At 66.5% G+C, this 57,671-nt stretch carries 46 protein-coding genes and 2 tRNA genes (1 of these 48 only partly in view); 29 read left to right on the forward strand and 19 right to left on the reverse strand.

The window, feature by feature from the left end:
* From AB1L88_RS19625 to AB1L88_RS19655, 7 genes are all read left to right on the forward strand, one after another.
* Positions 1-1,818 carry the 3' portion of a BatA domain-containing protein gene (locus tag AB1L88_RS19625; RefSeq protein ID WP_367098387.1) on the forward strand. It extends 357 nt beyond the left edge of the window, so the window shows 1,818 of its 2,175 coding nt (coding positions 358-2,175); the start codon falls outside the window, past its left edge; its stop codon occupies positions 1,816-1,818.
* Between the two features lie 44 nt (positions 1,819-1,862).
* Positions 1,863-4,313, forward strand: a complete 2,451-nt coding sequence (locus AB1L88_RS19630) for a VWA domain-containing protein (protein WP_367098388.1) — start codon at positions 1,863-1,865, stop codon at positions 4,311-4,313.
* Between the two features lie 58 nt (positions 4,314-4,371).
* On the forward strand, positions 4,372-6,615 hold the full coding sequence (locus tag AB1L88_RS19635) for a hypothetical protein (protein ID WP_367098389.1): 2,244 nt from the start codon (positions 4,372-4,374) through the stop codon (positions 6,613-6,615).
* Positions 6,602-8,524: a DUF4175 domain-containing protein gene (locus AB1L88_RS19640; RefSeq protein WP_367098390.1), complete on the forward strand. Its 1,923-nt coding sequence runs from the start codon at positions 6,602-6,604 to the stop codon at positions 8,522-8,524. The genes AB1L88_RS19635 and AB1L88_RS19640 overlap by 14 nt, the downstream gene beginning before the upstream one ends.
* A gap of 78 nt (positions 8,525-8,602) precedes the next feature.
* Entirely contained in the window at positions 8,603-9,106 is a 504-nt protein-coding gene (locus AB1L88_RS19645) for a hypothetical protein (RefSeq protein ID WP_367098391.1), read from the forward strand.
* 107 nt (positions 9,107-9,213) lie between these two features.
* Entirely contained in the window at positions 9,214-11,892 is a 2,679-nt protein-coding gene (locus AB1L88_RS19650) for an NPCBM/NEW2 domain-containing protein (RefSeq protein ID WP_367098392.1), read from the forward strand.
* A 124-nt stretch (positions 11,893-12,016) separates the two neighbouring features.
* Entirely contained in the window at positions 12,017-13,681 is a 1,665-nt protein-coding gene (locus tag AB1L88_RS19655) for a hypothetical protein (protein ID WP_367098393.1), read from the forward strand.
* A gap of 202 nt (positions 13,682-13,883) precedes the next feature.
* Here the strand turns inward: AB1L88_RS19655 and AB1L88_RS19660 are convergent, their stop codons facing one another.
* From AB1L88_RS19660 to AB1L88_RS19680, 5 genes are all read right to left on the reverse strand, one after another.
* Complete coding sequence (locus tag AB1L88_RS19660; protein WP_367098394.1) at positions 13,884-14,084, reverse strand: hypothetical protein; 201 nt, start codon at positions 14,082-14,084, stop codon at positions 13,884-13,886.
* Positions 14,085-14,434: 350 nt separating this feature from the next.
* Positions 14,435-15,217 (reverse strand): M90 family metallopeptidase, encoded by a 783-nt coding sequence (locus AB1L88_RS19665; protein ID WP_367098395.1) that lies wholly within the window; start codon positions 15,215-15,217, stop codon positions 14,435-14,437.
* 89 nt (positions 15,218-15,306) lie between these two features.
* Complete coding sequence (locus AB1L88_RS19670) at positions 15,307-16,338, reverse strand: DUF1559 domain-containing protein (RefSeq protein WP_367098396.1); 1,032 nt, start codon at positions 16,336-16,338, stop codon at positions 15,307-15,309.
* Positions 16,335-17,036 (reverse strand): hypothetical protein, encoded by a 702-nt coding sequence (locus AB1L88_RS19675; RefSeq protein ID WP_367098397.1) that lies wholly within the window; start codon positions 17,034-17,036, stop codon positions 16,335-16,337. The genes AB1L88_RS19670 and AB1L88_RS19675 overlap by 4 nt, the downstream gene beginning before the upstream one ends.
* A gap of 358 nt (positions 17,037-17,394) precedes the next feature.
* Positions 17,395-17,500: transfer RNA gene (locus AB1L88_RS19680), tRNA-Val, on the reverse strand.
* 127 nt (positions 17,501-17,627) lie between these two features.
* Between AB1L88_RS19680 and AB1L88_RS19685 the strand changes: the two genes are divergently transcribed.
* Positions 17,628-18,944, forward strand: a complete 1,317-nt coding sequence (locus AB1L88_RS19685; RefSeq protein ID WP_367098398.1) for a hypothetical protein — start codon at positions 17,628-17,630, stop codon at positions 18,942-18,944.
* Positions 18,945-19,018: 74 nt separating this feature from the next.
* On the opposite strand, the gene AB1L88_RS19690 is transcribed toward AB1L88_RS19685, so the two are convergent.
* Complete coding sequence (locus AB1L88_RS19690; RefSeq protein WP_367098399.1) at positions 19,019-19,954, reverse strand: hypothetical protein; 936 nt, start codon at positions 19,952-19,954, stop codon at positions 19,019-19,021.
* Positions 19,955-20,334: 380 nt separating this feature from the next.
* Between AB1L88_RS19690 and AB1L88_RS19695 the strand changes: the two genes are divergently transcribed.
* The 10 genes from AB1L88_RS19695 to AB1L88_RS19740 all read left to right on the forward strand — a co-directional run bounded on the left by AB1L88_RS19695 (position 20,335) and on the right by AB1L88_RS19740 (position 28,724).
* Positions 20,335-21,303, forward strand: coding sequence for a hypothetical protein (locus AB1L88_RS19695; RefSeq protein WP_367098400.1), 969 nt, complete (start codon positions 20,335-20,337; stop codon positions 21,301-21,303).
* Between the two features lie 70 nt (positions 21,304-21,373).
* Positions 21,374-22,264 carry a hypothetical protein gene (locus AB1L88_RS19700; protein WP_367098401.1) on the forward strand — a complete coding sequence of 297 codons (891 nt, stop codon included), beginning with the start codon at positions 21,374-21,376 and terminating at the stop codon, positions 22,262-22,264.
* A gap of 27 nt (positions 22,265-22,291) precedes the next feature.
* The gene (locus tag AB1L88_RS19705) at positions 22,292-22,900 is read left to right on the forward strand and encodes a hypothetical protein (RefSeq protein ID WP_367098402.1); all 609 of its coding nucleotides are present in this window, start codon (positions 22,292-22,294) and stop codon (positions 22,898-22,900) included.
* Between the two features lie 462 nt (positions 22,901-23,362).
* The gene (locus AB1L88_RS19710) at positions 23,363-23,569 is read left to right on the forward strand and encodes a helix-turn-helix domain-containing protein (RefSeq protein WP_367098403.1); all 207 of its coding nucleotides are present in this window, start codon (positions 23,363-23,365) and stop codon (positions 23,567-23,569) included.
* Positions 23,559-23,807 (forward strand): hypothetical protein, encoded by a 249-nt coding sequence (locus AB1L88_RS19715; protein ID WP_367098404.1) that lies wholly within the window; start codon positions 23,559-23,561, stop codon positions 23,805-23,807. Before AB1L88_RS19710 ends, AB1L88_RS19715 begins: the two co-directional genes overlap by 11 nt.
* A gap of 204 nt (positions 23,808-24,011) precedes the next feature.
* Positions 24,012-25,652 carry a hypothetical protein gene (locus AB1L88_RS19720; protein ID WP_367098405.1) on the forward strand — a complete coding sequence of 547 codons (1,641 nt, stop codon included), beginning with the start codon at positions 24,012-24,014 and terminating at the stop codon, positions 25,650-25,652.
* Between the two features lie 170 nt (positions 25,653-25,822).
* Positions 25,823-26,917 (forward strand): endonuclease NucS domain-containing protein, encoded by a 1,095-nt coding sequence (locus tag AB1L88_RS19725; protein ID WP_367098406.1) that lies wholly within the window; start codon positions 25,823-25,825, stop codon positions 26,915-26,917.
* A 230-nt stretch (positions 26,918-27,147) separates the two neighbouring features.
* Positions 27,148-27,609: a hypothetical protein gene (locus tag AB1L88_RS19730; protein ID WP_367098407.1), complete on the forward strand. Its 462-nt coding sequence runs from the start codon at positions 27,148-27,150 to the stop codon at positions 27,607-27,609.
* Positions 27,609-28,067 carry a hypothetical protein gene (locus tag AB1L88_RS19735; RefSeq protein ID WP_367098408.1) on the forward strand — a complete coding sequence of 153 codons (459 nt, stop codon included), beginning with the start codon at positions 27,609-27,611 and terminating at the stop codon, positions 28,065-28,067. Before AB1L88_RS19730 ends, AB1L88_RS19735 begins: the two co-directional genes overlap by 1 nt.
* 363 nt (positions 28,068-28,430) lie before the next feature.
* The gene (locus AB1L88_RS19740) at positions 28,431-28,724 is read left to right on the forward strand and encodes a polyhydroxyalkanoic acid system family protein (RefSeq protein WP_367098409.1); all 294 of its coding nucleotides are present in this window, start codon (positions 28,431-28,433) and stop codon (positions 28,722-28,724) included.
* 86 nt (positions 28,725-28,810) lie between these two features.
* Here the strand turns inward: AB1L88_RS19740 and AB1L88_RS19745 are convergent, their stop codons facing one another.
* The gene (locus AB1L88_RS19745) at positions 28,811-29,227 is read right to left on the reverse strand and encodes an NUDIX hydrolase (RefSeq protein ID WP_367098410.1); all 417 of its coding nucleotides are present in this window, start codon (positions 29,225-29,227) and stop codon (positions 28,811-28,813) included.
* Between the two features lie 511 nt (positions 29,228-29,738).
* Between AB1L88_RS19745 and AB1L88_RS19750 the strand changes: the two genes are divergently transcribed.
* On the forward strand, positions 29,739-31,835 hold the full coding sequence (locus AB1L88_RS19750) for a DUF262 and DUF1524 domain-containing protein (protein WP_367098411.1): 2,097 nt from the start codon (positions 29,739-29,741) through the stop codon (positions 31,833-31,835).
* Between the two features lie 69 nt (positions 31,836-31,904).
* Here the strand turns inward: AB1L88_RS19750 and AB1L88_RS19755 are convergent, their stop codons facing one another.
* Entirely contained in the window at positions 31,905-32,699 is a 795-nt protein-coding gene (locus tag AB1L88_RS19755; RefSeq protein WP_367098412.1) for a hypothetical protein, read from the reverse strand.
* A 289-nt stretch (positions 32,700-32,988) separates the two neighbouring features.
* On the opposite strand from AB1L88_RS19755, the gene AB1L88_RS19760 reads away from it, so the two are divergent.
* Positions 32,989-36,234: a DNA methyltransferase gene (locus tag AB1L88_RS19760; RefSeq protein ID WP_367098413.1), complete on the forward strand. Its 3,246-nt coding sequence runs from the start codon at positions 32,989-32,991 to the stop codon at positions 36,232-36,234.
* Between the two features lie 187 nt (positions 36,235-36,421).
* Here the strand turns inward: AB1L88_RS19760 and AB1L88_RS19765 are convergent, their stop codons facing one another.
* Positions 36,422-37,462: a DUF1559 domain-containing protein gene (locus AB1L88_RS19765; protein ID WP_367098414.1), complete on the reverse strand. Its 1,041-nt coding sequence runs from the start codon at positions 37,460-37,462 to the stop codon at positions 36,422-36,424.
* A 72-nt stretch (positions 37,463-37,534) separates the two neighbouring features.
* Here AB1L88_RS19765 and AB1L88_RS19770 point away from each other — a divergent pair, with 72 nt between their 5' ends.
* The 3 genes from AB1L88_RS19770 (at position 37,535) to AB1L88_RS19780 (ending at position 40,687) form a co-directional block, all read left to right on the forward strand.
* Positions 37,535-38,602: a substrate-binding domain-containing protein gene (locus AB1L88_RS19770; RefSeq protein WP_367098415.1), complete on the forward strand. Its 1,068-nt coding sequence runs from the start codon at positions 37,535-37,537 to the stop codon at positions 38,600-38,602.
* 870 nt (positions 38,603-39,472) lie between these two features.
* Positions 39,473-39,823, forward strand: coding sequence for a hypothetical protein (locus tag AB1L88_RS19775; protein WP_367098416.1), 351 nt, complete (start codon positions 39,473-39,475; stop codon positions 39,821-39,823).
* 231 nt (positions 39,824-40,054) lie between these two features.
* Positions 40,055-40,687, forward strand: a complete 633-nt coding sequence (locus tag AB1L88_RS19780) for a DUF932 domain-containing protein (protein ID WP_367098417.1) — start codon at positions 40,055-40,057, stop codon at positions 40,685-40,687.
* Positions 40,688-41,309: 622 nt separating this feature from the next.
* On the opposite strand, the gene AB1L88_RS19785 is transcribed toward AB1L88_RS19780, so the two are convergent.
* Positions 41,310-41,383 (reverse strand) — tRNA-Val (locus tag AB1L88_RS19785).
* A 300-nt stretch (positions 41,384-41,683) separates the two neighbouring features.
* On the opposite strand from AB1L88_RS19785, the gene AB1L88_RS19790 reads away from it, so the two are divergent.
* The 5 genes from AB1L88_RS19790 (at position 41,684) to arsS (ending at position 48,259) form a co-directional block, all read left to right on the forward strand.
* The gene (locus AB1L88_RS19790; RefSeq protein WP_367098418.1) at positions 41,684-43,060 is read left to right on the forward strand and encodes a hemolysin family protein; all 1,377 of its coding nucleotides are present in this window, start codon (positions 41,684-41,686) and stop codon (positions 43,058-43,060) included.
* Positions 43,061-43,101: 41 nt separating this feature from the next.
* Positions 43,102-45,306 carry a hypothetical protein gene (locus AB1L88_RS19795; RefSeq protein WP_367098419.1) on the forward strand — a complete coding sequence of 735 codons (2,205 nt, stop codon included), beginning with the start codon at positions 43,102-43,104 and terminating at the stop codon, positions 45,304-45,306.
* A gap of 65 nt (positions 45,307-45,371) precedes the next feature.
* The gene (locus AB1L88_RS19800; RefSeq protein ID WP_367098420.1) at positions 45,372-45,707 is read left to right on the forward strand and encodes an arsenosugar biosynthesis-associated peroxidase-like protein; all 336 of its coding nucleotides are present in this window, start codon (positions 45,372-45,374) and stop codon (positions 45,705-45,707) included.
* Positions 45,708-45,742: 35 nt separating this feature from the next.
* On the forward strand, positions 45,743-47,128 hold the full coding sequence (locus AB1L88_RS19805; RefSeq protein ID WP_367098421.1) for a glutamate decarboxylase: 1,386 nt from the start codon (positions 45,743-45,745) through the stop codon (positions 47,126-47,128).
* Positions 47,129-47,227: 99 nt separating this feature from the next.
* Positions 47,228-48,259, forward strand: coding sequence for an arsenosugar biosynthesis radical SAM (seleno)protein ArsS (arsS, locus tag AB1L88_RS19810; RefSeq protein ID WP_367098422.1), 1,032 nt, complete (start codon positions 47,228-47,230; stop codon positions 48,257-48,259).
* Positions 48,260-48,324: 65 nt separating this feature from the next.
* Here the strand turns inward: arsS and AB1L88_RS19815 are convergent, their stop codons facing one another.
* The 6 genes from AB1L88_RS19815 to AB1L88_RS19840 form a co-directional block, all read right to left on the reverse strand.
* Positions 48,325-49,107, reverse strand: a complete 783-nt coding sequence (locus AB1L88_RS19815) for an SIS domain-containing protein (RefSeq protein WP_367098423.1) — start codon at positions 49,105-49,107, stop codon at positions 48,325-48,327.
* A gap of 10 nt (positions 49,108-49,117) precedes the next feature.
* Positions 49,118-49,960 carry an SDR family oxidoreductase gene (locus tag AB1L88_RS19820; RefSeq protein ID WP_367098424.1) on the reverse strand — a complete coding sequence of 281 codons (843 nt, stop codon included), beginning with the start codon at positions 49,958-49,960 and terminating at the stop codon, positions 49,118-49,120.
* Positions 49,961-49,995: 35 nt separating this feature from the next.
* The gene (locus tag AB1L88_RS19825) at positions 49,996-50,226 is read right to left on the reverse strand and encodes a hypothetical protein (protein WP_367098425.1); all 231 of its coding nucleotides are present in this window, start codon (positions 50,224-50,226) and stop codon (positions 49,996-49,998) included.
* A gap of 108 nt (positions 50,227-50,334) precedes the next feature.
* A complete protein-coding gene (locus tag AB1L88_RS19830; protein ID WP_367098426.1) occupies positions 50,335-50,796 on the reverse strand; it encodes a RidA family protein in 462 nt (153 codons plus the stop codon).
* A gap of 139 nt (positions 50,797-50,935) precedes the next feature.
* On the reverse strand, positions 50,936-52,189 hold the full coding sequence (locus AB1L88_RS19835; protein WP_367098427.1) for an MFS transporter: 1,254 nt from the start codon (positions 52,187-52,189) through the stop codon (positions 50,936-50,938).
* Positions 52,190-52,298: 109 nt separating this feature from the next.
* Positions 52,299-52,985, reverse strand: coding sequence for a hypothetical protein (locus tag AB1L88_RS19840; protein WP_367098428.1), 687 nt, complete (start codon positions 52,983-52,985; stop codon positions 52,299-52,301).
* A gap of 103 nt (positions 52,986-53,088) precedes the next feature.
* On the opposite strand from AB1L88_RS19840, the gene AB1L88_RS19845 reads away from it, so the two are divergent.
* Positions 53,089-53,295: a hypothetical protein gene (locus tag AB1L88_RS19845; RefSeq protein ID WP_367098429.1), complete on the forward strand. Its 207-nt coding sequence runs from the start codon at positions 53,089-53,091 to the stop codon at positions 53,293-53,295.
* 108 nt (positions 53,296-53,403) lie between these two features.
* On the opposite strand, the gene AB1L88_RS19850 is transcribed toward AB1L88_RS19845, so the two are convergent.
* The 3 genes from AB1L88_RS19850 to AB1L88_RS19860 form a co-directional block, all read right to left on the reverse strand.
* The gene (locus AB1L88_RS19850; RefSeq protein WP_367098430.1) at positions 53,404-54,009 is read right to left on the reverse strand and encodes a hypothetical protein; all 606 of its coding nucleotides are present in this window, start codon (positions 54,007-54,009) and stop codon (positions 53,404-53,406) included.
* Positions 54,010-54,142: 133 nt separating this feature from the next.
* Positions 54,143-55,732: an extracellular solute-binding protein gene (locus AB1L88_RS19855; protein WP_367098431.1), complete on the reverse strand. Its 1,590-nt coding sequence runs from the start codon at positions 55,730-55,732 to the stop codon at positions 54,143-54,145.
* A 404-nt stretch (positions 55,733-56,136) separates the two neighbouring features.
* Positions 56,137-57,264, reverse strand: coding sequence for a hypothetical protein (locus AB1L88_RS19860; RefSeq protein ID WP_367098432.1), 1,128 nt, complete (start codon positions 57,262-57,264; stop codon positions 56,137-56,139).
* Positions 57,265-57,671: the final 407 nt, after the last annotated feature.

The raw sequence follows: 57,671 nt of genomic DNA on the forward strand, positions 1-57,671 counted from the left end.
CGGGAACTGGCCGCGGCGCTGCTCGCCCAGGCGAACCCGCAGGACCGCTGCTCGCTGGTGACGACCTCGATGCCCTCGGCACCCGTCCTGCTCGAAGTCGAGGGCAGCCGCCAGGACGAGCTGGCGGGCGCGGCCCTGGGGCTCTCCCCGACCGAGACGCACGCCGCCTGGCCTTCGGTGTTCGAGGCCCTCGATGGGGTCCTGGAATCGTGCGCCTTCCCGACGCGGCAACTGACGATCGTCACCGACCTCCGACGCTCCGGCTGGGACGACGGGGTCGGGCCGATCGCCCGGCAATGGCAGGAACGCGGGCTGAGCGTCCGGATCGTGGACGTGGGGGACGACGGCGATCGCGCGGGGAACCTCGCGGTGGAGGCCCTGGAACCGCTCGACCGCACGATCCTCGCCGACGCCGAGAGCCGCTGGGAGGCGACGATCCGGAACGACTCGCCCCGAGCCATCACGGGAGGATCGGCCATCCTCCACGTCGATGACGCCCCGACCGACCTCCCCCTGCCGGAGATCGCCCCCGGGTCGGTCGCCCGCGTGCCGATCACGGTGCGATTCGCCGGCCCCGGCCCGCACGACCTGTCCCTCGAATTGCCCGAGGACCCCCTGCCCGGCGACAACCGCCGCTGGGCCGCGGTGGAGGTGAAGGAATCGCTCCGGATCCGCCTGGTCGACGGCGAACCCTCGTCGGAGCCCTTCGGCGGCGAGGTCGGATACCTGGCCGCTCCCCTCTCGATCGGGGTGGGCGAGGCAGACGCCTGGCAGGTCGAGGTGGTCCTGGAGGAGGATTTCCTCTCGAACCGGCTGGCGGATCCCGATGTGCTCATTCTCGCGAACGTCGCCGCCCCCACCCCCGAGCAGGCGGACCGGCTGATTCGGCTGGTCCGCGACGGCATGGGCCTGCTGATCTTCGCCGGCGCCCGCATGGACGTGGGGGCGTATCACGACCTGCTCGATCGCGATGGAGTCCGCCTCTTGCCGGCCCGCATGCAGGCGATGGTCGATCAGGAGATCCGGGGGATCGTCATCGAGCCGGTCCGGCCGTCTCCGCTCGAGCCCCTGCTGGGGCTCCGGGCCTCGGCCCTGGAGCGGGTCGCGGTCCGTCAGGTCATGACGGTCGAGGAGGTGGCCGGCGACGGCGAGGGTGACGTCCGCGTGCTCGCCCGCTGGAACGACCCCGCGCGATCGCCCGCGGTCATCGAGCGGGTCGTCGGCGAGGGGCGAGTCCTGCTCTGGACGACCACGGCCGACCGCGACGGCAACGACTGGCCGGTCGAGCCGAGCTTCGTGCTGGCCATCCGCGAGGCCGTGCGGGGCACGGCGCGGGCCACCCCGCTGGCGAACATCGTGACGGCGGGCGAGCCGATCCGGAAGGTGGTCGAGACCAACCAGGAGCCGACCGACATCCGCCTCTTCCCGCCCAACGACGCCGAGCCGAGGGCGTTGTCGGCCGTCCCGCGGAACGCATCCACGGAGGATGATCCCGGCACGTCGCTGGTCATCAATGTCCCCGACACCCGCCGCGCGGGCCTCTACCGGATCACCTGGGACGAGGGGCCGATCGGCGTGCAGGACGACCTCTCGGCCGCGAACCCCGACCCACGCGAGAGCGAGCTGGGCCGGATCGGCCGCGACGAGCTGACGGAACTGCTCCGGCCCCTGACGGTCGAGGTGGCCTCGGCCCGCAGCGGGACCGATGCCCTCTCGACCCCGACCGGCCGGGAGCTCTGGCGAGCCCTCGCCTGGGGGTTGCTGGCCCTGATGATCGCCGAGCCGATGCTCACGGCCTGGATCGGCCGCTCACGTTGAAATTCGTTTTGGTCTCATCCGATCCTCTTTGATCCGACGCCACCATGAACCGCAGCCTCTGGCAGCAACTGTTGGGCATCGAGACCTCGCCGGGGGCCGAGGTGGTCGGCGATGCGCGGGTGGAACTTTCGGCGATGCCGGGGGGTGGGGGCCTTGTGGTCCTGGCCCTGGCGCTGCTGGCGATCGTGACGATGCTCTGGGTGCTCGCCCGGCGCGAGCGAAGCGACCTGACCCGGCCGCGGCGCGCCCTCATCGTCGGCCTGCGCACCCTGGCCCTGCTGGCCGTGGTGGTCATGCTGACCGAGCCGATCCTGGTCACCAGCCGACGCGAGACGCTCCCGTCACATCTGCTGATGATCGTGGATGATTCGGAAAGCATGTGTTTCTCCGACCCCTATACCGACGAGGCGCGGGCGACGGCCGTGTCGTCGTCGCTGGGCATCGCCCCGCAGGACGGCAAGTCCGCCGCCGATCGGTTGCGGGAGACCCCGCGAATCGACCTCGTGCGCAGGGCATTGCCCCCCCAGCTCGAACGGCTGGGCCGGGGCCGATCGGTCTCGCTCGACACGCTGGAGTCGGCCACCCAGGGCGGACCCGACGCGCGAAACACACCCATCTCCATCGATGAGATCGAGGCCGATCGCGCCGTCTCCCCGCTGGGAGACGCGGTGCGGGGCGTCCTGGCGAGCCATCGGGGCCGGCCCGTGGCGGGGGTGGTGCTGATCAGCGATGGCCGATCGAATGCGGGCGAGGACCCGTTGCGGGCGGCCGAAGCGGCATCGAATCAGACGATCCCGATTTTCCCGATCGCGGTCGGTTCCGAGGAAGGCCCGCGGAACGTCCGCCTGGCCGAGCTGGAGACCAGCCCCGTCGCCTTCGTCCGAGACCCGATGACCCTGGCCGCCGTGATCGATGCCCAGGGCTTCCGGGAGGCCGAGGCCACCCTTCGGCTCGAACGGCGGATCAACCAGGGCGACTGGGAGGTGGTCGAGGAGCGTCGCGTCGCGCTCGGCGAGGATGGCCAATTCACGAGGGAGCAGTTCCGGGTCACGCCCGGCGTGGTCGGCACCTATGAGTTTCGGGCCCAGATCGAGGACGCCGGGCCGGAGCTGACCCTCGACGACAACGACGCGGTGTCGGCCATCCGGGTGGTCCGGCAGCAGATCCGCGTGCTCCTGATCGCCGGCGGGCCATCGCCCGAGATCCAGTTTCTGCGCAACGCGATGCAACGCGACGCCCAGGTCGAGTTCGTGGCCTGGCTGCAGCATGCCGACGAGGGCTACCGCCAGGTCGGCGATCGGCCGATCCCCCGCCTGCCGAACTCGCGAGAGGAACTGTCCGCCTACGACGCACTGGTGCTCGTCGACCCCGACATGGCCGCCCTCGGGCCCGAATGGGAGGAACTGATCGTCGATTTCGTGGGCAAGGATGCCGGCGGCCTGATCTTCGTGGCGGGAGAGTTGTATTCGCAACAGCTCTTCGATGAGGACGCGAGCGGGCTCCCGGCCGACTCCTGGACGCGCATCCTGCCGGTGGTCCGCGACCCGGGGCTGTATCGGACCGAGGCCGAGGTCCGGCTCAGCTCGGCGAACACCTATGTCCTGGATCTGACGGGCGAAGGCCGGGCCGACCCGATCTTCACCTTCCACCCCGACCCGATCCGCAACCGGGCGATCCTCAGCAGCCTGCCGGGGATGTACTGGAGCTTCCCCGTGACCCGGGCCCGCCCCGGGGCCACGGTGCTCGCCCGCCACGGCGACCCGAGGATGCAGAACCAGTACGGACGGCACGTCCTGCTCGCCTCGCAGTTCTACGGGCCGGGCCGTACGGTCTTCCTGGGCTTCGACAGCACCTATCGCTGGCGTTACCTCTCCGAGGATTACTTCGATGGGTTCTGGGCCCGCCTGATCGACCGCGTCGGCCGGAACAAGGCGCTCGGCGGGCGGTTCCCGTTCCAGGTGGCACTGAGCCGGGAGGGCTACCGGGTCGGCGATTCGGTCGACGTGCAGGTCCGGTTCACCGACGAATCGGCCGTCGTCGCGGGGGCCGACCTGATCGCCGAGCTGGAACGTGCCGGCGAGCCTCCCGAGCCGATCCGCTTCGACCGCGATCCGAGCGATCCGGCCGCGCTCGCCGCCACGTTCCCCGCCGACCGCGCGGGGGCCTACACCCTGCGGATCGTCCCGGCGACCACCGTCGACCCGGGCTCGGGCGTCCGGGTCTCGACCACCACGTTCCGGGTCGACCCGCCGCGACGCGAGGTGGACGAGCCGAGCCTCAACCGGCCCTTGCTCGACGACCTGGCCCGCCTGACCGGCGGCCGGGTGCTCGACCTGACCGACGTGGATCGTCTTGATGAACTCGTCGCCATGCGGGAGGTGACCCGCACGATGGAGACGCGCCAGGAACTCTGGAACGCCCCGCTGCTGGCCGCCCTGCTCATGATCGCACTGACCGGCGAGTGGATTCTCCGCAAACTTGTCCGCATGATCTGATCCGCAATCCTCGGCCTGCGCCCCCTCCCCGTCGTTCCGCCCCGAAGGACTCCTGATCGTGACGATTGCGACCGACGAGCTTCCGGATCTCGACTCGCTGGAACGGGAGAGGCTGCGCCTGCGCCATCGGCTCGCGAGGCTTCGTCGGCGGCTGGCCTCGCAGTCGGCCCTGGAATCGGTCGTCGACGCCGCCCTCATCCTGACCGTGATCGCCGGCCTGCTCGTGCTCGTCGACTGGCAATGGCGGCTCGGCACCGCCACCCGATTGATCCTGATCCGAGCGATCGTTCCCCTCGCCGCGCTCGGGCTGGGCTGGCGGGCGTGGCGGCGGTGGCGTGCCTCCCGACTCGACGACCTCTCCCTCGCGATGACCGTCGATCGCTTCCGCCCCGGGACCGGGCAGCTCGTGTCCGACATCCTGCAGCTCCCGGCCTTGCTGGGCGACCCGCACGATTCGGCCTCGCCCGCGATGGTCCGCCTGGCGGTCCGTCGCGCGAGCGAGGCGCTGGCCGCGTCCGACTGGCACCTGCTCTGGAACCGGGGGCGGACCGCGGCTCGCCTGGCCGCCCTGGTGGGCTGCCTGCTCGTCCCGGTCACCTTCGCCTCCCTGGCGCCCGACGCCGCGCGATTGAGCGTCGATCGCTGGCTCTTCGGCTCCTCGGAGCGATGGCCGCAGCGGACCTACCTGAGTATCGTGGGCCTCGGCGACCAGGGCCGCTTGATCGCCCCGAGGGACGAACCCTTCGTCGTCGAGGCGAGATCAGACCTCCCCGAGCTCGTCCCCGTGGGCGACCGCTGGAATGTCCCGGGGCGCGGAAGCCCCCTGCTCCTCCGCTCCGTCCTGCAATCGCCCCGGGCGCCCGAACGCGTATTCATTCGCGAAAGGATCGACGGGTCCAGGGGCCGCGACGGGGTCATGACCGCGGTCGAGCCGTCGCGGTTCCGCTTCGAGCTCCCCGCGTCGGCCGAATCGTCTTCCTTCACCCTGCGGGGGGGAGACGACTGGCTTGGGCCGGTCGAGATCGAACGCGTCGATCGCCCGGACCTCGCCTCGATCCGCCTTCGGGTCCGCGAACCGGGCACGACCGACGGCTCATTCCGCACGATCGACGATCCGAGGCAGCTCCTCACCGTCCTGCCCGACACCGAGATCGAGCTGACCCTGACCGGGTCGGAACCGCTCGCCGGGCTCCGGATCGATGCCCAGCCCGGCGCGGTCCCTTCCCCCTCTCGGATCGACGAGCGGACCTTCGAGACCCGCTGGACCCTGGAGGAGGCGACCACCCTGGAGCTCCGCCTGACCTCCGAGACGACGGGCCTCGAATCGCGGCCCGCGTTCCTCTCGATCGCGTTGCTCCGCGACCGGGAGCCCCGGGTCACGCTGCGGGCGCTCGGCGTGGGAGCGCGGGTCACCCCGGTGGCGACGATCCCCCTCAGCCTGACCGCGACCGATGACCTCGGGCTGGCCTCGGTGCGCATCCAGATCGACCGGATCGCCCCGGCCCTCGCGACCGACGAGGCGCCGGCCGATGCCGGCCGGGGCGACCGGCAAATCGTCCCGATCGCGCTGCCGGTCGGCGAGGGGCGAGCCGTGCTCGACCACCAGGCGCGGCACGACGTGGATCTGCTGGCCCGGCCGCCGGCCCTGGGGACCACCTTCGTGATGATCGCCGAGGCCGAGGACGCCTCGACCCGAGGCGCCCAACGCGGTCAGTCCGGGGCGCTTCGGTTCCAGGTCGTCTCGCAGGAAGAATTATTCTATGAGATCCTCATCCGGCAGCGGGCCGAGCGGGCCAAGTTCGTGACCGCCCTGGACGCCGTGGAGGGTCAACGCGAATCCCTGGCCCCCGAGGCGGGGCGAGACGCGTCGCTCGGGGCGCTGCGGGTCATCGTCACGCAATCGAGGCAGCTCGAACAGATCGGCGGGCGCATTGCCGACACACTCGTGGAAATGCAACTGAATCAGATCGGATCGGCCAAGTCGCACCGATTGCTCCAGGACGGGGTCATCACCCCCATCCGGTCGCTCACCGCGGGCCCCATGACCGAACTGCGCAACGTCCTGCAGGCCCTCGGCGGAGGCGCCCCCCGCAATGAGCCCGACGTGGAGGCCGCCCAGGCATTGCACGAGGAGGTCGTCGCACAGATGAACACCATCCTCGAACAGATGTCTCAGTGGGAAAGTTTTATCGACGTCGTGAACCAGGTGGCCGAAGTGATTAGAATGCAACAGTCGATCCTCGACGCCACCGAGCAGGTCCAGGACTCCCGGACCGAGGAGCTTTTCGATGAGCTTCCCTAGCCCGTTCCCCCCGCGATTGCCACTCTTGCTCGCCGTCTTCCTGGCGTCGATGGCACCCGTGCGCCTGGCGATCGCCCAGGACGGGATCGACGACCTCTTCGATCCGCCCGCCGCGAAGCCCCCGGCCGAGCCCGATGCCGCCCCCCCCGCGTCGCCGGCCCCTCCCGGCCCCGAGGCCCCCAACCCGCTCGCTCGCGATCGGGGCCGGATCGGCTTCACCCAGGAGAACGCGGCCGCGCAGATGGCCGAGCTGGAAGATCGCATGTTCCGGCTCTCCGAGGCCCTGCTCAACCTCGAACCCGAGAATGCGTCGCGGCTGCGGCTGGCCTTGAAATTCTCGCGAGAGGAGCTGATCCTCCAGCAGATGCGCGACACCCAGGCCCTGCTCGAAGAGGCGCAGCTCGGCAAGGCGGAAACCGAGGTCCGCCAACTCCTGGCCAAGCTGGAGCATCTCCGCAACCTCTTGCTCGCGGAGGACCTCGATTTCGAGCTGAAGCTCGCCCGGCTCCGCCAGCTTCGCGAGACCCTCGCGCAGCTCGAACGCATCATCAAGGAGGAGCAGCGCGAGCTGGCCTGGTCACGCTCGGCGATCGAAACCCAGGGCGAGGCCGATCGACTCCGGTCGTCCCGGGACGACCTCGACGCCATCATCAGCGATCAACGACGGGCGATCGAGGCCACGGATCGGGCGAACAAGGCCGACAGCCCCGATGGCCGGAACGAATCGCTCGCCGGGGCGATCTCGACCGAAGCCGGTGTCCGCGAGGCGGCCGGCGCCCTGGCGGCCGATCCCCTGTTCGCCGGCCGCGATCCCGCATGGATCGCGCAGGCGATTCCGCATGTCGATGACATGACGACCCACCTGGAATCGGACCAACTCGATCCCGCCATCGACGCCGGGCAACAGGCGCTCGACCGTTTCCTCAAGGAGCGCGATCGGCTCAGCGGGCAGATCGCCGAGGCCGAGGCCGCCACGTCCGAGGAGCAGTTCCGCCAGTTCGAGTCCGACCAGAAGCGGAACCGAGACGCGACCGACGCCCTTTCCAGCGCCTCGTCGCGCTTGGGAGAGACGGGGGTCTCGCTCCAGAAAAACCTGATCGACGCCAGCGGGGCCATGCAAGACGCCGAGGGGAACCTCGCCCAGACCGCCCCCGAGCCAGCGGCCAGCGACCAGCAGGACGCGCTGAAGAAGTTGCTCGAATCCCGAGAAACACTGTCCGGTGCACTGGAAGAATTGCTTGTCGAATTGCGCACCGAACTGCAGGCGCAAATCATCGCCGATTTGACCGAGATGTACGAGGCCCAGGTCGCCATCCGGGAATCGACCGAGGCCCAGGCCCCCCGGGCCGCGTCGAGATCCCGCACGGCCTTGATCGCCCTGGCCGGCCTGGCCAAGAGCGAGGCCGAGCTGGCCGCCCGCATCGAGCAGTTGACGGATCTGGTCGAGATCACCGAGTTCGGCATCGCCCTGCCGACCTCGCTCCGGGTACTGGGGCGCGAGATGCTGGCGGTGGAGGCGTTGCTCAAGGCCGGCGACGCCACCCCGTCGACCATCAGCCTGGAGCGGAGGATCGAGGAGGACCTGCTGGGCCTGGTCCAGGCCATGCGACGGCTGCCGCCGTCGACGCCCCCGCCCCCCGGCACCCCCTTGCCCAGCGAGCCGAGGGACCGGGAACGGGAATTGAACCGACTGGTCGCCGAGCTGAAGATGATTCGCATGCTCCAGACCCGACTCAACGACGAAACGGTTATCGTGGATGAGACGCGCCCCGACGCCTCCCCCCTCTCGGCCGAATTGCGTCGCGAGATCGACGCCTTGCGCAACAATCAGGACGAGATTCGCGAATCGCTCTCCAAGATCGGCCGGCAACTGGAACCGCCCGGCCTTGGCGGCCAGGTGGATCTCTGACCGGAGCGGTCGTTCCGCCGACGTGCCAAGGGCTGAACACTCGTTTTCCCCTCTTCTCAAAGGATCCTGATGATGCGAATGTCCAACCGGATTCTCGGGGCGGCCTGCGTGCTCTGCCTGGTCTGCGGCGAATCGCTCGCACAGGCACCGATCACCGGCATCGCCATCAAAATGGGAAGGGTCGTCCGGGACCTGGAGGAGACCCAGACCGGCGAGCCGGTCCAGACCCGGCAGCAGGACATTATCCGCGATCTCGATACGTTGATCGCCGAGCTGGAGAAGGAATGCGCAGCCTGTCGGAGCGGCATGCGCAGGAACAACCCCACCAATCCCCTGGCCGACTCGACCATCGGCAAGGGCACCGGAGGCATCGGCGACCAGACCGACCCGGACGCAAGTCAGAAAGACTGGGCCAACCTCTCCGACCGGGAACGTGACCGCATCCTCCAGTCGATGTCCGAGGGCTTCCCGCCCGAGTACCGCACCGTCCTGGAACGCTATTATCGCCGCCTGGCCGAGGAGACGACGGTCGAGTCCACCCCGGCGAGCGGACCGGCCCGGAACGCGCCGGAGTCGCCGTGATCGTCTCCTCGCCCCTGGACGTGTCGCCCATCTGCTGGGCGAATTCATCAGGCCTCGTTGCCTGAGCCGTCGGAACCGGCAATCGAGGATGTGAATTTATGTGGCTGATGGCGCTTCTCATCGGTGGGGCAGGACTCATCGCCTCTCCCGTCGACGACTACTCCCGATCCTTCGACCCCGAGGCGATGACACCGGAGACGCTCGCCTCGGAGCGTTACGGCCAGGAAGATGCCGTGACGCCCGGGCCGGAGGGGTTGCGCATCCAGCTCGATTCCGGGGCCGCGGAATCCGGCTGGAAGACGCCACAGACGCTCCGGATCGGCGGCAATGCCACGATCTCCGTCGAGATCGAAGCGCGATCGCTGCCGACGCCCGAGCAAGAAGACGGCGTGGCCGTCGGGCTCGCCATCGCCACCCAGGACCTCGATCAGCCCGACGCGACGCTCGTCCGGGTCGTCGAACCGGACGGCTCGGCCAGGTATCGCGTCGTGAACCAGCCGAGGAATCAACCACGGCAACCCAACAGCATGCGAATGGTGGCGCGGCCTAACGTCCCCGGCGCCCCCAACCCCAGCCCTCCCCGCCCCACCTTCCCGGCCGAGGGCGATTCCTTCCGCCTGATCCTGCGACGCGACGGCTCGACGCTGCACTACCGCGCGGTCGATGCCGCTTCGGAGACCCCGCGTGACCTCGGCCAGATGACGCTCGGCACCGCCGACCTGATCGGCCTGAAGGCTTTCGCCCTGAACCGCAACGGTTCTGCATCGGTCGACATCCTGATCAAATCGGTGACCATCCATGCCGACCAGCTCCGGGGGCTCGGCACGAGCGTCCGCACGATCGACGGCCAGGTCGTCTACGGAGAGCCGCTCGGTCTCGACGGGAATTCCCTGGTCCTCGGCCCCCCGAACCGCTCCGCGTCATCCTCCTCCCCGGCGTCGTCCCCGTCCGGTCCCGGAATCCAGGCGATGGAAGGCGCCGGCGCGATGCAGGAAGGTCGGGTCATCGTCCGCGAGGGCGTGATCATCGAGGGCGGTAACCCCATCGTGGTCGGCGGGGTGATCAATGGAGCGATCGTCGAGGGACCGGGCGACGCCCCCCCCCCTGCCCGTCCGACTCCCGAAGATTCGCCCGACCCCTCGCCAGCACCCGAACGCGACGACGCCGCTTCGCCCGAGTCGAAAACGCTCCTGGCGCTCGACGTCCTCGACTCGATCCGCTTCGAACGCTCGGCGGCGCTGACGGGGACCTTCCTCGGCCAGCCGAACGTCGACCTGACGGGCCCCCATCGCTCGGCCGCCGAGGATGCGGACGCCCCTCCCCAGCAACCCGAGACCCCGGATGCCCCGGCCCAGGCCGACCAACCGGCCCCGCCGCCGGGGACCGTGGTCCCGATGGCCCCACCCGCGACCTCGGTCGTGCGGCCTTCGCAGGTCCCCCGGGTGGAACCGGAACCGAACGGCATCCGAGACATCCACCTCAGCCTGTCCGGACTCCGCGAGGCCGAACTGACGCAGGTCATCGTCTCGTGCCAGACCGACGAAGGGCAGACGCGATGGCGGTTGAACACGAGCGGATCGACCGACTGGCCCCTGGCCTTGCGCCGATCGGGCGACGGGCCTCGGGCCGACCTGTTCCTCGAACCCCCGCCCGGCGACTGCAACGGCAAGACGTTTCAAATCAATCTCACCTACGGCGATCAGCAGCAAGACTCGGTCACGGTCCAGGCCGATCGACCCACCGACCCGGGCCTGGCGTACGACGACGAGCAACCCGCGTCCTCGTCCGGATTCCTGGTCCGCGTCTTGCTCGACGAGCCCGAGGTCCTGGCCGGCACGCTCGAAGCGATGGGCGAAGACTCGCTCACGCTCTCACCTTCCTGGCCCGGACATCAGCCGATCACGATCCCGTTCGCTCGGGTCCGAGCCGTCCGCGTCGAGCACCCTGACCGGCCCGAGGCCGAGGGCCAGTTCTCGGAACGCCTCGCCGACCGAGGCGCCGAGGATACCCTGCTCGCCCGGACCCGAGGCGGCGAGGTCGTGGCCGTGACCGGCATCCTCGAAGGGATGGAAGGGGATCGCATTCGAATCCTCTATCAGGACCAGAGCCGCACGATCCCCCTGAAGTCGATCGAGGGGATCATCCTCGCCGAGGGCCCCCCGCCCGACGACCCCGACCGCGGCGAACCGATCGCGGTCGCATCGATGCTCGATGATCAGACCATCTCCGGGTTCTGCAGGGCGATCGATGAGGCGACCTGGACGATCGAGACGCCCTGGGGTGCGTCCCTGGAGGTCCCCGCCCCCGAGGTCCGGTCGGTCCGATTCCGGAGCCCCCGGATGACCTACCTCTCCGACCTCGAACCCACTCGCGTCGAACAAATCCCCTACTTCGGCCGCCTCCTTCCCTGGAGCAGGGACCGCGCCCTCGGCGGTGGACCCCTCAGGATCGCCGGTCAGACCTTCGATCGCGGGGTGGCCGTCCACTCGTATTGCGAGCTGACCTACGACCTGAACGGACGCTTCAACACATTCGAGGCCCTCGTCGGTTTCGATGATGCGTCGAACGGGCTCGGCCGGGTGGATTGCCGGGTCTTCGCCGACGAGACGGAGCTGTTCGCCGATCCCGACCTGAGGGCCGACGCGCCGGCGACCTCGCTCCGCCTCCCGGTGACCGGCGCCCAAACGCTCAGGATCGTCGTGGACTACGGCCCCGAGCAGGACGCCGGCGACCGCCTGATCTGGGCCAATGCCCGCCTGTTCCGCGATCCCCCCCCCACTCCGTAATCATGCGCTCATCATGTTTGCAGCACATGAGCGAACCATGCCTCTCTTGCGAGCACCCGGAATGAACCGCTCCTTGAATCGCACCCCTTGTTCCAGCGTCCTCGCGCTCGTTCCGTTCATTCCCATGCTGCTTCCCCCAAGCCACGCCCAAGAGGTCGTGCCGATCACGGTCGAGGAGTGGTCGATCTGGGTCGGTTCCCCCGCCCACGAACGGCTGAACGACAGGAACGCTGCCCGCAACGCCATGCCCCAGGTCGTCGGCACGGCGCGGCCCGGTCAATCGGAGGGCCGGCCCTCGGACTTTCCCGTCGCCCCCGTCTCGATCATCCGGTTCCTCGGCGAGCCGACGGCCGACCTCGATCTCGAGCTCCGGGTCGGGTCCGGCTCGTTCCTGGCCCACTGGCCGCCGGCTCGGGAACGGGTGGACAGCCTTCGATGGTTCGGCACGAACCTCACCCCGACCCGCCCCGATGACCGCCCCCCGGTCTTCCTCTCGGAATCCCACCTCTTCCGATCCCTCCGCGAGCTGGATGACTCGCTCGTGATCGAGGCCGAGACCAGGGCAGAATCGTTCCTCTCCTACGACACCGAACTCAACCTGCCGATCCCCCTCACCCTCCAGGATGGACCGGACACCTACACCCTCCAGAACGTCTCGGGCCATCCCCTGTACGACCTCGCCGTCATCGTCCCGACGGAGGGTGGCTATCGGATCGGTTGGCTCGACGAATTGCCCGCCGGCAAGGCCCCCGAAGCGCCCGCTGCCGAGAATCCCCCGCCGTCTTCCGGAGCCGACACAGAATCGGAATCGGACCCCGACGCCGACGCCGACCCCGCGCTCGACCTCTTCGACGAGGCTCCCGACGACATCACCGAGAATGATCAAGCACGCGAGCAAGCGTCCGGTGACGAGGATGCCCCCCAGGCCCCAGCCAGGCAGCTCCCGCCCCTGCCGGCCGAGGCCGATGCCACCGTCCGGGCACGGACCGAGCAACTCCTCAATCAGCCTGTCGTCTTCGACGGCTCCAGCCTCCCCATCGCTGCCGTCCTGCAGCGCATCCGAGCACAGACCGGCTTGCAATCGAATCCAGACGCTCAGACGCTTGCCGAAGCAACCCTCGATCTCGACACCAGCTCGGCGACCCCGACCCCCGGCCAGCGCGCGGCTCGCGACGTGCTGGCTGAGGTCCTCGATGGCGTCGGGCTCACGTATCGCATCATTCAGGACGGTACGCTGTTCGTCACCACCAAGGAGCGTCTCGAAGCGGACGCGGGCTCCCAGGACATTCAGGTCAAGGGCCCTCCCGTCCCGCTCGAACTCTCGGACGAACTTCCCGCCTCTGATCCGGGCTATGCCGACGTGTCCGATCGCGAACTGGTGCGTCGGCTCGTCGCGCGGGGCCTCGACGAGGACAGGGCCAGGATGACGCTGGATCGCCTCGGCCCGAACCTGTTCCGGCCCGATCGACTGGTCGTGCTGGCCCATCTGGCCCGGGAAGCCATCGATGAGGCCGTGCCTCTTGATGTCTTCCCCCCCCCTCGGCAGACCGTGCGCATCGCCACCGTGGTCATCTCGGGCATCGACCCCGGCCTTGCGGAACAGGCCGAGCAACTGGTCGCCCAGCTCGGCGACCCGTCCCCGATCGCCCGAGAACGCGCCGAGCGCGATCTGTTCGACCTCGGGCCGGTTTCCATCCCTGCGCTCAACGAGGCGTTGAAACATCAGGACGTCGAGGTCGTCTACCGGGCCGAGCGCCTCCTGCGTCGGCTCGACCAACCGATCCCCTGATCGGCCTCGATGATCGTCCCCGGCCTGGCGACGCCTCACCGCCGGCCATCCGTGGGTCCGTCATCGGCCCCCCCCTCGCTCCTGCTCAACCGGGCCCGTCGGACCACCGGCCAGGCCCTCTCGTCGCGGACGATCAGGGGTATTCCGCTACCCCTGCCGAGGCGGGACGGGGAGTGTCCCGGGGAGCGAGCGGCCGCTCGCTTCACGCGGCGTTCGAGCAACCGCTCCGCAGGATCGTCCGGATCACTTCGCGCTGCTCGTCGCTGATGCGGCCATCGCTTGCGATCATCTCGATATCTTCGAGGCATTGCACGATCGCCTGGTCCTTGCCCGGATGCCAGGCGTGGTGGGCAATCCGCTCTGCGGAGGCCAACAATCGGTCGAAGTAGGTGATGTCGTTCATTAGAAGCTCCTTATGTCTTATGAGCGACATTATCGCAAGGGACATGCCAAATGGCCTGAATTCGGTCGAACCGGGCGGATTGTGCCTCGAATCGGCCCATTCCCGCGGCCCCCCCTCCAGGATCCTCATCCTGTGCATCAGATTACTGACGCATCCCGCGCTTGTGTCGCGCTCCCATCGGGGAATTCTCACTCCCGAACCCATGCGCGTCCCCGGGATGGGCGCAGCCCGGCCCCCAGGTGCACTCGTCTCTCGTGGTCCGCCGCGCGAATCGAGGATCCGGCACCCGTCCCGCGGACCGGAGGGCATTCACAACCCACACATTGGGCAGCTCGAGGAGTTTCGAGAAGTTAACCCGTCCCGGAAATCTGGGTCGGGTCGAAGCGGTAGTATGCCCTGAGTTCTTCGAACAGCTCGGGATGCGAATGCCGGAGTTCTCCGGGTTTCTCGAAATAGCATTCGGTCGCGACCGCGAAGAATTCGGCCGGATTGGTGGCGCCGTAGCGGTCGAGCACGCTCGGCAGCCCTCGCTCGGCGTCCTTGCGCAGTCGCTCATATTCGCTGCCCAGCACGCGAGCCCAGGAAACGTACCGACTCCGGTGCTCGAGGATCGGTGCCCCGTCCGCCGGTCCGTTCTCCTGGTCGAGCTGATGGGCGAACTCGTGCAGGACGACGTTGTGACCGTCATGGATGTCCGAGGCCCCGGCCAGGACGTCGTCCCAGGCCAGGACCACCACGCCGTCCTTCCACGCCTCGCCGAGGCGGGCGACCTCCCCCTTGAGGACCATCCCGCCACCGATCGGCTCTCGGGCCTGGGCCACGTAAGTGCTCGGATAAACGAGGACCGTGATGAGCCGGGCGTAGATCTCCGTCTCGCGATGCAGCAGGAGCACGCAGGCCTGCGCGGCGATCGTCAGCCGAATCGCATCGGTCAGCGTCAGGCCGCCACAGCCTTCGAAGTGCTTCTCGTCCAGGAAGATTTGGACCAATCCCTGAAGCTCCCGCCGATCCCCGTCCGAGAGGCGCGGATACAGCGGAACATGCCTCCTCAGGATGGCGTCCCACGCCTCGGGAAACGGTTGCGCCCGGAGCCGATCCCGGCGGCGCGCTCGCGATTCGAACCATCGAAACATTGACGTCTCACGCGTGCCGAAGCTCAGTAATCCGCAATCGTGGTCGCCGGACCTGCATCTGATCGCTTCATGCCCCGGCCACTCCCCGGTCAGTACGAATCGTGCGGAATCGGCTCGTGACCGCTCGGGGTACTCAGCGTCTCGAGCACCCGGTCGTCGACCGTCTCCTTCACGAACCGCACCGAGCCGTCGGCGAAGAGGAAATTCGCCCCACCGGGGAAGGGACCGCCGAATCCCCTGGCGGAGCGGTTGATGCCCAGCGCCGGGTCCCGCCACTGCGCCGGACTCCCCCAGGGCAGGAAGCCGGTCCCCACTTCCCCGGCAAGGATCGTGCCGGAGGAGCCATCCGTCACATCCTCCAGACTCCGCGGTACTTCCCCCCCGAGGAGTCGGGCGTTGCCGGAGTAATGGCCCAGCGCATAGCCTGCCGCATCGCGCCGATTCTCGTTCCCCGGATTGAGGAACATGAGCACTTCCGTCCGGAACGGCTCGCGATTGGCCGGATCGTCCCAGGGCCGTTCGAACACAATCCGGTCGTAAAGCGCCTGGTGGTCGACAAACGGCAGGAGCATCGCCTGCCACCCGTGCAGCGGTCGGCCGCGATCGTCGAAGGTCCCGCCGGGCGGGAAGCTGCCCTGAGACCGGTGGTAGTTGTCCAGGCCGATCCCGATCTGCTTGAGGTTGTTCGTCGACTGCGCACGCCTCGCGGCCAGGCTCACGAGGCCGGTCACGACCGGCTCCCGCGAGGTCAACAGCCACCCGACCTGATGCACGATCCCGGTCGCCGCGATCCCGGCGACGAACATGACGAGCAGCGTGCCCGTCATCGCAGCGGTCCATCGAACCGGCCAGGGCCGACTCTCGCCCGTGTCCCCCGCCCCGCGTTGCCGAGCGAACCAGGCGAGCAGGGCATGGGCACCCACCACGAACCCGATCAGGCAAAGCAACCCCGTGATCACACCGTCCCGGGCGATCGTCACCTCCGGCACCACCCGGTTGAGGAAGAACACCCAGCCCATCGTCAGGGCAATCACCGCGTCAAGTGGCACGACCAGACCCATCAAGGCGAGCGCCAGGAATAACAGGATCAGCGCCACCCCCCAGGCGATCCAACGTTTCATCGGGCCTGATCCCCACGCTGAGCCTGGTCGATCGCCCCAGCACCCAACACGACAATCTGGCCATCGGTCCGGAGCACGAGGCGATAGGGGCCGAAGATTCCCGGCTCATAGGCGAGCGGTTCCTGCCCCCGATCGGCGATCAGCCCCGCGACATAGCGGTAACGGATGCCGGAAGGGTCGGGCACCTGCCACGCCTCGTCGGGAATTGCAGCCAGATCATTCTGCGGCGGAAAACGCCCGTCGTTGCCCTTCGCATAGGTCCAAAGCGCGATCCGGAGTCGGTCGATCGCCTGAAACCGGTCTTCCAGGAGCCGATCCGGTGGGGCCGTCGGCGCCGATCCTTCGACGAGAGTGTACGTGAATCCTTCTTTGTCCCAGGCCCCCGGCGTCATCAACTCTCGGGCGCCCGAGATCATGGTCAGGATGAGGACGAACAGGAACCCCCAGACCGTGAGCAGCCCCACGGCCTTGCCGAACGTCAGCCGGGGAAGCCCGGTCAACTCCCCGCGCAGGCCGTTCCAGATGCGCTGCACGACCCAGGAGCACAGGAGGATCCCGAGCACGAAGAACGAGAGGTTCTGCAGCCTCATCCTTGCCAGGTCGGTCAGCGTGATCGACGGCATCCCCGCCCAGGCGACTTCGGCACCGGCAAGGACGACCACCATGCACATCCCGGTTCGCAAGGCTCGACGGCGCATCGCCAGATTCTCAGCGTCCAGATCAGGGGGCCCCCCCGGGCCCATCGCCCGGAGTCGGGTGGGTCGCCCTTCGGCGGAGGGTCGAGCGATCGACCACGACTCCACCATCTTGACCGCAAGCCATCCCAGCAGGCCAGATCCTTCCGGCCATCCTTCCGCAATCGGGCAAGCGATCCGGGCCGCTCGCATCCGGCCCGCTGCCCCATCGAGTCCCGCCGGTGCGGCCTCTCCGAGCGCCTGCGTCGGAATCTCCAGCCCGCTCCCCGCCGCTCACGGACAGCGGCGCAACGGCCGGAGAGCCGCACCCCAGCCCCGCCTTCCACACACAAATCGTCTTCTCTGCTCAACTTGCGGCAAATGGGCGGCACTGGACTCGAACCAGTGACTTCCACCGTGTGAAGATGGAGCTCAATCTGTTTTTCCAGTGTTTTTCCGGGAATCTCTGTACCAATCTGACCGAACCCGCTTCCCATTTGGTACAGAATACTGGTACAGTGCTCTCCTCTCTGATACATCCCAACGACCCAGGACCAATCCATGCCGGCAAATCCAAAGATGGTGTGGGATTCGGAGAATCACCGATGGAGGAAGATGTACCTGGGCAAGCGGCACGTCGTCTCGTGCCGTCAACTCGCGGACTGGGCGGGGATCCCTGTCCCCGAGACCAAGGAGGGTTCCTATCAGGTCGCTGACCGCTGGTGGACGGCGAAGCGGGCGGAGATCGACGGCCAGAAGCCGGCTCATCCCCAGTCCGAGCGGATCGCCGAGTTGCGGAGTCGGGCCGCCTACGAGCGTCGGCACGGACGACCGGGAAGTGCGGCTGCGATCGAGGAGGAGGCGATCGGACTGGAGAGTGGCACGATCGAGCCGCCCCCCAAGGAACCGAGCTTCCACATCTGGTGGGACGAGTTCCCCGAGGTGCAGGAACTCATCTGGAAGGACCGCCTCGCCAACGATCGATCGGCGAACGTCCCCGCGGACCGGACCGTCGGTGCCCTGGTCGACCGCTTCCTCGAACGGGAGCGGTCCCGGGTCGGAAGCGACCTGAGCCCCGGCGGTTACGCCAACGTCCGAGACCGACTCGCCCACCTCCGCGGTTGGCTGGACAACGCCACAGCGATCGACCAGTTCGACGCGGACGCATGGGACAAGTATTACGTGTTCGTCCTCCGGAAGGAGTGGTCGAGCGAGCACAAGCGTGGAGTGTTCCGGGCGGCCCGGTCGTTCGTATCCTGGCTCGCCGACATGGGAGTCATCCCGCGGCCGGCCAACCTCGACCGCCGCTATCAGTTCCTCGACCTCCGCGACGACGACGACGCCGACATCGTCCCAATGCCTGTCGCCGACGTCCGCAAACTCGCCAAGGCGGCCGAGGGCACACAGACGGAACTGTACCTCCTGCTAATGGCGAACTGCGGATTCACATCGCTCGACGTGTCCGACCTCCACCCCGACGAGGTCCGGGACGGCAGGATCGTCCGCCGCCGATCGAAGACGCGGAGATATCGCAGGCCGCCCCTGGTCGACTACAAGCTGTGGCCCCGCACGGCGACGCTCCTCGATCGGTTCCGGACAGCCGACCCCGACCACGTGCTTCTCTCGGAGCGGGGGACGCCCCTCGCCGGCCGCCGGCTCGACGAGGCCGAGAAGGTCCGCCGCAAGGACAACGTCGCCCTCGCCATTCGACGGCTCTCGAAGAAACTGGGGGTGGCCCACCCGCCGAAGGCGATTCGCAAGCGGTCCGCCACGCTCATCCGCGAGGACTCCCGCTATGCCGATCTGCGGGGTCACTTCCTGGGGCACGCCCCCGAGTCGATAGCAGACGGGTACTACGCGGCACCACCGCAGGGTCGATTCGACGAATGCATCGACTGGCTTGGAGAACAGTACGGACTGATGGGCCGATAGTCCCCCAAAAGAGTGACGGTCCCGAGGATTAGGCCCCCCGGGACCAGTTATACACGTGATTGCCATGACTCAGGTTAGTTGACCGAGGGCTTCGGCCGACACTGAGTCCTCAGTGAGTATCTGCTCGCTGGTGGCCTCCCCCTGCCCCTGCCCCTGCCCTCCGGAGCGTGCTCAACCAGGACGCCATCCTCGACCATCTCCGTGAGGAGCCTCCTGACGTGATCGGCGTGTCCACCTCGGAAGCGGCTCGGACCCATGAGCAGATCCCTCAACGCGAAGGTCTTCCTGGGCCACCGCCGGGCCCACGCCAGGATCACCTCCCTATCGGAGTCGAGGTCCTCGATGTCGTCGGGGAGGAACTTCGCTTCAAGCGGCCCCTTCCAGTCGACCCCGATGCGATAGTCCTCGGTCGCGAGGATGTAATCTCGGAGGTTGACCCTGTGGACGCGGCCCTCGCGGATCGCCGCACCGACGTAGTCCCAGACGACCCGCTCGACGCCGGACATGTCCCTTGCCCGCTCGTGGAGCGATTCGACGGAGGGCTCGTACCGGATCAGCGAGCACCGGGTCTCCAGGGCCTCCACCTCAGGGTGGCTGTCCATCCACTTGTTCGTGATGAGGATAAGCCGGGATCTCGTCTCGAACTCGGTGGGGATGTCCTTGAGGAGTCGACTCTGGGTGTCCCAGGAGACAGTCTTGACGGGTCGGGTCTCGCACAACTGGCGGAGGAGGCCGGCCAGGGCCAGATCCCGGGCGATGTTCGGGGCGTCGTCGAGGATGATGGGCCGATCGACGTTGCCGTAGAGGTGCAGGTAGAACTTGATGGCCGAGATGCGGCCCACCTTCCACCCAGCCATCTCCTTGGAGAAATGCTCCCTCACGAGGCTTGACTTGCCCGTGCCGCCCCGGCCGATGACGACGAGGGACTGTACCATCCCGCTCCGGAATCCCCGGATGTAGCGAGTGAGGACAGTGGGACAGTCGACCACAGTGGGGACAGTGTTCGCCATATATGCTCCGTTGTTGAAGTTTAAGGGGCTCGGTATCGTAACCGGCCGACCTCCAGAATCAAGCCCCCAGCAACAGAAACAAAAACAGGCGATCACAAACCATTTCATACAAATGGCTTGCGTTCCGGGAATTTTCGTTGCAGTGCGTGATTCCCGTGCATCAACGGGAGGTGGCCCGCACAGATCGACCCCGGTGATCCGCGACGTGGCGGGCCCCAGGGGAGGGGCAGGGAGTCAGGCGGGAGGCCATCCTGAGGACGCCCCCGGATGACTTGGCGGATGCCTACAGGCAGGCCGACGGCCCGAGGGCTAGGAACAGGAGGCGGACTTCATGTTCGCAATCAAGCGTGGCCTTGATACTGAACCGACGACCACCCATCATGGCCATACAAGACGACCAACGCACCTATTCGGGGGTAGTCACGATGAAGTGCCCGGTGTGCAAGTGGGATGGTGTCGGGATCGCGGATCGATTCGGGGACTATGACGACATCAACTGCCCGCGATGCGGCCGATACGAGATCGGCGGCTCCTATGGTCACATCCTCCAGCAATGTGAGACCCCCGACCACCTCCTGTGCGGGGTCCTCCGCGACTTCCACGAGCGTGGCGTCGAGCCGCCGAGGATCGAGGAACGTGTCCGGCAGGAACTCATCGCCCGCATCCTGGACTCGGTCCCCGCGAAGGCCGATCGACTGCTGCACTACATCGCGATCCGGTCGAGGGAGCCGGGCGACGAGGTCGAGGTGATCGGCAAACAGGATTGGCCCGTCGTCTTCGGGACGTCCCCCTTCGCTCTCGCCTACTATGTCGATCATCTGCACGACCTAGGACTGATTGAGAAGGTAGACTGCGTGACCACGGATCTGGATCAGAGTTCGTGGGGTTGTACCTTGACGGTCGCCGGCTGGGAGAAGGTCGAGTCCGACCGCAAGACGAGCATTGCCAGCGACCAGGGCTTCGTCGCCATGTGGTTCGCCGACGCGATGACCCCCATCTGGAAGTACAGTCTCAAGCCCGGCATCGAGGACGCCGGCTACAAGGCCCTCCGAGTCGACTCCGACGAGCACAACAACAAGGTCTGCGACAAGATCATTGCCGACATTCGCGAGAGCCGGTTTGTGGTGGCGGACTTCACAGGACAGCGTAACGGGGTCTACTTCGAGGCGGGATTCGCCATGGGTTTGGGGCTGCCGGTGATCTGGACCGTCCGCAAGGACGAGATCGACAACGTCCACTTCGATACTCGCCAATACAACCACATCGTCTGGGAGGATGCGGCCGACCTCCGGAGGCGACTCGCGGAGCGGATCAGGGCGACGATCGGGAAGGGGCCTCGTCCTATTTGACCACTTTTCCCCTGCTCCTGACCGACTCACCTGGAGATGAGGCCACCTTCGACCTCCTTGGAGCCCATTGATGACTTTCGAGTCCGAACGCCCGAGGCATGAACCGACGCCGTCGGATGTCGCGAAGACGTTGAGTCACCACGGCCACGCATTCCACCACCGGAGTATCCGTGCCGCTCAGGATGCCTTCGTCTCTCAACAATCCGGTTGGGCGTTTCACGTGGCTGAATTTCCCGTCGAGGTTCGGGAACGGCAGACGCGAATCGACTATGTTCTCAAGCATAGGTCCGGACGCGACTACCTCGTGGTCGAGTGCAAGCGAGTCTACGACAAGTTCCGCCGCTGGTGCTTCACTCGGGTCCCTTATGAACGGCGGGGGAATGGGCTCACCCAACTCATCCGCGAAAGAGTCCGATGGAGTCCAATGGCGAATGGATTGATCGCCGAGATCCGGAAGGAGCATCACGTCGGGAACACTCAGAACCTCGGGTTCGAATTGAAGGACGATAAGGTTTCCGGGAGCGGCGGCGGGAACGGTGGTCGCGGGGCGATCGAGGATGCGGCCACGCAGGTGTGCCTTGGGCTTAATGGCCTTATCGAGTACCACCTAGCCAAGTCAAGAAGATGCGAATACACAAACTTCGACGCGACCATCATGCCTGTGATCCTGACCACAGCCAAACTCTACGAAGTTGAGGTCGATCTCCATTCTGCCAGCCTGGAGACGGGGCAAGTCGATGACGGGCAGGTTTCGAAACCCCAAGAGGTACCTTGGGTGCTCTATCAATATCCAGTGTCACCCGGGCTCAGGCATCCGATCTATGTGGTCGGGGAAGAAGCCGATCCTACAAACCTTGGGAAGGTCCTAGAGGCCGACTACGTCCGGACCATTGCCGTTGTTCAGGGCGAGCACTTTGGTGAGTTCTTGGGGTTCATTGACCGAATCCTTGATCTAGGTTGACCTCCTTCCCCTGAACGGAGCCTTCACATGTCTCGGCCAGCACGCATGGTGGGAAGATCGTGGTTTTTCCCACACGGTTACCTCAACAACTGGGCCGAGCACCTGATCGGTGACGCCCAGGATGCCCGAAGCGGCTCGGCAAACTACTATCGCATCTCGGCCCTCCTTGCGGTGATGTCTTTCGAGGCATACCTGAATTACGTCGGCGAGCGATATGTCGAGGAGTGGCCGGAGCGAAAGTCTTGGGCGAAGAAACTGGTCCTCATCCTTGAGAAGTTCGGACTGACTCCATTGCGGGATCAGGAACCGTTCACACTACTCAAGGACCTGTTCGATTACCGAAACTCGCTCGCACACGCTCGCATCTTCGAGGCTCCGGTCGAGTACATCGAACATCGAGACGGGCGATTCGAAGGAGACCAAATTGCTGATCCCGAGTGGTACCTCATATTCGGCACCCGGGAGCAGGCCGAGCGGACACTCCAAATCATCAGGGACGCCATGCAGGCCATCCACCAGGTCGCTGATCCGACTGACCCCAGGCACCCGTGGTGGATCCACGCAGTCGGTCGAAGTATCGCAGTGAAAGCGGATGATCAGGAAGCAACCAAATCAAGTTCCGAAGGAACTATTTGACGCCCCGGCTTCATCTGCCTGAACTACCCGACTCTGCTCGCCCACTAGCCGGACCGGTCAGTTAGGGCGACTTTATCGAGGCGAGGGCGGCGGGCAGCTTCAGGAGGGGATCAGAGGCAGGGGATTTGCGGCCTCGACGTGCCGCCACCTCCCACACCGTTCGATGATCTGGCAGAGGCGACGTAGCCTCAAACCTGCACTCGGGTAGCCCGGTTAGGTTCCGGCCCGTGCGGGACCAAGCCCACGATACGTAGCGGGCGGTCGAAAGGGGACCGGTCGCAGGGGGCTTCCTGGTCGCCCGTGTATGGGGTGTGGGGGCAGGGAGGTTGTTCGTCTTCACGCTCGCTAACCACTCCCTCGATCGGCCATGGGCCCCCGCAGTCCCGCCCCCCCGGTGCCCTTTCGGTGTATGTAGAGTCAGTATCCGACGTACACACCGTGACCACCGAGGACGCACACCATATGCCCCGCTTGAAGCCCACCACCCCGCTGCTCGGTAGCGGCCAGGCCGCCCGCTATTTGGGGCTCCACCGCTCCACCCTGACGCTGTGGCGACGCCAGGGCCATCTCATCCCAACCGCGATCGAGGAGGGGCCGCGAGGACGGCGGTTCCTGTTCAGCATCGAGGACCTCGACGCCTTCCGGGAGAAGATCGACTATGCGTGCTGAAGACATTGTCTGGGATTGCTTCCCAACCCGAGAAAGCGTCGAACGAGCCCGGCGAGAGGCCGAACGTCTCGGCCTGACCGTCCTAGAGTATGACCGGTTGCTCACCTCGGAGATTTTCGCCCACGACCCCGAGACCGCCGAGATGCTGATCGCCGAGTACGCCGAGTGCGTCCGGTGGTACGAGGACGGCCACGAGAGTCTCCCGCCGTGTGTGCAGAGGTTTCTCGATGCGGGATAGAGGTGGCTGGTCCTACACTGATTGAGGGGCACGGCCGACTGCTCTGCCCCCAAGTTAGACGACACTGCGAGGAATCGGGGTTCTACGATCCTCGGTGTCCGAGCGTTCTCCGATCGCCCAGATCGGCGTCTAATCGTGGCCCGTGTATGAGACGCGGGTCGAGATCATCCGGAAGAACCAAGGAAATCCAATGTCACATATTCCATGACTGCAAACAACTGCGAACAGGCCCGGCCCATCGTACCCCAGTTCAACCTGGACGCCATACCCACGGACCTACGAGCCCTCCCCCAGTGGGTCGGATGGCGATTCGAACAACGCGACGAGCGGTGGGCCAAGACGCCCATCCGGTGCTCCACGGGGAGACGGGCCAACGTCACCGACCCGGCCCGCTGGGCGACCTATGAGGAAGCCGTGGAGTGCTATCGGAGGGGGAAGCTCGACGGCGTCGGTTTCGCCTTCGCAGACGGCGGGATGTTGACAGGCATCGACCTGGACAAGTGCCGCGACCCCGAGTCGGGGGAACTGGAGCCCTGGGCGGAAGAGATCGTCACCGAACTCGACTCCTATACCGAGGTCTCCCCCTCGATGAGGGGACTCAAGGTGTTCGTGCGAGGGGGTTTGCCGGAGGGGGCAGGGAGGAGGCGTGGCAAGGTCGAGATGTACTCTCGGGCCCGCTTTTTTACGGTGACCGGGCACCATCTGGCCGGGACGCCCCGGACGGTCGAGAGCCGCCAGGAGGGCCTCCTGGGGCTCCACACGCGGCTCTTTGGAGCCAGGTCAGCAATACCTGCCCTCCCCAATGGGAGGCCCCTGCACGGGCTCACGGACGACGAGATCGTGGCCAGGGCGATGGCGTCGGCCAATGGCGAGAAGTTCCGGAAGTTATGGGCGGGCGACGTGTTGGGCTATGGCTCAGACTCGGAAGCCGACCTCGCCTTGTGCGGGATCCTCGCATTCTGGGCCGGACCGGATGGCGAGCGGATTGAACGCCTCTTCGCCCGTTCGGGGCTGGCCGGACGCGAAAAGTGGGTGCGTGACGTTTACCGCAGGAGGACGATCGAGGTGGCCATCCAGGGTCAGGCAGCGTTCTATGGGGAAGGGGGAGAGCCGTCTTTGTTCACCAGAGGGACCAGGTCTATACAGAACATCAGGAATCATCAGGATGATACAGGACTTTATTACACAGTGCACCCGCACGTAGCCGAGCGGGTCGAGGTCGAGGGGTATAGCTTTCCTCTGAAGGGCCAACCGCTGTCCCCAGACAAACTTTCGCGAGAAGAAGGGGGGCAGGGGGAAGGGGGGGATCTGGCGATCGAACTCGCCGACACCCACGGAAACGCCCCCGACTGGCAGGCATCCTTCCGACTGGCCCGCCGACTCCGCACCCAGTCGGCCGACACCCCCGAACAGTTCGAAGGGGCGGTGGCGGCCTTCTGCGAGCGGACAGGGCGGGAGTTCGAGCCCTTCTGGTACGCCGTCCTCGACGCGTGGGACAAGGTGAAGTACGCCGAAGGCGACGACGTGTTCGCCTGGGCGACCGAGGAGGCGGCCCGATCGCCCTACCCGGTCACCCCCTGCCCCGGTCCCCGCTATCAGATGGTGGCGTCGATCGCCTACCACTTGTCGCGGCACACGGCCGGGGAACCGTTCTGGCTCCCACGAGAACGCCTGGCCGCCCTGCTCGGCTTCAAGCATGGGATGGACATCAGCCGGGTCGTCAGCCTGCTGGAGAAGAACGGTGTGATCGAATGCGTAGACGCCTCATACAGCTACCGAGACGGCAAGGCGAAGGAGTACGTATTCATCGGCGATCAGGGTGTTGGTGCGGCCCCCGCAGCCTGACAGAGGGATTCGGGGGCCTGAGCCGCCCCCTGCTCCAATGCACGATCGTCGTCCGAGGGCAAGAGTCATGGTCGTTGCCGGTCACTACCACAGGCGACCAGGCTTGCTATCATGGAGTCCCTTCCGGTCAGTTGACGTTTTTGCGATGCCGCTGAGAGGATGATCAGGCGATGCCCATCCCGGAGCAAACCCTCCAGACGCTCAGATCGGTGATTGCCGCGATCGAGGCGGAAGCCGATGACAGCGAATCGAACATCAACATCGCCGCTCGTGATGGCGTGATCGCCCGCTATGGGCCGGTCTTCTCCCCCGAGAACGTGACCGGGCTCGACGAGGAAACCTTCCGGGGCTTCTTGCTTTACAAGAACAACCGCCACTGGACCAGCCTCCACCGTCTCGGTGGGATGCTGACGGATGATATGCCGCGACTCCGCGAGGCCCTCGCGTTACTGGTCGACGAGGAGATGCCGCTCCAGACGCGGCTCGAACGGCTCCGGCCTCAGGGCGGTGCCCCGATGGTCAAGGGGCTGAGCCGATCGGTCATCACCGCGATCCTGCAAGTCGTCTACCCCGACAAGTACGGTGTCTGGAACAACACCTCTCGGGCAGGGTTGATCAGGGTGGGCCTCTGGCCGGAACTGCCGAGGGCGTCGTTCGCCGAGCGATATGAGGCGATCAACTCTGTTCTCCTGGAGACGGCGAGTCGAATCGGGATCGATCTCTGGACACTCGACTCCCTCTGGTGGAAGCTCGCCAGCATGACCTCGGAGTCCGAGGAGGACGAACTCGCTTCGGTCGTCGATGAAGTCGAGAGCCTGCCGGCCATGGCAGTCTTCGGCCTGGAACGCCACCTCCAGGACTTCTTGCGGGACAACTGGTCCCAGACGGAACTGGGCCGGGATTGGGATTTATACGAAGAGGATGGGGACATCGTCGGTGCCTACTACGAGACGGGCGAGGTTGGACAGATCGACCTGCTGGCCCGGCACAAGTCGCAGGACCGATGGCTCGTCATCGAACTCAAGCGGAACAAGACCAGCGACAGCACGGTCGGGCAACTGCTCCGGTATCGAAACTGGGTGAGACGCAAGCTCGCCAGCCGCGAGGCGGTGGTAGAGGGGCTGATCATCGCCCTCGACGTCGACCGCCGGCTGCAATACGCCATCGACGGCGTGCCGGACGTCCGCTGCATGACCTACCGGATTAACTTCGCACTCGCGGCGGCCCCGGGCCTTGACGACGAGGCTCAGTATCAGGGCCCGTAGAGCCCGTGACGCCGCACGGGCCCTCATCGGAACCCGGGAAGTTCGGACTCGACCCCGGCCGGGGACGAGGACATCAACCCAGTGCGTGTTGAGTCCGGAATCGAAGGAGGATATACTCCGATTGCGAGGCGGTAAGTCCCCGCGATCGCAGGAGACTGCGACGGGGTGGTCCTAGCCGGATCCGAGCCGAGCAGACAACTGGGCATAGCGATGCCCACTGGAGGTGTCCAGTGACGGAACCGCTCCGTCAACAGATCGCCCGCCTGCGTGAACTCGCACCGGAACTCAACGAGGTCACGGACAAGGCGACCAGATTGGTCGGGGTCGTCGAGAAGTTCCTGAATGAGGAACTCAGCCTCGGTATCCCGTGCAGGGTGACGGTCAGCGACTCCTGGGATCCGTCCGACGAACTCAGACATTGCAAGGACCTCCACTACGGCAGGTTCGAGGGCAAGTTCCGCCTGTATGTCGCCGAGTACACGATCTACCACGATGGAGAAGGGGACAATTATAAAGAAACCCCTTGGTCCTCCTGCCCCCGGGATTTGAAACTGGCGTCCTTCCAGAAGATCCCCGACCTCCTGGCCGACCTGACCAAGAAGGTCGAGCAGGCGATCAAGGAGACCGAGGGTACCGGCAAGACGATCCAGGAACTCCTCAAGGCCATCGGCGGCAAGGAGGAGTCCGAGTGATGGAGATCAAGATCGCACTGAGCATCGTCGCCGATCGGCAAGGAGCCCCCGTGACGACGCCCGTCCAAATCGAGTGCTCGTCGCCGGTGACCGACGATCAGCAGTTGACCTTCACCTGGCCCGAGTCGCCTCCCGGGGAGCCGGAGATTCGGGCGATCCGCAGGGTTGCCGAGGAGGCACTCCGGCGGGCGGATGCGGTCGAGGCCAGCTATACGGGGCGGACCGGCTTCAAGACCTGCCTGGCGTTCTCGAAGATGAGGGGGTATCGCGTCGAGCGTCGTCACCTCGCGACTATCGGCCGGGCGATCTCCAGGTATTGCCTGGAGCACACGATCCCCGTATGCGAAGTCGAGGACGAGCGGTACGACACGATCCGCTCCTACCCCATCGAGGTCCTGGAGCGACACGAGCACCTCTTCGAGCGTTTCGGCAAGCCGGCCAATACGTTGTCTGAATAGGCAGATCGTCGACTCTACTAGGGTTGGGCGATGGGCCTCAAGCGGGGTGTCCGTCTCAGAGGGGCAGGGAGAGCCGGGTTCAGACTCGGCAGATAGGGGCTGCGACTCGCTCCGATGCATGGCCGGGCGAGCACTCAGGTCGTTGCCATAGGCCCCTCCCTGCCCCCAACTCTTCCACGGCACGCCCCCGAAGAGGGCCCTACTTCGTGATCCCACGAGGACTGGTATGCACTCAGTGGCGGCGGGAGAGTCGGGGTGAAGGCCCCCATCTCCTGCCCCCATACATCATGCCGATACGATCCTGTCGGCCTGAGGAATGCATATGTCGTCTTCCTGCCCGAAATCCTAAGTGGGACGCCCGCCATGCCGCTCATCGAGTTCAGGATCAAACACAATCGGACCCCCGAGGACGCGAAGGCCCGCCTCAGCATGGCTGTCGATGAAGTCCGACGTCAGTACGGGGTGATGATCCAGCGGATCGAGTGGTCGCCCGGCCACGATGAGGTCACGATCACCGCGACGGGGGCCGTCGCCGAGATGAGTGTCGATGCCGAGCATATCCACGCGACGATCGACATCCCTGTATTGGGTGGCCTGCTCGGCGGTCGGCTAGCCACGGGTCTGAAACGGATCGTCCAGAGACAACTCTCGGGCTGAATCGGAGCGGGACCGCTATTAGTAGTCGAACAGGGATTCGAGGGAATGGCCGTAACGGAGCGGAATACAACGGATTTGACTACGCCCTAACGTCCCACAACCCTTGCCGCCTTCAGGATCAGCACGCAACTTGGCCCATGCGTGATCGTGCCGGCCAACACCAGGCGAATCGCCTCGTCGAAGGGAATCCGGATCGTCTCTATCACTTCGGCCCCGTCCCGCTCCGTCGAAGTGAACGAAAGCCCTCGGGCTAGAAAGAGGTGGGCCGGGCTGCGGACGATTGCCGTGAACGGGTCGATGGTCCCCAGTTGGCTCCAATCCGATGCCTCGACGCCAAGTTCCTCGCGAGCCTCCCTCCTTGCCGCAACTAGGGGCGATTCCCCTTCGTCGATTCCGCCCCCGGCGACCTCGATGCTGTCGCGGCCGATCGCATAGCGGAACTCACGCGTCAGGTAGACCGTGCCGTCGTCGTCAACCGGCAGGATGGCGACCCCCGCCTTCATTGCAACGGTTCCGTAGATGCCAGGTTGGCCATCCGGCTGGGACACGCGGTCCTCGACGACCTCAATGAACGGGTTCCGATAGATCGGCTTCGATTCGTGGATGGTCCAGGGGCCGTGCTGACGTGGCATCTCCGATCCTTACTATATGAGGAAAATGGCTGATCTCCGAAGGAAGATCGGCTGCGATCACAGGAGGCCGGCTTTGTCCATCAAATGGTCAACCTGGTCGACCCAAAGACACTCGTCATACTCATGGTCAAGCCCGCGTGACACGGGAAGGAGGCGACTCGCGGCGAGCAGTCCCCGGCAGCGTGACACCAACGAATGGGGCTACTCGGGGCGTCGGGAGGGGTCGGTGCGAAGGGCACGTTCGACGCCCTCCACCCCCTGCCCCCAATGACGGCTCGCTATCTATTGCTTCCCGCTGATGGACAGACGACAATCGGTATAAGAGTGTTGTAGCAATGACACCGTCATGACTGACTGTGTGACGGCAGAGCGGGGAAGATCCATGCAGGCGACTGAGTCGAACTTTCTTCAATTCCTCAAGGCACCGAAGCAGTTCGCCATCCCCATCTACCAGCGGCCCTATAGCTGGACACAGAAGCAGTGCCAGCAGCTTTGGAGCGACATCCTGCGGGCGGCGAAGGACGAGTCGGTGACGGGGCACTTTATCGGCTCGATCGTCTACATCGAGAAGGGCATCTATCAGGTCGCATCCGTCCCGCAACTGCTGGTCATCGATGGTCAGCAACGGCTCACCACGCTGTCGCTGTTGCTCGCCGCCCTCGGCAAGATCATCGAGGAGCGGAAGGCCGAGGCCGACATCAGCAGACGCCGCATCAACAACTACTTCCTCTTCAACAGCGAAGAGGAGGGTGAGTTGTACTATAAGTTGCAACTGACCCAGGGCGACCGACAGACCTTCATCAACGTGGTCGAGGGCGGGGACATGCCCGAGGACGCCTCGTACCGCATCATCGAGAACCATCGCTTCTTCGAGGACCAGATACGCAGGGCGACCCTCGATCCCAACGACATCTACAAGGGGATCAGCAAGCTCATCATCGTGGACATCTCCCTGGATCGGGACCGCGACAACCCGCAATTGATCTTCGAGAGCCTGAACTCCACCGGGCTGGACCTGACCCAGGCCGACCTGATCCGCAACTATGTCCTCATGGGCCTGGAGAGCAAGGAGCAGGCCGAAGTCTACCGGAAATACTGGCACCCGATGGAGCAGGGATTCGGGCACGCCGAGTACGCGGGCCAGTTCGATCGATTCATGAGGGATTACCTGACGATCAAGACAGGTCGCATCCCCAACATCAACGAGGTCTACGCCAGCTTCAAGTCCTACGTCCAGGGCCAGAAGCAGGCCACGATGGAGGAGATCGTTGCCGACATCTACAGATACTCGAAATACTTCGTCCGACTGGCGTTTTTGAAGGACTCCGACAAGGAGATCAACGCCGTCCTGGCCGACATCAACACCCTGAAGGTCGATGTCGCCTACCCCTTCCTGCTCCAAGTCTACGACGACTACGAGCGAAGCACCATCACGCGGGACGACTTCATTTCCGTCCTCAAGCTGGTCGAGAGCTATGTCTTCCGTCGTGCCGTCTGCGGCATCCCGACCAACTCGCTCAACAAGACCTTCACTTCGCTCGCTTCCGAGATCGACAAGGCCGACTACTTGCGGAGTGCCCGAGCGGCGTTCCTCCTCAAAGACTCGTACAAGCGGCTCCCGGGCGACGAGGAGTTCCGCAGAGAGTTCGTCGTCAAGGATTTCTACAACTTCCGCAGTCGGAATTACTTGTTGCGAAAGCTGGAGAATCACGACCGCAAGGAACGTGTCGATGTCGAGGGATACACCATCGAACACGTCATGCCCCAGAACGAGAACCTCTCGACCGAATGGCGTCAGGAGTTGGGGGCCGAATGGGAGCATGTCCAGGCGAAGTATCTGCATACGATCGGCAACCTCACCCTCACCGGCTACAACCCGGAGTTGAGCGATCGGGCCTTCCGCGAGAAGCGGGACATGAAGGGCGGGTTCGCGGACAGCCCGCTGCGATTGAACCGGAGTCTCGCCAAGTTGGAGCACTGGAACGAAGAAGAGATCGTCAAGCGGGCGAACACCCTCGCCGACCTCGCGATCCAGGTGTGGGCCGCACCGAGCCTTCCGGCCGAGACCCTGGAGAGATTCCGCCGCCATCGTGCGGTGGAAGGGGGCAGGGCTTACAGCCTCGCCGACCACGAGGGGAACCTGAAGGGGAGCCGCCTGGAATTGTTCGAGGCGATCAGGAAGCGGATTCTCAACCTGAGTTCCGCCGTCCGCGAGGAGGTCAGGAAGCACTACATCGCCTACAAGGCCGCGACGAACTTCGTGGACATCGAGCCCCAGAAGAACCGCCTGAAATTCGTCCTTAATATGGCATTCGATGAGGTTGATGACCCGGAGAAGATCTGCCGGGATGTCTCCAACGTGGGGCACTACGGCAACGGCGATGTCGAGTTCAGCGTGACGACCCCCGACCAGATCGAATACGCAATGTCCCTCGTGCGACAATCCTTCGAGAAGCAACGAGAGGATGTTGAAGTCTAGTTTCTGCTCCAGGACTATGAACTTCTCGCCCTTGCGTCGGATCGAAGATTCGTCCTCGATGGGGCGAACCTATCTCAATTCGCCCCGATCATCATCAAAGTAGAAGTCGGTTTCGACCCGTGACCGCCTGAGCGATGCGAGATATTTTGCCGAGGCGAAGGGATATCTCAACTGGTCGAGGTTGGCGACGAACAGGTCGTTCGGAGCGTCTGGCTCACCACCCATGCCGATCACAACGAAGACGGGGATCCCCCGTTCTCGCTGGAATCGCTGGTAATTTTCGATCTGTCGCTCAGTCGCCCACTCGATCCCAGGCCGCTCATCACTGTCGTATCGCTTTCGCCACTTGCACTCCACGGCGAAGACCACCCGAGTATCACGAAGGCCGAATTCGATCTCTAGGTCTGGGTAAGTGGAGGACTCGGCATAGATTCCATCCGCGTACTTGTCGCCCCGCCACTCTTTGATCGTGAAGTATCTCCGGTTGAATCGTTTCACCACCCACTGCTCGAACAGGTAGCCCTTCTCCTCCGAGGAGAGGATCGCTCCGGCATCAATCGATCCCGGGGACACCGGAGAAGGAGTCGTTTCAGGGATGGGAGTTCGAGGACGCGAAACCTCAGGAACGATGGCAGAAACCTTCGATCTCGGGATCGGTGTCACCTGTTCAACAACATGGGGTGAGACCGCTTCGCCAACGACGGATGGAGGAGTCCCCATCTCGGCATCCTCGACCTCGACCGATTCGAACCCCTCCTCACTCTGGGGATCCACCAGGGAATTCGTCAGGACGAGAGTCCCACTCACCACGAAGACCAAACCTCCTGCAATCAACAGGAGGCCGATGAGGGTGTTGCTCGACATGAGGCGTTCCGCCAATAGACTTCACCATGCTTCTGCGTAACGAGTAGCGTACGCCGCACAAGATCGGCATGCAAGCTGACATGCCAAGTTGGCGGCTTTCATCAATCAACTCTCTGGCATCGAACTGCGGAAGGGCCTAGAATCCCCTCGCTTGGATGCAGTCTATCGAGTTGGAGTTCTCGCTGTGCCCGTCGAACCGAAGCCCTTATTCCGACCCGAGGTGATTCGCCCCCGACTGGCCGCCACCTCCCTGCCCCCAGATCTCCAACGTCTGACGAAATGGGCCGACATGGTCTCCTCGGGTCGGGCCGACGCCTTCAAAGAGAGCGAACTCCTCCCCGAGTTCCTGGGCGACATCTTTTGCGGGCTGCTCGGCTATTCCTCCGCCGTCGAGGGCAAGGACCGGTATACCTTCGGCCGAGAGAAGCACGTCCAGGTCGACGGCAAGTTCGCCGACGCGGTGCTGGGCGACTTCCGGCCCGAACTCCAGCGTTTCGTCGTCGCCATCGAGGGCAAGGGGCCGAAGGATCCGCTCGACCGGCCGTTCGGGGGCCGCAAGATGTCGGCCGTCGATCAGGCGTACCGATACGCCATCAACCTCCCGTGCGATTGGATTGTGGTCACCTCGATCCGCGAGACCCGCCTGTACTACAAGGGGGCCGATCAGTTCACCTTCGAGCGGTTCGAGACCGCCGACCTGGCCGGCGACGACGCCCTCCTTCGCAAGTTCGTGTTCCTCCTCGGGGCCGACCGGGTGGTGCCCCGGACCGAGCCCTGTCATCTCTACGAACTGCTCGACGCCTCCGAGAAGGTCGGCCGGGAGGTGACCAAGGACTACTACGTCCGATATGCCGACATGCGGGAGGCGGCTCTCGACCGGTTGTGCGAGGTGAATCCCGAGGTTCCGCCCCTGGAGGTGCTGGCCTGCACGCAGAAGATCCTCGACCGCGTCCTGTTCACGGCGTTCTGCGAGGATCGTGGGTTGCTGCCCGGGGAATCGATCGGACGAGCCTACCAGCACGCCGATCCTTACAACCCACGCCCGATCTGGGACAACTTCCGTGGCCTGTTCCGGGCGATCGACCAGGGGAACGCCGCCCTGAGGATTCCCGCCTACAACGGCGGTCTGTTCGCCGAAGACCCCCGGCTCGACGCACTGACGGTCCCCGACGAAGTCTGCGAGTACTTCCGGGACCTCGCGGCCTACGAGTACCGCCCCGCCTCCGAGGTTGGCGACGGCGAGGATACCCTCGTAGACGTCGACATCCTTGGCCATATCTTCGAGCAGTCGATTACGGACCTGGAACGGCTCAAGAACGAGATCGAGGGCCGCGAGGATCGTCAGAGTCGCGAACAGCACACAAGCCGACGCAAGCGGGAAGGGGCGTTTTATACCCCGCCCTTCATCACGCGGTACATCGTCGGCCAGGCCCTCGGCCGGGTGCTCGAGGACCGCTTCGAGGCCCTCCGCGATCGGCACGCCGGGGAGGCGGCCGGGACTGCCCGGAAGGTGCTGGCCGACCCGAGGGCCTACGACCTCGACGTCTTGAACACCCCCCAGAGAGAGGCACTCATCCGGTTCTGGGAGGCGTGGCAGGACGACCTGGCCACGATCCGGGTGCTCGACCCCTCGTGTGGCAGCGGGGCGTTCCTAATCGAGGCGTTCGAGCAACTCTATCAGGCGTTCGAGCGGTCGAACGACCGGCTGGAGGAGTTGCGAGGCGATCGGACCCTCTTCGACCTCGATCGCCAGATCCTCCAGAACAATCTGTACGGGGTCGACCTGAACGAGGAGGCGATCCAGATCTGCAAGCTGAGCCTCTGGATCAAGACCGCCCAGCGGGGGAAGGTGCTGACGAGCCTGGACCACTCGATCCGAGTGGGCAACAGCGTGGTGTCCGACCCGGCCGTCCACCCCCGGGCCTTCGATTGGCATTCGGCCTTCCCCGAGGTGTTCGAGGGCGGGGGATTCGATGTCGTAGTGGGCAACCCGCCCTATGTGCGGCAGGAGTGGATTTCGCCGTACAAGCCCTACCTGAAGGAGCATTTCGCGTCCTATCACGGAATGGCCGATCTCTACGTCTATTTCTACGAATTGGGGATGAATCTCCTCCGGCCTGGGGGCCGGCTCTCCTATGTGGTGACGAACAAGTGGTTGAGAGCCGGGTACGCGGAACCCCTCCGCACGTTCTTCGCGGAACGTTCCTGGGTCGAGGATGTCGTCGACTTTGGGCACGCCAAGCAGATCTTTCCCGACGCCGACGTCTTCCCCTGCATCATCGTGGCCCGCAGGCCCGACGACGGGCCGGCACCGGAGACCGCGACGGTATGTGCGATCCCCCGCGATCAACTCCGCATCGCCGACCTGGGGGCCCAGATCGGGTCGGAGGGGATTGAGGTCGGGCGAGGACGGTTGGCGGCAGGGGCGTGGTCGTTGGAACCGAAGGGCGTCCACGAGTTGATGGGGAAGATTCGGGGGCAGGGGGTGCCGCTGGCGGAGTTCGCGGGGGGTAGGCCCTACCGCGGCATTTTAACGGGCCTCAACGAGGCTTTCCTGATCGACACACCCACGAGGGATGCCCTGATCGCGGAGGATCCGCAGAGTGCCGAGCTTATCCGGCCGTTCTTGCGGGGCCAGGACATCTCCCAATGGTCGCCCACCTGGGCCGACCTGTGGATGATCGTGATTAAATCCAGTGGCGATCACGCCTGGCCCTGGACTGGCGAGGGGGAACGTGCCGAGGAGGTGTTCGGCCATACCTACCCAAGCCTCTACGCTCATCTGAAGCCTCTCGAAGCGAAGTTGATCAAGCGGCAGGACAAAGGCCGCCACTGGTGGGAACTGCGAACCTGTGCCTACTGGGCATCGTTCGAGAAACCGAAGATCGTGTACCCGGACATCACCTGGAGGTCGAGCTTCTCCTACGACCAGACCGGTACGCTGATTGGAGACACCTCGTTCTTCATCGCGACCACCGACACGTGGATCCTGGCGTGCCTCAACTCCCCGCTGATTTGGTGGTATGCGTGGAGGACGGTCTACCACGGCAAGGATGAGGCACTGAGGATGAAGGGCGTTTTCATGAACGCCTTCCCGATCGCGGTGCCGACGAGGGAGATCGCATCGAGAGCAGAGGAGGCGACGCGACGCCTGATCGAAGTGACGACCTCTGTGCATCGAACGAGCCGAGACATCCTCAACTGGTTGAGGTCCGAGTACGACATCGAGAAGCCGAGCATGAAGCTGCGGCAGCCCGTCGGTCTGGAACGCGAGGTTTTGGCGACAGAGGTGAAGAAACTCAGGGGTCGTGACAAGCCGCTCTCCCTCGCCGCCCGCAAGCTCCTGGACGAGGAATATGAACGCACCATCGTACCGGCCCGAGGACTCGCGGCCGAGGCCCGCGTCCTGGAACGCCAGGTCGCCGACCTGGTCAACGAGGCATATGGACTCACCCCCGAGGAAATCGCCCTGATGTGGGAGACCGCACCGCCCCGGATGCCCGCCGTCCCCCACTCGGTCGAGCCGGTCGCGTGAACGTCGTGGGGTTTCGCACGGTGTTGGGCATCCCACGGAGGGTGCGGCAACGTCGCCGGGTGCCCCGGGCGTGGACGGGGCGGACGGCCATCACGCCGGCCGCGACCTCCGACCTCACGTCTCCCAAGCGAGCGGACTTGAGGACGGCAAGCGGTTGGTCGCGGGAACGGATCATCGCGTCCTCCCGTCAAAAGGCGTCGCCGCCGACGACTTCCCCGCCATTGCGGCTTCCGAGGGCACGCCACGTCGACGGGCTGATGCCGTCCTTGAAGAACCGCACGCTGCCGTCGCAGAGCAGGCCGTTGACCCCGCCGGGATGCCGGCTGCGGGCGGCGACGTTGTGCGAGAGGCGGTCCCACCAGTAGTTCGTCCGGCTGCTGTGCGGCAACCCGCCCCGGCAGTCCACGCCCGGGTCGTTCGGCGGTCGCACGTGGTTATACATGCTGTGGCCCGGTGCCCCGTAGACCCAGCGACTGCCCCGCGTCTGCTGCAACGCCAGCCCCGCCCCGCTGCACTGCGAGGCGTAGTCGGTCAATTCCGGCCCGTTGCCGCTGTTGTCGTTGCCCCGCGTCAGGACGAAGCCGTTGGTCCGGCTCACGCCGTCCCACACCGAAGGCCCGCCGAGGTCGGCCTTGATCGTCTCGGCGATGCAGACCGTCTGGCTCGCCCCGTCGCGGATGTCGGCGAGGCTGATCGCCGAGTTCTCGAAGAAGGTGCCCGTGACCGGGATCCCGCCGGGGTTGCGGGGCGACACCGGGTAAGTGGTCCCCGTATTCAACGGGTAGTTGTGTACGCCGCTGTCCCCCTGCAACTTCCGGAATTCGTCGCTGGGGCAGAGCAGGATGCCCAACGTCAGGTTCATGATCGTCGTGTTCTCGGGCACGGAGGCCCCCGAGGGGCCGTTGTCGGGGCTGTGGTCGAAGTTGATGGCGGCGAAGGCGTTGGCCTGGTCCAACTGCGGGAGGATCTGGGCGTAGGCCGAGAAGCACCGACCGTGGCCGTCCCGCAGGCCCCGCAGCCGACCGGGCGGGAATCGGTGATGGGCGTCGTGATAGGTGTGCAGGGCCAGGCCGATCTGCTTCAGGTTATTGGTACATTGGGCTCGGCGGGCGGCCTCGCGAGCGGCCTGGACGGCGGGCAGGAGCAGGGCGATCAGGATGCCGATCACGGCGATCACCACCAGCAACTCGATCAGCGTGAAGCCCGAGCGTCCGTCGCGTTTCATCATGGGAGGCCCTCCCCGCCCTCGGCGGCGTGGCACGTTGCCTTCGACACGATCCTGTCGTAAAGTGGCACGATCATGGCAGAGAAGCACGAATCCTGCAATCGCGTCAAGGCCCGGCGGCAGAATCGGGGCTGGCCGCAGGAGGAACTGGCCCGACGGGCGGGCATCTCCCGCACGGCGGTCAGTGCGATCGAAGTGGGCCGGATCGTCCCTTCCGTCGCTGCGGCGTTGTCGCTCGCCGCCGCCCTCGGCTGCACCGTCGAGGAACTGTTCGGCGGGCCGAGCCCTCCGCCGGGTCGTCCGGAGTGGGCCTGGCCACCCGGCCGGGAGCCGAGCCGCTACTGGCACGCGGAGGTCGGGGGCCGGACGTTGCTCTACCCGGTCGAGCCCGGCCTGCTCGGTGCCGTCGCCCACGACGGGATCGCTCGCGAGGGTCGATTCGCGTCCGAGGGGGAATTTCCCCCGCAACAGACCCTCGTCATCGCCTGCTGCGACCCGGCTGCGGGCCTCCTGGCCGCCGAATATGCCCGGGCCAGCGGCTTCCGCCTGCTGGTGCTGCCCCGATCGAGCGGCCAGGCCCTCTCGCTGCTGGGGAGTGGGTTGGTCCATGTCGCCGGGATTCACCTGGCGACCGCCGAAGACGCCGAGGGGAACGCGAAGGCCGTCCGGGGGCACGTCTCGGAGCCGATGAATCTGCTGCGGGTCGCCCGGTGGGAGGAGGGGTTGGTCCTCGACCCGACCGTGTCCGCAAGCACGGTGGGGGAGGCGTTGCAAGCGAGGCTTTCCTGGGTGGGCCGCGAGCCGGGTTCCGGTGCCCGACGATGCCTCGATCAACTTCGCCCGAGTCGGCCGGCACCCCGACGCGTAGCCTACGACCATCGCGGCGTGGCCGAGGCGATCCGCTGCGGCTGGGCCGAGGCCGGCGTCTGCCTGCGGCTGGCGGGCGAGGAGGCAGGGCTGCGATTCCTCGGCATCCAGGTCGAGTCCTACGACCTGTGTTACCCGCAAAGTGCGGAGGCCGACCCCCGCATCCAGGCCCTCGTCCGCGTCGTCCGCGAGCGTCGGTATCGCAAGCTGATCGGCGAATTGCCGGGCTATGATGCCGCCGACGCGGGGGAGATCGAGCGGGTGATTGTCGGCTGAGGATCGGATCGGGTTCTCCTACCGACCACCGTTGACTGTCGCACTGTCGCGAGTTCCGCCTCGTCGCGAACTCCCGCTCGATGCCCCCTACAACCTGAGCAACCTCGGTGCGAACCCGGCACACTCCGGGGCTCGCGACGGCCCGGCAACGCGGCGACTTCCACGCGTGAACCGGACCTCGGTGAGCCCCGGCACGGCCCTGCTGTCGTCGATGGAGAAATGGCCCGGAAGGTGGGGGGGGCAGCCGCTCTCGGAACGGAACTGGGGCAGGGGGATGGAAGGCCCACGCCGTGGTTGAGTCGGAGAGGGACGTCCAATCCGGTCGAGGCGTCGGCACTTCGGCCGCAAGCCCCCGCTCCGGTCGAGCAGGAGTTCGACCACCCCTCGTTCATGGAGGTGGCACGGGGCCGGCGTCCGCGATCTGTCAGGGCGTTCGGAGTCGACCCAGCAGGATGTCCCACAGGGCCGCACCCCGTTTCGCGGTGATCCGGCCCGCGTGAACCATTCACCTCGGCGACCGCAACGCACACCTCGATCCCCTTCGAGGCCACACCCCCTGCCCCCACACTCCTCCAGGGCCTCCCGGCAGCCGAGGATGGTTCGCCGCCTGAAGCGAATGCGTGAGTGCACGCAATGTCCCCAATTCCAGTTGGGGCGGCCCCTGTTGTAAATGCACCCCCGACTGCGTGTTGAGTGGTCGATCGGGGAAGCATCCCAACATAAAAACCCCACCCCCCCAACACTCACCTACACTCGCCTCCCCCTCTAGTGGAGGGGCCGGATGGCGGCCCCGGAGCACAGTGGGCCGAGCAGCGTGAATGAGACGCCGCCCGGCCCCGAGGCCCCGACTCAATGAGGGAGTCGAGACTCATGAGTAGTGTACGCCGCAACTCAACCCGCCGCTACCAATCCGCCGTCGAGTGGCCCGCTTGGACCGACGAGCTTCGCTTCACGATCACCGACGAGACGCATCCCTCGCCCGAGGACCGTGCCTGGGCCGCTGCGAATCTGAATGGTGAAGATCACCACACCGGCGATCCCACTCCAATCGAACTGCTGGATGATCGCGACGCCGCGATGCGGGACGCCGAGGCCGCCTACTACGCGGATCTCTGTGCCGCCGAGGACTACGCGAACGACATCGAGGCCCAGGCCCTCGAACTTGCCGCCGAGGAGGCCGAGGCCATGGACCGCCTCGAACACGGACACCCTTCGATCTGACTCGGAACCAGGGATCGGGAGGGGCCCGATCCCTACCTCCAACGACTCGCACAAAGGTTGATGATCATGCATAAGAATTCACAACTCGTCGTTCACTGCGGCGGCATCAGGCGGACCCGTGAAGACCTCTTCGGCCTCCACACTCCCGCTCCGACGGCCACCTGGCGGCCGGTCCCGCACTCGGAGCTTGTGTCAGCACTCGTCGATGGGCTGACGGCCCAAGGGGTCGATGTGACCCGCGAGGAGTTCTGTACTCTCGGGCGGGATGATGCCAAGTTGCTCGGAACTCTGGACCTCAGAATCCGCGACCTCGACACCCCCGACTATTCGATGGGGCTCGGGTTGAGGGCCGCGAACGACAAGAGTTGTTCGATCCAGTTCGTCGCCGCCGCTCGTGTGTTTGTGTGCGACAACTGGGCGTTCTCTGGGTCGTCCGGTGCGGTCTTCCTCAAACGGAAACACACCTCTCGCCTCAATCTCCGGGCCGTCGTTCCCGGGGCGGTGGATCAATTCCTGGAGCGGGCCGGGGCGTTCCGTTGCGACATCGATCGGATGCGTCATCACCGCCTCTCCGACGGAGATGCCAAGACGATCATTCACGATGCGTTTGCGTCGGGACACATGCCGATCCGTCTGTTCCCCATCGTCACCCGTCTCTACTTCGAGGACGAGGTCCAGTCAGAGAAGTTCCCAGACCGCTCGTTGTGGTCTCTCAATAACTCGATGACGGAAGCGGTGAAACTCCTGAGGCCCGCTCCCCAGCAGCACTCCGGCCTCCAGGTCGGCCGGATGTTCGGGAGGCTGGTTCACCGAGCGAAGCCGGAGCCCATCGCGGTGATCGATGGGATCGAAGTCTTCAATTGAGGAATGGGGGCGGGGGATCACAGGGTCTCCCGCCCCGCTGGGGAGCACAGAGATGCCCATTGAGGCAGCAGAGGTGTTCATCTGGTCCGCGATCATCGCCACGCTCATTGCTGAGGTGGTCGAGGAGCAACGGCGATCCGGAAGTTGAGGGCGGGGGCAGGGGATTGGGCCGATCATCCTCACCCCCATTACTCAGGGGCCGGCGGACAGATCGCATCGTCGGCGAAGATCATGGAGTAGTTCGCAGGAAGCAGGTGGGCCATGATCAGGTCCTCCACCAGCGTGGACTTCGTGATACGCCTCTCGATCTTCTGGAAGCCAAGGCGAAGTCGAGGAAGCTGGCCGAGAGTTGAATCGGCCCCTACCTCCTGTCCCTCCGTGAGGAATCCCTATGGACAGCCCCGATGCCTCCTACATCCCTGTCAGCCGCGACGCCTAGGGGAATGAGCGGCCGAGGTGTCGATCGCCGAAAGGGCGGCCTGCCGGCGTCGGGCCATCTCCGAAAGGGGAGAGGCTACCCCTCTGACCGACCGAAATGGTACAGAGATTGGTACAGGCCGGAGGAGGCTGATTGGTACAGAAAAGACCTGCCGCAACTTCTTATTACGACAGGCCTTAGAAATGGGCGGCACTGGACTCGAACCAGTGACTTCCACCGTGTGAAGATGGCGCTCTAACCAACTGAGCTAGCCGCCCGCAGTCTTGGTGACGAGAAGACACCATTAAACTAACGGGCGGGGTCGTCTGGTTCAAGGCGAAATTTTCCGGCAGGGGCGAGGTCGCCCGGTCGGAGGAGGGCGGGAACTCGCGGGGAGGGGAATCGGCGAGGGCGGGGCAGTAGCAGCGTGCGAGGGCAAGTCGGTTCGGGTAAGATCGGGCGGAACGACACCGTCAGGGCGGGCGGCGGAATCGATCGGCGGCGGGGACGCATCCGGGCCCCCGTCGCGCGGAGATCGCTCCGAGCCCCGCCATCATCGCACTGGCCCGAGGAAGGGCATGGTCGAATTTCTGGTTGTGGCCGGATTGCTGCTGGCCAACGCCTTCTTCGTCGCGGCCGAGTTCGCGCTGGTCAAGGTCCGCGTCAGCCAGATCGACGAACTGGCCGGCCAGGGCGACTGGGCGGCGAAGGTGACGGGCCGGCTGCTCAACCACCTCGACGCCTATCTCTCGGCCTCGCAGTTCGGCATCACCCTGGCGAGCCTCGGCCTGGGCTTCGTCATCGAACGCTCCGTCGAGCCGGGGATCGAGACCCTGCTGCACTCGATCGGGCTGCCGGAGGGTGCCCTGGAGATCCAGGGGCAGCGCATCCCGTTCATCCCCGCGTTCGCGTTCGTGTTCGTCACGTTTCTGCACATCAGCATCGGCGAGCTTGTCCCCAAGAGCCTGGCCATCCGCGCGGCCCGGCCCATGGCGCTCATCACCGCGCCGCCGCTCATGGCGTTCTACTACCTGTTCTTCCCGGTCATCTGGCTCCTCAACGGCTTCAGCGACCTGGTCCTCCGCCTCGCCGGCATCGGCACGCTCGACCACGAGGCGCTCGCCCACACCGAGGAGGAGCTCCGGCACATCCTCTCCGAGAGCAACCAGGGGGGCCACCTCTCCCGATTCGAACGCGTCATGATTGAGAATGTGCTCAATCTCGAGGAGAAGACGGCCGAAGACGCGATGGTCCCCCGCATCGACATCGTCTACCTCAGCCTGGCCCGATCCGTCGAGGAGAACCTCCGGATCGCCCGCCGCGCCGGCCACACCCGCTTCCCCCTCTGCGAGGACGACCTGACCACCGTCGTCGGCTTCATCCACGTCAAGGATCTGTTCCGTTCCAGCGGCTCCGACGACGGCCGGCCCGACCTGCGCAGGCTCGCCCGCACGGTCCCCTTCCTGCCGGAGACGATGCAGCTCGACCTCCTCCTGCTCGAATTCCAGCGCAATCAGATCCACCTGGCCATGCTCCTGAACGAGCACGGCGACGTGGTCGGCATGGTCACGCTCGAAACCGTCTTGGAGAAGCTCGTCGGTCAGATCCAGGACGAATTCGACCGCGAGCCGCCCCGCGTCGAATCCAAGGATGGAGGCGCGTTCGAGGTCGATGGCGTCTATCCGGTCGACGAACTCCGGGAGGCCAACGGCGTGGCCGTGCCCGAGGAGATCGACTCGCGGACCACCGGCGGGCTCGTCGTCGAGCTGCTGGGACGCCTGGCGACCGAGGGCGACACCGTCGTCGTCGGCCAGCACCGCCTGATCGTCCTCCACGCCGAGCCGAACCGGGTCAGGAGGGTCCGCGTCGAACCGATCCGCGCCGAGCCGGCCGAGCACCCCGGGCCGCCCGCCCCGCCGGAAACCGCCGAGACCGAGAATTCGCCCCCACCCTGACCCCCTCACCGCCCGAGCACTCGACGGGAAGACCAGAACGCATGGAATCCCCAACATCCTCCGAATCGACTCCCGCAACGAGACGCGCGTATGTCGAGCTGTTCCTCATCAGCTTCGTCGCGCTGTTCCTGGAACTGGCCTGCATCCGGTGGTTTGGGGCCACGGTCGCCTTCCTGACGTTCTTCACGAACCTCGTGCTCATGGCCTGCTTCCTGGGCCTGTCGGTCGGCCTGATCACCGCCTCCTCCGCCCGAGATTACGCCCGGATCACCCTCCCCGTCGGGCTCGTCGCCGCGCTCCTGGCGCAGTGGATTCTGAAAGCGCACCAGACCGGCGGCGGGGTCATGGTCGAGGTGGGCGGCCGGGGTTCCCCCCAGCAAATCTACTTCGGGACCGAATACCTCGCGCGCGACCCCTTCGCCTGGGTCATCCCCATCGAGGTCCTCGCCGGGGTCTTCTTCGTCCTGATCGCCCTGATGTTCGTCGGGATCGGCCAGGTGATGGGCCGCCGCTTCAACGCCATCCCCCACCGGGTCGCGGCCTACTCGACCGACATCGCGGGCAGCCTCGTCGGCATCGCCGGTTTCGCCCTGGCCTCGCGCTACGAGACGACGCCGCTGTTGTGGTTCGCCGTCGCGACGGGGGCCTTCATCGCGCTCCTGCGCACGCGATCGATGCTGCAAATCGGCAGCCTGATCGGCCTGGTCTACCTCGCCGCGATCTCCGCCTTCGGGCCGGGCAACGACGCCCGCACCTTCTGGTCGCCCTATTACAAGGTCGAGTACTCGGCCGACGCCCGCCTGATCGAGACCAACAACATCGGCCATCAACAAATGATCGATGTCGAGGCCACCGGGCGGGCCTACTGGCTCCCGCACCTGCTCAATCGCGCCGGAGGCGGCGAGGCCTTCAAGGATGTCCTGATCATCGGGGCCGGCTCGGGCAACGACGTCGCCTCCGCCCTCCAGTTCGGCGCCGAGCGGGTCGACGCCGTCGAGATCGACCCCACCCTCCAACGCCTCGGCCGGCAGCACCACCCGAACCGGCCCTACCAGGACCCCCGCGTCACCGTCCACCTGACCGACGGGCGGGGTTTCCTCCGCACGACCGACAAGCAATACGACCTCATCATCTATGCGCTCGTCGATTCCCTCGTGCTCCATTCCGGCTATTCGAGCCTGCGCCTGGAGAGCTTCCTGTTCACCGACCAGGCGATGCGAGACATCCAGGCCCGGCTCAAGCCCGGCGGCGTCTTCGCGGCGTACAACTATTACCGCCAGGGCTGGGTCGTGGGGCGGATCGACCTGATGATCGACGACGCCTTCGGTGAACCGCCGGTCGTCTTCTCGCTGCCCCCCCAGGACGAGATCCGCCCCGACGCCTCGCAGAGCAACCACATCACCTTCCTGATGGCCGGCAACGGCCCGACCCCCGCCATCGAGCAGGCCCGCGACCGCTTCGCCGACCAGGAGGTCCTCGTCACCTCGCTCGACCCTGACGACCGGACCCACGACGTCTCCTTCGCCCCCCGGCCCGAGGCCCCCAACGACGCCCTCCGCCCCGCCCGCGTCCTGACCGAGGGCATCTCCCGGGTCCCCACCGACTCCTGGCCGTTCCTGTACCTGAAGGACCCGGTAATCCCCGACCTGAACCTCCGGGGCATGGCGATCGTCGGCGTCCTCTCCCTCATCCTCCTGCTGGCCTTCTCGCCCCGGAGACGCGGGCGCCCCGACGTGCAGATGTTCTTTCTTGGTGCGGGCTTCATGCTGCTCGAAACCAAGGGGGTCGTCCATATGGCGCTCCTCTTCGGTTCCACCTGGGCCGTCAATTCCATCGTCTTCGGCGCGATCCTCGTCATGATCCTGCTGGGGAACCTGTTCGTCATCCGGGTGAAGCCGACCCGCCAGTGGCCCGCCTATGTGGCCCTGGTGCTCGCCCTGCTGGCCAACGTGCTCGTCCCCCTGGAGACCTACCTCGCCCTGCCGGAGGTGCTCCGCGTCCTCGTGTCCTGCACGGTGGTCTTCCTGCCCGTCTTCTTCGCCGGGATCATCTTCGCCACCGCCTTCCGCGACCGGCCTCGCCCCGACCTCGCCCTCGGCGCCAACGTGGCAGGAGTGGTGGTCGGCGGCCTGAGCGAGAACCTCTCGCTCGCCCTCGGGTTCAACAACCTCATCTGGGTCGCCGTCGCCTTCTACCTGCTCTCCGCCCTCTTCGCCCGAATGCGCCTCTCCGCCATCCCGTCGTAAGGCCCGATCAACGTCTGGCAGCATCAACAGCTAACCAGCGCCTTTGAAAAGGAGTTGACACCCTCATGGCCTCGTCCTATTACAACCCCGAGGACCTCCCCCGATTCCCCGAAATTGCCGAAGGCGCACCGGAACTCTGGAAGAAGTTCCACGAGTGGTACGGTGCCGTCTTCGAGGAGGGGGCGCTCTCGGCCCGCGAGAAGGCCCTCATCGCGCTGGCCGTCGCCCACAACGAACGCTGCCCGTATTGCATCGACGCCTATACGCGCAGTTGCCTGGAGAACGGCTCGAATCTGGAACAGATGACCGAAGCCGTCCAGGTCGCCGCCGCCCTGCGGGCCGGCGTCGCCCTGGTCCACGGCGTCCAGATGAAGGACATCCACGACTCGCTGTCGATGTAGCCGCCCCCCAGCCCCCGATCCCCCGAGCGAGGCACATGAAACCGATCCGCCAGACCGACGCCGAACTCGCGCCGACCTATGCCTCGCGCGATTTTGCCCGATCCATCCCCCGAGACCGCGTCCCCCACGAGGGCATGCCCGCCGATGTCGCCGCCCGACTGGTTCGCGACGAGTTGCTGCTCGACGGCAACCCCGCGCTGAACCTCGCCAGCTTCGTCACCACCTGGATGGAGCCCGAAGCCGATCGCCTGGCGATGGAAGTGCTGAACAAGAACCTGATCGACCAGGACGAGTACCCCCAGACCGACGAGATCCACCGCCGGGTCGTCAGCATGATCGGCCGGCTCTTCCATGCCCCCGACGACGCCACCCCCGTCGGCACCTGCACCGTCGGCTCGTCCGAAGCCATCATGCTCGGCCTGCTGGCCCACAAGTGGGCCTGGCGGAAGCGACGGGCGGCGCAGGGCCTCCCCGCCGATCGCCCCAACGTCGTCTTCGGCGCCGATGTGCACACCTGCTGGGAGAAGTTCACCCGCTACTTCGACGTCGAGGCCCGCGTCGCCCCCCTCTCGCCCGATTGCCACGTCCTCACCCCCGAGGGCGTGGCCGAGCGGGTCGACGAGAACACGATCGCCGTCGGCTGCGTGCTCGGCACCACCTTCACCGGCCAGATCGACCCCATCGGGGCGATCGCCGCCCTGCTCGACCGGGTCCGGCAGCGCCAGGGCTGGGACATCCCCATCCATGTCGATGCCGCGAGCGGAGGCTTCGTCGTCCCCTTCGCCGACCCCGATCTGGCCTGGGACTTCCGCCTGGAACGGGTCCGATCCATCAATGTATCGAACCACAAGTTCGGCCTGGTTTATCCAGGGATCGGCACGGTCGTCTTCCGAGACGCCTCCGACCTGCCCGAGGAGCTGGTCTTCAAGATCAGCTACCTCGGCGGCGAGATGTCGAACTACAGCCTGAACTTCTCCCGGGCCAGCGCCCCGGTCTTGCTCCAGTACTACAACTTCCTCCGGCTCGGCATGTCGGGCTATGCCCGGATCGTCGGCAACATCATGGACAATGCCCAGTATCTTCAAGAGCGGATTGACGCGCTCGGCCGCTTCCGCCACCTCGGCGATACCCGGGCCATCCCGGTCGTCGCCCTCACCCTCGCCGACCCCTCGGAGCCTCCCGAGACGCTCGACCTGCTCTCCGAGACCCTCCGAGAGCGGGGCTGGATCGTCCCCGCCTACCCGCTGCCTGCCAACGCCCAGGAGATTCGCGTCCTCCGCGCGGTGGTCCGCGAGAACTTCAGCCGCGACCTCGCCGAGCTGTTCGCCCGCGACCTCGAGGCCGCGCTGGCGAAGGTCGATCGCCTCCGCACGGTCCATCGCCCCCCCGTCTCCGACGACCGCCCGCATGGCGTCTGCTGAGGCCCGCCCCGGCCGATCGCCCGAGAGCCATCCCCTTTCGGGGGCACTCGTGATACGATCGACTCATTGCCCGATCGGCCCCCGACCCGCGAGCCTCCCATGCCCCGCAGCCTCCTCGGCCAGGGACACCCCCTGGCGACCATCGACGAGCAGCTCCGCATCCTCCGCCCGTCGGGGTCGTATCGCCCGTTCGAGGAGTCGCTCGCCTCGCACGGGCTCTCCCCCCTGACCCGCACCGGCATCGACACCTTGCAGATCAACCTGGGCAAGATGTGTAATCAGACGTGCAAACATTGCCACGTCGATGCCGGCCCCGACCGCACCGAGATCATGACCCGCGAGACGATGTCCCACTGCCTCCGGGTCCTCGAAGCGACCGACATCCCCCGGGTCGATCTCACCGGTGGCGCCCCGGAGCTGAACCCCCATTTCTCCTGGTTCGTCGAGCAGATCCGGGTCCTCGGCCGGCACGTCATCGACCGCTGCAACCTGACCATCCTGACCGTCCCGCGCTTCAAGGATCTCCCCGAGTTCCTCGCCCACCATCGGGTCGAGATCGTTGCCAGCCTCCCCTCGTACCTCCCCCGCTCGACCGACGCCCAGCGCGGCGATGGCGTCTTCGACGACTCGATCACCGCGCTCCAACGCCTGAACGGTCTCGGCTATGGCGTCGCGGATTCCGGGCTTTTGCTCAATCTCGTCTTCAATCCGACCGGTGCCTTCCTGCCCCCGAAGCAATCCGCGATCGAGGCCGATTTCCGCCGCGAACTCAAGAAACGCTACAACATCTCGTTTAATCAACTCTATGTCATCACTAACATGCCGATCAACCGATTCCTCGAATTCCTGATCCGAACCGAGCAATACGACCCCTACATGCGCCGCCTGGTCGCCGCTTACAATCCGAGCGCCGCCGAGGGGGTCATGTGCCGCTCGCTCCTCTCGGTCTCCTGGGACGGCACCCTGTACGATTGCGACTTCAATCAGCAGCTCGACCTGCCGACCTCCCCGCGCCACATCGCCGACTTCGACCTCGACCGCCTGACCACCGAGCCGATCGTCACCGGCCTGCACTGCTACGGCTGCACCGCCGGTTCCGGGTCCAGTTGCGGCGGCCAGGTGGCGGACTGATCGCGTCAAGACATTCTGAGATTCTCAAGCTCTTGACCCAGCGGGCCGATCCGAGATCGCGCGGCTCAGCGGTAGAGCACACCGACCCGCCGCCGATAGTCGTCGTACGTCTCCTCGAACAGCTCCCTCGCCCGCTCGGCCCCCACGTGACAGGCGGCGGTGAGGACCTTCGGCGGCCGGCCGGCCTCGGTGAGGAGCCGAGCCACCTCGGCCTTCACCAGGTTGATGATCGTGCAGCCGGTGACCGAGGAGATGGGAGCGACCGGGGTGTCCAGGCCAGCAACCCAGACGCTCGAATCCCCGGCCGGGGCCTGCTGATCGAGCACCAGGTCGGCCACCTCGTGCAGCTTCTTCCCCGACTCGTGACGCGAAGTCGACGCGGCACTGTGCGCGAGCGAGGTCAAGGCCACCACGGTCATCCCCAGGCGTTTCGCCTCGATCGCCACGTCAATCGTCACGGCGTTGCACCCGCTCGTCGAGATGGCGAGCAGGCAATCGCGCGGGTCGGCCACGAAGTTCCGCCACACGACCGGTCCGAACCCCTGCACGTTCTCCAGGAACATGGCTTGCCGCTGCCCATTCGCCCCCACGACCGGGTTATGAAAGGTCATGGATAACTCGACGATCGGATGAAACCCCGGGAACGACCCGTACCGCGGGAACATCTCCTCGACCGCCATCCGCGAATGCCCGGTCCCGAACACGTGGACCAGGCGATCGGCCAGGATCGACTCCGCGAACCGCTTCGCAGCCGCTCGAATCGGATCGAGCTGCGTGGCCTCGATCGCGTCGATGGCCGACCGGGCCGCCGCCAGGTACTGAGCGAGGACATCCTTTGGTTCGTTCATTTCTCGTGTTTCAACCATTCAACAGTTGGCCATCGGAAAGGGACCATCCCCCATCGACCTCCAGCACGACCCCGGTGAGGAACCGATTCGCCGGTTCGGCCAGGACCAGGGCGGCCTCGGCCACGTCCCGGCCCGATCCGGGGCCGCCGGCCATCGGTTGCTTTGTCCGCAAATAATGGCGGATGGCCGGATCGTTGACGGCCCGCGCGGCCATCGGCGTTTCGATCAAGGCGGGAGCAATCAGGTTGATTCGGATGCCCTCGCTCGCGTAACGCGCCGCCGCGGATCGGGTGAGCGACTCGACCGCCCCCTTGCTCGCCGCATAGGCGATGGTGCCGAAATGGGCGGGGGCGGGGGACCGGGCCAGCACAGAGCCGACATTGACGATGGCCCCTCGCAGGCCGACCCTTCCCTCGCAACCCTCATCGGGCTCTTGCTTGAGCATACGCCTGACCGCTTCCCGGTTCGAGAGAAACACCCCACGAGCGTTCACACCCATGACCGTCTCCCACCCTTCCAGCGAGCAGGAGTCGAGCGGACCATCCCCGAAGCGTCGGCCGCTGATCCCGGCCACGTGCACCAGGACATCGAGCCGGCCGCCGAGCCAGGCCACCGCCCGATCGAACAAGGCGACCACCGAGCCTTCTTCCGAGACGTCCGCCTGTTCCCCCTGCACCGGGCCGAGCGGCCCGAGCCTGCCCAGGGCCGCGCCCGCCTCCTCGGCCGTCTTGCCCGAGACGACCACCCGGGCCCCTTCGGCCAGGAACCGTTCGGCCGTCGCCAGGCCGATGCCGCCGGTCCCGCCCACGATCAGGCAGGACCGGCCGTCGAGTCGTCCTGCTGATTGGGCCATGATCGTTGACCTCCCCGAGGCTCCTCGCCGAATCGTCAGGCGAAACCGAAGTCGCTGCCGGCCCCGGCGCCGTCCTTCTCCAAAAGGATCAGGACATAAGGCGCCATCGACGCCTCGGAATGAAACGGGGTCTCGCGGATGGGCACCCAGCCCTCGGCCAGCATCGACGGCAAGCCGGAGGTCTTCTGGGTGGCGTTGTCCTGCACCAACCAGCAATTGCCGTTGTAATCGAGGATCACGTAGCGATATTCAGATTTCCCGTTCATCTTCGTTTCCCATGTTCACGGCATCTTTTGAAAGGACGTTTTCGAGTCGCTCGCCCCTCCCGCCCCCTCCCAGGGGGGTCGAGAGGGGCCGGTCCTGGCGGGGCCGGGTCAGTCCTTGATCTGGAAGATGGCCTCGATCTCGACGGCGATGTTTCCGGGCAGGGAGTTGGTGCCCAGGGCACTTCGGGCGCCGACGCCGGCGTCGCCGAAGACGTCTCGCATCAGGTCGGAGTAGCCGTTGACCACCTGGGGTTGCTGGGCGAAGTCGCTCGTGCAGTTGACCAGGGCGAGGGTCTTGACGAGCCGCTCGACCTTGTCGAGCGTGCCCAGGTGGGATCGCAGGGTGGCCAGAATCGCCAGCCCGACCTGACGCGCGGCCTGCTTGCCGGCATCCAGATCGAGCTCGGCCCCGAGCTTGCCGGTGTACATCGAGCCGTCGGGCTTCAACGGGCCGTGCCCCGAGACGTAGAGCAGGTCGCCATGGCGGTTGGCCGTCACGTAGGTCGCCACCGGTTTCGGGGCCTTCGGCAATTCCAGCTTCAGTTCTTCGATGCGTGCGTCGGCTCCCATGGTCGAATCATCCTCGGTGCTGCGGGGGTGGACGTTGGGGGAACACTTCAGGCCAATCGGCCCTTGAGGCTAACGTGCGGCCTGCTTCGAATCAACCGGCGCGGGGATGGCTCAAGGGATCGTCCGAATCGAGCCGGACTCACTCCTTCCGGTCGTCGTCGCCGGAGGCCACCCCTGCCAGGTGGGCTTCCTCCGCCGGATCATCCTTGGCGGATCGGGCCGAGCGGATCGCCCAGCCGGAGAGCAGCAAGGCCATCGCGGCGATGCCCGCCCCTTCCCAGTACGGGGCCGAGGGACCATAGCGGGCGAGCAACTCATTGGCCGTTTGATAATTGACCAGGCGAGCAAACGTCTGGGCCGACAGCAAGGCGCCGAAGATGGCCCCCTGGCGGCCCGGCGTGACCGACCGCGAGAGCAGGCCCGAGACGGTCGGCGCGGCCAGCCCCTGCCCCAGGCCGACGAGCACGACGGCCAAAGCCAGGCCCGCCGTCGTCTGCACGACCGCCAGCGCCGCCAGGCCCGAGGCCAGAAGGGCGAGGCCGACGGGGATCAGGCGGGGCTCGCCGAACCGGGGGACGAGGCGGCGGATCAGGCCCCCTTGCATGATCGCGCTGACCAGGCCGAGCGCGGCGAACCAGTAGGCGGCGCGGTCGGCCCCGCGTCCCATCCGGCGTTCGAGGTAGAGGCTGAACGTCCCCTCCAGGCTGGCGAAGGCGAAGACGACCAGGGCCCCGAGCAGGACGAGCGGCCGGGCGTGCCGATCGCCGATCGCCCGGACCAGCCCCTGCCAGCCGGGGGCCCGGACGGCGGCCCTCGGGGTGCTGTCGACCCCCGGCGGGCGCGACTCGGGAAGCCATCGCCAGGTCAAGATCCAGGCAATTGTCGAGAATCCGGCCGCGACCAAAAACGGCAGGCGGAGGCTCCAAACCGGCCCGATCGGCAGCGAGACGAGCAGGCCCCCGAGCAGCGGCCCGAGCACGAATCCCACGCCGAAGGCCGCGCCGATGAGGCCGAGGCCCTTGGCCCGCTCCTCCGGTTTGGTCACGTCGGCGATGTACGCCTGGGCGACCAGGATGTTGCCGCCGGAGAAGCCGTCGAGCATCCGGCCGAGCAGCATGATGAGGAAGACGTCCGTCAGGCCGATCATCAGGAACGAGACCGTGGTGCCGATCTGGCTGACGAGCAGGACCGGCCGGCGGCCGTACCGGTCGCTCAGGCGGCCGAGGATCGGCCCGGCGATGAGCTGGCAGAGCGGGAAGGCGGCGAACAGGGCGCCGATCATCCGCTCGTCGAAGCCGTATTGCTCGGCGTACCGGGGCAAGAGCGGCATGACCAGCGAGAACCCGAGCAGGTCCACGAGCACGATTGAGACGACGACCAGCAGCGGCGACATCGGCGGGGGAGATCCTCTGCAAGGGTCCGGGATGGCGAACCGGGGTCAGGTCAGAGTCACGGTCACGGTGGGGTCGGAGCAGAGAGGGCGGGAGGCGGTCGGTGGGGGGTCAACGGGCGATCGGAGCGTCGGCGGTGATCGTCGGGAGCGAGCCGAGCCGATCGACCTCGGCCTTCAGCCTCAGGCGCAAGGCCCGCTGGCCGATCAGGGCCGCGGCGAAGACGGCCAGGGCGGCCGCTTGATAGCCGGTCGCCAGCGAGGCGAGGCCCAGTCGAGGCAGGCTCCAGGCCGATCCGGGGCCGGTCGACCCGGCCAGGATTCCGAACCCGAAGGCCGCCGCGAGCAGCCCGAGGCCGCCCACCGCGATCGGGACCACCCGCCGACAGTTTCGGACCGCCCGGGCGTGGAAGCGTCCCGGAAGCCCCGCCCGGCGTTCGACCCCTCGCATCGAGGCGGCGAGGGCAGCAAGGGAGGCCGGCACGAGCAGGTTGACCAGCAGGCCGGTCAGCATCGCGGCCAGGGCGATCCCCTCGTGAAGCCCCCGCCAGGGGTCCTCGAGCTCGACGCCGATCAGTCCCGCGCCGAGTACGGCCAGGAGCAGCATCGCGTGCAGGAGGAGCGCTCCGAGGAAGATCCAGCCCATGACCGCCGCCTGCTCCTGCTCGTGCTCCGCAAAGGGGGGGACATCCTGCTGCTGGCAAAGGCCCTCGACTGCCGAATTGGCCAGGCACCAAGGGTACGCGATCGGGCCCCGGTCCGGCAACGCATCGACGCCCCCGATCTGACGGCGCATCATTTGCTCTGTTAAACTTCCTCAATGGTTCTCAACCGCCTGAGCTAATGTGAGGCATGTTTCAGAAATGCCGCCGTTGGACTTCGAGAAACTCCGAGAGGATCTCATGAGCGATTCCGAATCCGTCCGCGAGGTAGTGCACGACCTTCGAAACCGGCTCAGCGCCATTGCCTCCGCCTCGACCGCGATCCGCAAGTCTCAGTTCGAGAAGGAATTCGTCGAGGAGATGCTCGACATCATCCGCAACAACGTCGAGCAGGCCACGGCCGCGCTCAGCACGCTCGACCAGTTGGGGACCCGGGCGGAACACTGAGTACGCCTGGTGCGTCGATCGAACGAGGCGGTTGCGGGGCCGGCGACCAACCGAGCCGGCCATTCGCGATCCGGGACGAGGCCGCGGCGAGGCGAGGCGAGGTCGGTTTCAGGCCCGGGCACGAAGCGCGGGCAGGAGCGGGTGGCGGTCGAAGACGTGCTCGACGCGGAGCACCGGGTGGACGCGGAAGAGCCGGGAGGCCAGGCGGGAGGAGCCCATCATCAGCTCCTTCTCGATCAGATAGTAGCGATTGTATCCCTCGATCAGGGCATTGATCGGGTCGAGATTCAGGCCCTCGACGTGGCGGGCCCAGCGGCGGTTGAACCGATCGACGCTGGCGACCAGGTCGCGGGCCGCGGCCCGACGCCGCCGGGGTGCCCCGGGCCGATCGGCCCAGTCGGCCTCGGCCGGAGGCTGGGTGAGTCCCCAGAGCGGGGCGACGGGCGCGTCGAAGCGATCGGCCCAGTCGTCCGGCCCGGTGGCCACGGCGGCCCACTGGCGGAGCCGCAGGTGGACCATGCCCAGCATCTCGGCCCGGATCCGCCGGCAGTGGCCGTGCAGGCGGTCCAGGGCGTCCTCGACGTCCTGGCCGCGGCGGACGAACGCGGGGGCACCGTCGAGGTTGCAGAGCTGCTCGATCGTCAACTCGACCTCGCCGTGACCGGTCGCGGCTGCCTGATTCGGGAATCGCAGGCCGGGCTCGGGGGGGTGCATGGCGATCGCTCAGCTCGGGTCGGGGTCGGGAGGGCACTTTCGCGAAACGATCCAGGAGTTCCGATCGAAACGGAGGGAGGGAAGGCCGCTGCGTCCGAGACCCAGGCCCGACGCGGGACGCCGGCGGACCCCTTTACCTCGCGCGGGGGGGCGGCCGATCGGAGGTGCCGAAGGCGTTGAGGCTGCGGCGGTAGTGCCATTTCTGGCGATCGAGGCCGAGGGTCCGGGTGCGGGCGTCCCAGGCGTCGGCGGCGGTCTTCAGGGCGTCGGCGGGGGTCGCGTCGCCGGAGGCGGCCGAGGCGACCGCGGCGGCGAGGTCGTCGAGATAGCCGGGGGCGCCGGGGATGCGGAGCCCGATCAGGACGCGATCGGCCAGCATGGTCCGCGAGACGGCGTCGGACCAGTCGCGACGGCTGAGGCCGGGCAGGTCTCGGCCGAGCGGGGGCCCCTGGCCGACCAGCGGGGAGCGGACCGGGAGCATCGGGACCCGGCGATCGACCCGGAGCCGGTCGGCGGTGTCCGGCTCGATCAGGTAACGGGCGAAGTCCTCGGCGGCGGCGGCCTCGGCCTCGGGCGTGGTCGAGGAGACGCCGACGAGCCAGCCGCCGCCGTTGGGGAGGAAGCCGGGGCGATTCGGCGGTTCGGCCGGGTCGAAGTCCCCTCGGATCGCCTCGAACATGCGGTCGGAGCCGGGCAGGCGGGCCACGCCCAGCTCGGCCTCGTCCCCCTCGTCGAGCCAAGAGGCGTACTGCTCGGCGCGGTCGATCAGGAAGGCGACGGAGCCGGACCGGAAGGCGAGCCGGGCGGCCTCGGCGTCGAGGGGGGAGGCGCCGTCCGGCCCGGCGTCGAGCAGCGGGACGAGGGCGTCGAGGGCCTCGACGAAGGGGGGGGCGGTGAGCCGGGCGGCCATCGAGTCGGGGTCGAAGAGCAGGGAGAAGTAGTCGCGGTGCAGGCCGAGGGCGGCGGCTCGGGCCAGGAAGGTCTCGACGCCGAGGCGGTCGGACTCATCGGGGCCGAGGGCCAGGGCGATGCCGGAGTCGGGCCGGCCGTCGCCGTTCCAGTCGCGGCCGTCGAGGAAGCGGGCGAGGGCGTCGAGCTGCTCCCAGGTGGCCGGCGGCTCGAGCAAGAGGCCGGCGGCCTCGGCCTCGGCGGCGAGGGCGTCGTCGTCGTCTCCTTCCAGCGCCTCGGCCCGGTAGACGAGGACCAGGGCGGAGCCGCCGAGGGGGAGGGCGACGCGGTCTCGGCCGTACTTCGTGACCTGCTCGCGGTAGACGTCGAAGACCTGGTTGAAGGCCAGATCCTCGCCGGAGACGGGACCGAGGGGGGCGGCCTCGTCCTCTTCGTTGGCGGATGGGGCGTCGGGGTCGGCCGAGCGATCGGGAGGGGTGGTCACGAGCGACTCGGGCAGGATGCGGAGGCGGTCGGCGTCGATCAGGGGGCCGAGCTGCTCGCCGGGGAAGACGATGACGTCGGCGCCTTGGGTGCCCGGGATGTCGGGCACGGCGTCGAGGGTGACGGAGCCGCCCCGGCTGCGCTCCCACTCGCCGAGGCGGTCGTCGAGCATGGCGGCGAGCTGGGGGTCGCCCAGCACGGCGACGCGGAGTTCGACGCCCCGGAACGGTTCGATCGGCTCGGCGGGGTCGGAACCGCCCCGGTTGCAGCCGCTTGAGCCGAGCAACACGACGACCACGGCGACCCAATGTTGCCCTGCCCGATGTCCCATTGTGATCTGCGCCTTGCTCCGAGGATGGCTGACCCGCCCCGCGCAACGGCCCGATCGCCGTCGGTTTGGTTTGGTCGGTCGGTCGGGATCCATCGTAATGAGGGGGCCGAGGTTCGGTCAAACGGGGAGCGAGGCGGAGCAGGGTCGGGAGCGAGGGGGAGGTTTGGAGCCACGGATGGAACACGGATGGGAGGGGATGGGAGGGGATGGGAGGGGATGGGAGGGGATCGGATAAGAGGTCATGGGAAGTCGGTTTGCGCCTGGGTCGGATGAACGAGTCTCGTAATTCTCTGTGTTTCATCCGTGTTTCATCCGTGGCTCAAGACCCCTGTGGTTGGCGTGCGAGGCGCGCAGGGGGGCACTCGATCGGGGAGGAGGGCCGTCGGCGAGGGGGGGAACGGGGGTCAGGAGCGGCGGGCGGCGGCGGCCTGGGCGCGTCGGGCGCGGCGGTTCAAGGGGGCGGAGGGGGCGGAGAGGGTCGTGCGAAGCGAGGGGCGAGCGGTCGAGGACGGAGTGATGGGTTCGTTTCGCAAGGGGGACGCAGGGGCGATGGGTTCGTTTCGCAAGGGGGTGGGAGGGGCGGTCGGCGCAGGGGCGGGAGGAGGCTCGGAGGGGGGAGGAGCGGAGGCGGCGGAAGGGTGGGTGCGGGAGGCGGTGCGGTCGGGTCGGGGGCCGGGAGGGGTGGCGGAGGGGGAGGGGGCGGGGGTCGCGGCGGCGCGGGGAGCGAGGGATTGCAGGCGGCGCAACGCGTTGAGGTTGCGGGAGAACTGGCGGCGGGCGTCGGAGGCGTAGCGTTCGAGGAGGCGGATCGCGGGCGGGTCGGAGGCGTCGAGGCCGAGCGCGGCGTCGGCCTGGGCGCGGGCGTCGCGGGCGTTCAAGTAGGCGTCGAGGCGAGAGCGGAGGGCGGCGGTCGACTGGGCGACGAGGGAAAGGCCGGGGGCCTCGGTCCTGTCGTCGGGGTCGAGGTCCCAGGGGCCGGAGCCGTCGCGGGCCGAGGGCGGCACGCCGAGCAGGTCGAGGGCCAGGGTCCAGGCCTCGAAGGTCCAGCCCGCGTGGTGGGTGAGCGACGCCGCGACCTCGTCCCAGCGTTCCAGGAGCCAGAGGACGCCATGCTTGCTCTGGAGCAATTGTGCTTGAATGCGATCGGGATGTGACGCGAGGCGGGCGGCGAGGGCGGCGACCTCGGCGGCGCGGTCGTCGTCCCAGGATTCGGCGGCGCGGTCGGCCTGCTCGGCCCGGGCGGCGCAGATGCGGGCCTCGCAGCAATCGAGGCGGACGGATTCGGCCACGAGGCGGCCGAAGATCCACTCCTGGGCCGAGCCTTCGGGCCGGTAGTCGTTACGCCACTCGGATTTGCGCGTTTCGATTGTTTCGAGCATCTCGGTCGTCGGGTGGGCGCCGATCGTCGACAATCCGTGCGTCCGGGCGTTGCGGCTCGATCGCTGTTTTCCCTCGCTCGTCTTCGGGCCGGTCGAGAGCAGGGCGTTCAGGCGGTTGGCGATGGTCTGCTTCAGGGTGGCGGTGCGGGACATGGGGGGATGCTTTCTCGATGGGGGTAAACACAAGGTGGTGCGCCCAAGGCGGGGGCGGGCGGCCTGGTGCGCAGGCGAGGGCCGCGCGGCTCATTGATAACATCAGGAAAAACGGGAGGCTTAATTGTGGAAATCCGGGGAAAATCGGAGGAGGATCGGTTTTTTCTGGTGCGGGCAGTGTGGTCAGGTGATATGCGATGACTCAGACGACCCTTGCGGAGCCTGGGGCCTGAGGCGATCGGAGGGCTTCTGACGGGGTGAGAGCCCGCGGGGGGGGCCGGGCGTGAACCGACGCCTCGTGCGGCTGCGCCGCCCAGACACCGCGGGCGGTGTCTGGGCCACCCGGGATCCTCTACTCGCCAGCCGTCACCCGTCATACACAACACGTCATACCGGATTGCCTGGAT

The organism is Tautonia sp. JC769, from assembly GCF_040717455.1.
Classification (GTDB): domain Bacteria; phylum Planctomycetota; class Planctomycetia; order Isosphaerales; family Isosphaeraceae; genus Tautonia.

Bases quoted from the DNA above. Each gene is read 5' to 3' on its own strand.
- AB1L88_RS19630 (WP_367098388.1), top strand. From the start codon at position 1,863: ATGAACCGCAGCCTCTGGCAGCAACTGTTGGGCATCGAGACCTCGCCG.
- AB1L88_RS19640 (WP_367098390.1), top strand. From the start codon at position 6,602: ATGAGCTTCCCTAGCCCGTTCCCCCCGCGATTGCCACTCTTGCTCGCC.
- AB1L88_RS19645 (WP_367098391.1), top strand. From the start codon at position 8,603: ATGTCCAACCGGATTCTCGGGGCGGCCTGCGTGCTCTGCCTGGTCTGC.
- AB1L88_RS19650 (WP_367098392.1), top strand. From the start codon at position 9,214: ATGGCGCTTCTCATCGGTGGGGCAGGACTCATCGCCTCTCCCGTCGAC.
- AB1L88_RS19655 (WP_367098393.1), top strand. From the start codon at position 12,017: ATGCTGCTTCCCCCAAGCCACGCCCAAGAGGTCGTGCCGATCACGGTC.
- AB1L88_RS19660 (WP_367098394.1), bottom strand. From the start codon at position 14,084: ATGAACGACATCACCTACTTCGACCGATTGTTGGCCTCCGCAGAGCGG.
- AB1L88_RS19665 (WP_367098395.1), bottom strand. From the start codon at position 15,217: ATGTTTCGATGGTTCGAATCGCGAGCGCGCCGCCGGGATCGGCTCCGG.
- AB1L88_RS19670 (WP_367098396.1), bottom strand. From the start codon at position 16,338: ATGAAACGTTGGATCGCCTGGGGGGTGGCGCTGATCCTGTTATTCCTG.
- AB1L88_RS19675 (WP_367098397.1), bottom strand. From the start codon at position 17,036: ATGCGCCGTCGAGCCTTGCGAACCGGGATGTGCATGGTGGTCGTCCTT.
- AB1L88_RS19685 (WP_367098398.1), top strand. From the start codon at position 17,628: ATGTACCTGGGCAAGCGGCACGTCGTCTCGTGCCGTCAACTCGCGGAC.
- AB1L88_RS19690 (WP_367098399.1), bottom strand. From the start codon at position 19,954: ATGGCGAACACTGTCCCCACTGTGGTCGACTGTCCCACTGTCCTCACT.
- AB1L88_RS19695 (WP_367098400.1), top strand. From the start codon at position 20,335: ATGGCCATACAAGACGACCAACGCACCTATTCGGGGGTAGTCACGATG.
- AB1L88_RS19700 (WP_367098401.1), top strand. From the start codon at position 21,374: ATGACTTTCGAGTCCGAACGCCCGAGGCATGAACCGACGCCGTCGGAT.
- AB1L88_RS19705 (WP_367098402.1), top strand. From the start codon at position 22,292: ATGTCTCGGCCAGCACGCATGGTGGGAAGATCGTGGTTTTTCCCACAC.
- AB1L88_RS19710 (WP_367098403.1), top strand. From the start codon at position 23,363: ATGCCCCGCTTGAAGCCCACCACCCCGCTGCTCGGTAGCGGCCAGGCC.
- AB1L88_RS19715 (WP_367098404.1), top strand. From the start codon at position 23,559: ATGCGTGCTGAAGACATTGTCTGGGATTGCTTCCCAACCCGAGAAAGC.
- AB1L88_RS19720 (WP_367098405.1), top strand. From the start codon at position 24,012: ATGACTGCAAACAACTGCGAACAGGCCCGGCCCATCGTACCCCAGTTC.
- AB1L88_RS19725 (WP_367098406.1), top strand. From the start codon at position 25,823: ATGCCCATCCCGGAGCAAACCCTCCAGACGCTCAGATCGGTGATTGCC.
- AB1L88_RS19735 (WP_367098408.1), top strand. From the start codon at position 27,609: ATGGAGATCAAGATCGCACTGAGCATCGTCGCCGATCGGCAAGGAGCC.
- AB1L88_RS19740 (WP_367098409.1), top strand. From the start codon at position 28,431: ATGCCGCTCATCGAGTTCAGGATCAAACACAATCGGACCCCCGAGGAC.
- AB1L88_RS19745 (WP_367098410.1), bottom strand. From the start codon at position 29,227: ATGAAGGCGGGGGTCGCCATCCTGCCGGTTGACGACGACGGCACGGTC.
- AB1L88_RS19750 (WP_367098411.1), top strand. From the start codon at position 29,739: ATGCAGGCGACTGAGTCGAACTTTCTTCAATTCCTCAAGGCACCGAAG.
- AB1L88_RS19755 (WP_367098412.1), bottom strand. From the start codon at position 32,699: ATGTCGAGCAACACCCTCATCGGCCTCCTGTTGATTGCAGGAGGTTTG.
- AB1L88_RS19760 (WP_367098413.1), top strand. From the start codon at position 32,989: ATGGTCTCCTCGGGTCGGGCCGACGCCTTCAAAGAGAGCGAACTCCTC.
- AB1L88_RS19765 (WP_367098414.1), bottom strand. From the start codon at position 37,462: ATGATGAAACGCGACGGACGCTCGGGCTTCACGCTGATCGAGTTGCTG.
- AB1L88_RS19770 (WP_367098415.1), top strand. From the start codon at position 37,535: ATGGCAGAGAAGCACGAATCCTGCAATCGCGTCAAGGCCCGGCGGCAG.
- AB1L88_RS19775 (WP_367098416.1), top strand. From the start codon at position 39,473: ATGAGTAGTGTACGCCGCAACTCAACCCGCCGCTACCAATCCGCCGTC.
- AB1L88_RS19790 (WP_367098418.1), top strand. From the start codon at position 41,684: ATGGTCGAATTTCTGGTTGTGGCCGGATTGCTGCTGGCCAACGCCTTC.
- AB1L88_RS19795 (WP_367098419.1), top strand. From the start codon at position 43,102: ATGGAATCCCCAACATCCTCCGAATCGACTCCCGCAACGAGACGCGCG.
- AB1L88_RS19800 (WP_367098420.1), top strand. From the start codon at position 45,372: ATGGCCTCGTCCTATTACAACCCCGAGGACCTCCCCCGATTCCCCGAA.
- AB1L88_RS19805 (WP_367098421.1), top strand. From the start codon at position 45,743: ATGAAACCGATCCGCCAGACCGACGCCGAACTCGCGCCGACCTATGCC.
- arsS (WP_367098422.1), top strand. From the start codon at position 47,228: ATGCCCCGCAGCCTCCTCGGCCAGGGACACCCCCTGGCGACCATCGAC.
- AB1L88_RS19815 (WP_367098423.1), bottom strand. From the start codon at position 49,107: ATGAACGAACCAAAGGATGTCCTCGCTCAGTACCTGGCGGCGGCCCGG.
- AB1L88_RS19820 (WP_367098424.1), bottom strand. From the start codon at position 49,960: ATGGCCCAATCAGCAGGACGACTCGACGGCCGGTCCTGCCTGATCGTG.
- AB1L88_RS19825 (WP_367098425.1), bottom strand. From the start codon at position 50,226: ATGAACGGGAAATCTGAATATCGCTACGTGATCCTCGATTACAACGGC.
- AB1L88_RS19830 (WP_367098426.1), bottom strand. From the start codon at position 50,796: ATGGGAGCCGACGCACGCATCGAAGAACTGAAGCTGGAATTGCCGAAG.
- AB1L88_RS19835 (WP_367098427.1), bottom strand. From the start codon at position 52,189: ATGTCGCCGCTGCTGGTCGTCGTCTCAATCGTGCTCGTGGACCTGCTC.
- AB1L88_RS19840 (WP_367098428.1), bottom strand. From the start codon at position 52,985: ATGATGCGCCGTCAGATCGGGGGCGTCGATGCGTTGCCGGACCGGGGC.
- AB1L88_RS19845 (WP_367098429.1), top strand. From the start codon at position 53,089: ATGAGCGATTCCGAATCCGTCCGCGAGGTAGTGCACGACCTTCGAAAC.
- AB1L88_RS19850 (WP_367098430.1), bottom strand. From the start codon at position 54,009: ATGCACCCCCCCGAGCCCGGCCTGCGATTCCCGAATCAGGCAGCCGCG.
- AB1L88_RS19855 (WP_367098431.1), bottom strand. From the start codon at position 55,732: ATGGGACATCGGGCAGGGCAACATTGGGTCGCCGTGGTCGTCGTGTTG.
- AB1L88_RS19860 (WP_367098432.1), bottom strand. From the start codon at position 57,264: ATGTCCCGCACCGCCACCCTGAAGCAGACCATCGCCAACCGCCTGAAC.